Here is a 54,146-nt window from a genome sequence, read left to right on the forward strand (position 1 = left end):
CCTTGTCGGCGGCCAGATCGGTGTTGCGGACCAGCGCCCCGATCCTGAGGCCGCCTTCCGCTGTCGGCTCGATGCGGTCGAGGCCCAGATGATTGACGTCGATCAGATGGGTGGGCGTCTCGATCTGGAGCTTCATGAGGTCGAGCAGATTGGTGCCGCCCGCAATGAAGCGCGCGCCCTGGGTGCTGGCGGCTGTCCTGGCCGCATCTTCGACACTGGCGGCGCGGCTGTAGGTGAAGGGCCTCATGCCTTATCCTCCGCAGTTCCATGGCCGGCGACTTCGCGGATCGCCGCGACGATGTTGGGATAGGCGGCGCAGCGGCAGATATTGCCGCTCATCCGCTCGCGCACCTCGCCCTCGGAAAAGGCCACGCGGTCGAGGTCCTCCGTGGCGTGGCTGGGGATGCCCGCCTCGATCTCCTCCAGCACCGCCACCGCCGAACAGATCTGGCCGGGCGTGCAATAGCCGCATTGATAGCCGTCATGGGTGATGAAGGCGCGCTGCATCGGGTGAAGCTTTTCCGGCGTGCCGAGCCCCTCGATGGTGGTCACATGATCGCCCTCATGCATGACGGCGAGGGTGAGGCAGCTGTTGATCCGCCGCCCCTCCACGATCACCGTGCAGGCGCCGCACTGGCCATGGTCGCAGCCCTTCTTGGTGCCGGTCAGGTGGAGATGCTCGCGCAATGCGTCGAGCAGGGTGGTGCGGGGGTCGAGTTGCAGATGCACTTCCCGGCAGTTCACGGTCAATCCTACGGCGCTCATCTGGGCCTGCTCCTTCTGGCGTTGCGGGCGGGCGGGAGCAGCGGCCTGCGCGTCGCCCAGCACGGGAATGGCGGCGGCGGCGGCGGCGCTGCCCTGAAGCAGGCCCCGGCGCGTCAACGGTTCTGGCATGCGATGCTCCTCCTCCTGCCCCCGCCATAGGAAGCGAAGGGCGATCATATTCGGTCGTTGCTCACTGATTTGACAGGCAGAATAGTAGCATATGGCCACGCGAGGCCAAGCCGCAAGGTGGGAAAAGCCACTATCGGGCGGGGAAATCCGGCGGGATCGGAAAAAAATGATTTTATGCAGATTCTCCCTTGCCGAGGTGGGAAGCCGCTGCTAGTTGCCCCCCACCCGCCGAGAGGGACACTTCCTCCGGCCGCCAGAGCGGGCGTAGCTCAGGGGTAGAGCACAACCTTGCCAAGGTTGGGGTCGAGGGTTCGAATCCCTTCGCCCGCTCCAGATTTTCCGAGAAAATCAGCTGGTGACTCGATGCTGATTCGGTCTTGGAAACCTGATTTCCTTATCATCGTCCACACGTCGTCCACGTCTTTCGAGCTGAGTGGCGGTCAGTAGCGTGCGTTCGCGCAGCGCCTGATCCTGCAGGGGAACGGCTTCCCCTGCGTTTGAGCTTCGCTTCGCGAATCTCAAACGACCCCTTCAAACGGGCTGCGCCCCGTAGCGCCCCCTTCAAGAGTGAGAGTGCGGCCGGTTGGCCGTGACGGGTTGAGCGTCACGAGAGAGGCTCGGGACCGACCCGTCGCGGAGAATCGCGATGGCCTATGCACGCACCCACCGTTCCGCGGGTGAGCGGACCGACCTCTACGAACAGATCACCAACCGGATCATCGCCGAGCTGGAAGCCGGACGCGCGCCCTGGGTCCAGCCCTGGGGTTCGTCGAAGGTGAGTATCGGCATGCCCTACAACGCCGTCAGAGATCGGCGATACAGCGGCATCAATGTACTCACACTCTGGGATGCAATCGTCTCGCGCGGCTTTGCCTCCCATGCCTTCCTGACCTTCCGGCAGGCGCTGGCGCTCGGCGGCCATGTCCGACGCGGCGAGCAGGGCGTGGGCGTCGGCGTCAGCGGCGCCAGGCACCAACGAAATTCCCATATACTGGGTTGGAGCGGTACAGGAGACGGCCGACATCGCCAGAAGACCTAAAATGCTGGCCGGGAGCCGATTGCCAAAGCAAAGGCGTAGCATCCTAAGACTCAGTTTCGGTATGATCCACCCCTCCGATAAAGATTAGGGTTTGTGGGGATTCATCGTGAGTTGATGATGGCTGCGGCGAGATAGATCATTGCAGAGAAGCTCTGGTCGGTTTTGCAGGCACGCATAGCGATGCGTTTGAATTCCTTAAGTTTGGAGAAGAAGTTTTCGATCAGGTGACGCCATTTGTACATCTCGACGTCGATCTTGAGCTTTTGGGCGCGGCCGGGATGTTGTGAAATGACAACCTTCGCCCCACGCTGATCAAGATCCTGTACAATCCAGTTGGAATCGAAGGCCTTGTCGCCCAGCAGGGCACCGAACTCAATACCGTCGATCAACGGTGCGACGCCTATGGTGTCGTAGCGGTTGCCCGGCAGCAACTCGAAGCGCACCAGATTGCCCAAGGCATCGGTCAGCGCCAGAATCTTGGTCGTCATGCCGCCTTTTGAGCGACCAATGGCCTGGCCCTGAGTCCCCCTTTTGCGCCCTGGCCATGCCGGTGAACCTTGACGATGGTCGCATCGACCATGGCGTATTCCATGTCGGGTTCCTCCGACAGCACATCGAAAATACGCTTGAAAATATCGGCTTCCCGCCAATCGCGAAACCGCCTGAACGCCGTACTCCAGTTGCCGAACATGGCGGGCAGATCACGCCATGGACTGCCCGTGCGAACAATCCACAGCACCGCCTCCATGAATAGCCTATTGTCACCTGGCGGGCGGCAACCGCGCCTCCCCTCCAATGGAAGCAGCGGCCCGATCAAACCTCATTCCTTATCTGAAAGACCAATCCGTTCGCCCAAGCCTGCCTCCAAAAGGCAGCCTTGAGTCAACCCCACGTCATCCAGTCAAGCTTTGTCCACGAAACCCAGTTCTCCAAAACTCAGTCGCGATCTCGCCCACCAGCGCCCATATAGAGTTCGCTGCCGGTCTGCCGGAAGATTTCGCTCATTTCGGCCATGCCTTTTTCGGCGTCCTCCGCCGCGAGGAAGCTGTCTGCGGGCTGGTTCTGCCTGGCGGCGAAGTCGCGCACTTCCTGCGTGATCTTCATCGAGCAGAATTTGGGGCCGCACATGGAGCAGAAATGGGCGGTCTTCGCGCCTTCGGCGGGAAGCGTCTGGTCGTGATATTTCTCGGCCGTGTCGGGATCGAGCGACAGGTTGAACTGGTCGCGCCAGCGGAATTCGAAGCGGGCGCGGCTCAGCGCGTCGTCGCGGACCTTGGCGGCGGGGTGGCCCTTGGCCAGGTCGGCCGCGTGGGCGGCGAGCTTGTAGGTCACGACGCCCACCTTCACGTCGTCGCGGTCGGGCAGGCCCAGATGCTCCTTGGGCGTGACGTAGCAGAGCATGGCCGTACCGTACCAGCCGATCATCGCGGCGCCGATGCCGCTGGTGATATGGTCGTAACCCGGCGCGATGTCGGTGGTGAGCGGCCCAAGCGTGTAGAAGGGCGCCTCGCCGCAGGCTTCGAGCTGCTTGTCCATATTCTGCTTGATCTTGTGCATCGGGACGTGGCCGGGGCCTTCGATCATCACCTGCACATCCTGTTCCCAGGCGCGCTTGGTCAGTTCGCCCAGCGTGTAGAGTTCGGCGAACTGCGCTTCGTCATTGGCGTCGGCGATGGAGCCGGGGCGCAGGCCGTCGCCCAGCGAATAGGCGATGTCATAGGCCTTCATGATCTCGGTGATTTCGTCGAAATGTTCGTAGAGGAACGATTCCTTGTGATGGGCGAGACACCATTTCGCCATGATCGATCCGCCGCGCGAGACGATGCCGGTGACGCGCTTGGCCGTCATCGGGATATAGGGCAGGCGCACGCCCGCATGGATGGTGAAATAGTCGACGCCCTGTTCGGCCTGCTCGATCAGCGTGTCACGGAAGATGTCCCAGGTCAGTTCCTCGGCAATGCCGCCGACCTTCTCCAGCGCCTGATAGATGGGCACGGTGCCGATCGGGACCGGCGAGTTGCGCATGATCCATTCGCGGGTGTCGTGGATGTTGCGGCCGGTCGACAGGTCCATCACCGTGTCGGCGCCCCAGCGGATCGACCAGACCAGCTTGTCGACTTCGCTCGCCACATCGGAGGCGACGGCGCTGTTGCCGATATTGGCGTTGATCTTCACCAGGAAGTTGCGGCCGATGGCCATCGGCTCCGATTCCGGGTGGTTGATGTTCGACGGGATGATGGCGCGGCCGCGGGCGACCTCCTCCCGGACGAATTCTGGAGTCACATAGTCGGGGATCGACGCGCCCCAGTCCTGCCCGTCGCGGACATATTCGGCGAGGCGGGCGCGGCCCAGATTTTCGCGCTCGGCCACATATTCCATCTCCGGCGTGATGATGCCGCGCCGGGCATAGTGCATCTGGGAGACGTTCGCTCCAGCCTTGGCGCGCAGGGGACGCTTGACCGTGTTGGGAAAGGCCTGAACGCCGCCGCTGCGGTCGGGACCTTTCAGGCCGTTATCCTCCGGCTGGATGGCGCGGGCGTCATATTCCTCGACATCGCCACGACCGATGATCCAGTCGCGGCGCAGCGCGGGGAGGCCTGCCATGATGTCGATGCGGGCATTGGGGTCGGTATAGGGACCAGACGTGTCATAGACGCGGACCGGCGCTTCGCCGCTGCCGGGTTCCAGGTCGATCTCGCGCATGGCGACCTTGAGCGGGCCGACATGGATCTTGCGCGAGCCACGGATGGGTCCGGTGGTGACGCGCATCTCTGTTCGTGCTGGGACGTCTGCCATTTGGGTTCCTTTCAGGCGATGACGGTGGCGCGGCCGGTGAGGCCGGCGAGGAAGAGGAGAATGCCGAGGACGATGCTGAGGATCGCCCAGGCGCGGGTGAAGTTGAGGGACCAGCGACCGATCTTGAGCAGGGGCGCCGGGACCGCGAGCAGCAGCGCCCCCTCGACCAGCGCGACATAGCCGATGGCCGAGACGATGATGGACAGCGGATCGCGCCAGATGCTGTGGATGAGGACGAGCGCCGCGCCGACCGCGAAGACCGGAAAGGCCAGCGCCATCACCAGACCGGGCGAGCGTTCCAGATCGTCCATCATCTGCCGCCAGCGCTGCGGCGCCACGAGGCCCCCTGTGCCGATGACGATCATGTAGAGGCCGATGGCTTCAGCCAGGCGCAGGGTCAGGACGGAAATGCTGTCCATGGCTTGCCGTCCTCCTCTTCGCATCGGGGCGGAGGGCGGGCGCGGGTTGCTGCATGCGAACAAGCCGTTCCCTCCCTACGCCGGTCTTATCCGGATCAGGTTCAGCGGGTCGCGGCCACGTCAGCCGCCTCTCAACCGCCTGTGGACGGTCCCCCGGGGATGCCCCGCATGTAGCCCAAGCGGCGAGCGAACGAAAGCCCCGTTCTGACGCTGGACAGCAGGTCGCCTTTTCCGCTTTAGTGGCCTGCGATGAAGCATCCCGATCTGTCGACGAAGGAAGGGCGCAAGGCGCACCGGCACGAGATGCGCATGATCGCGGTCAGGCCGCGCCGTTGGGGATTATGGCTGCTGACGGCGGGTTTCCTGCTGGTGCTGGCGCCTTCCGCCTTGAACATGCACAGCCTGTTCGGACTTTGGCCGCCGATGCTGGGCGCGATCTGCATCATGCTGGGCGTGCCGCTGCTGGCGGCGAGCGTGGTGTTGAAGCGGCGCTATCTGCGGCAGCGGGTGGCCGGACAGGCGATAGTGGGGCGGATCAGAGGGTGAGATTCCGGCGGTTTTCCGCCGAAGTTCACACCATATGCGCGCGCGTGCCCGGGCGCGCGTAGGCATGGGCGCGATGGTTCGGACGTATTCAAAGAGGGGTGCTGGTTAGGCCGGGCAAGGCGGAATAGGACAGGCTGAAACTGTCCCGGCGCAGGAAATAGGATGGTTTTCGAGGCGGGTGTCGCTTTTGGGTTACGCATGCCGAGTTGAGATACGGACCGGTGATTGCTCGTCTGGTTTCGACCAATCCAGGACATTCCCCTCCCGTAAACGGGAGGGGTTAGGGGTGGGCGCGAGCGTAGCGAGCTTCTGACTTAGCCGTTGCAAAACAGCGCAGATGCCGCGCCAGCCCACCCCCTAACCCCCTCCCGCCTGCGGGAGGGGGAATGTCCGCAATCCACCCCATCCGTCAAAGCCGGACGGCATCGAACATCAGCTTCATCCCCGTCCTTGGCCGGATGGTCAGGCGGCTGATCGGTTCGGGCCTGAACCCGTCGGGCACCGACAGGCGGTAGCGGCGCAGGACGCTGGCGATCACCGTCATCACCTCCTGCTGTGCAAAGCCCGCGCCCACGCAGACCCGGGGCCCGCGGCCGAAGGGAAACCAGGCCTGGCGCACCATCTCCGCATTGGCGGGATCTTCGAAGCGTTCGGGCATGAAGCTGTGCGGACAGGCCCAGTTGTCCTTGTTGCGCTGCGTGAGCCAGGGGGCGACGACCAGCATTGCGCCTTCCTCAAGGCTCTTGTCGCGCATCGGCATCGGGCAGGTCACTTCGCGCGGGAAGAAGGCGACGGGCGGATAGAGGCGCAGCGTTTCGCGGAAGATGTTGCGGATCGCCCCCATGTCCTTGAGCATCGCGGCGGTGAGCGGCGCGTCCCCGGCGAGCTGCTGCACCTCCGTGCGGGCGGCGTTCTGGATATGGGCGCATTCCGCCAGCATGTAGAGCGCCCAGGTCATGGTGCTGGCGGACGTTTCATGGCCGGCGAGGAAGACGGTGGAAACCTGGTCCATCACCTGTTGCAGGGTGAAGGGGTCGCCGGTTTCGGGATGCTTCGCCTCGATCAGCGATTGGAGGATGTCCTTGTGCGGCGCCTCGCCGCGCTGGTGGAAGCCCTCATGGCGCGCTTCGACGATGGGACGGAAGACCTCATGGATCGCCTTTGCCGGGGCCAGCGAGCGTTTCTCGAACCAGCGCGCCGGAAAGCCGTAGAGGCGCAGCATCGAGGCGCTGTGGGCGAGCCGCTGGAAACGGCCGAAGGCGGTGTGGATGATGTTGGAGCGGCGCTCGTCCAGCGGCTCCGAGAAAAGCGTGCGGAAGATGATGTCGGCCGCCACATGGGTCATCATCGGGTCGATGTCGACCGGCTTGCCCTTGTCCGCCGCGTCGAGCCGGGCGAGCAGGTCGTCGGCCGCCGCTACCATCAGCGGCATGGAGCGGTTGAGCGCGGTGTGGGCGAAGGCGGGGTTCACCATGGCGCGCTGGCTTTCCCAATCCTCCCCATTGGCGGAGAAGACGCTGTTGCCGATCAGGGGGGACAGGTTGCGGACCAGTTCGCGATGTTTGGGATAGGCCGTGCCGCCGCGCAGGATCTGGTCCACCAGCGGCAGTTCGTTGGCGATGTACATGGTCTGGCCGGGCATGCGGATTTCGCCCAGCTTCATCGTGTAGCTCTTCTCGAACAGGACATGAATCCAGCTATGCCAGCCCCGGAAGAAGCGCTTGACGAGGCCACGGCGGGTCCGCGGCGGTTCGGGATAGGGCGGGGTGAAGGGCTGCGTCATGGGATCGTCCTGAACTGCGCTATGGCTTCGTCGATGGTGCGGCGGCCGGCGGTGAGGCTGACATAGTCCACCGGCGACAGGCGGTCGCCCACGCGCAGATAGTCGAAATGCGCCTCATATTTGTTCGACCAGCCGCCATGATAGTTTTCCGGATCGTAGAAGAGGTGGAAGCGGGGCGAGAGCAGGTCGACGCGCGCCGCGCACCGATCCGAAACGAGGCGGATCGGATGGACGCCATGATAGGCCGCGCCATCGGGGGGAGCGGAGAAATCGACGAGGCGGAAGGGCTTGTCGTCCAGCGCCTTGAGGTCGGCATGATACCAGCGCGCATCCTTGCGCAGGGCGATGACGGGAACGACCTGGCCCAGGGTGAGGACGGTGAAATTTTCGGGCAGCGGCCGGTCGCCGCGCAATTCCAGGATGCGGCGCAGCACGCTCATCGCATAGATGGTGCCGTTGCTGTGGGAGGCGAAGACGACCTCGTCCCAGGGGCCGTCCACCTCCGCCACGATGCGGGCGGCGAACTGGTCCAGGCGCTCGTCCATATCCGCACCCGGGCCTTTGGCGGCGACGCTGTGGTTGTAAACCATGAAACGGAGCAGCCAGGGCACGATCAGCTTGTTGAGCAGGCGGCCCGACAGAGCCACGCTGACGGCGATGCCGATCAGCGCGGCGGCCCAGAAGGGCATCAGCAGCGAAAGCGGCAGCGCGGGTATCAGCGCCAGCGCCAGTGGGATCAGCACCGCCAGCAGCGGCGGATAGAGGATGGTGATGACCGGCCCCGGACGCAGTTTCCGCATCCGCAGGAACTGCATGTGGCGGGCATGGGCGCCATATGTGGCGATGGAGCGCCACGCCAGCAGCAGCGGATTGCGTATCCACACCTTGCCGACCAGATCCTCCCAGCGGAGGAACTCATAATCGGTCTCGACCCCAGCGCCGTGGTTGGTGACGGTCCAACTGGCGGAAGAGGCCGGGCCGGAGCGGCGGGCGCTGACCTCTACCCATTCGCCCGACAGGCGCGTGTAGGCTTCCGCCTGCTCGCGGTACATCTGGTGGTAGAAACGCACCCCGCGCGGGTCGAAACCGCCAAGGTAGAAGACTTTACGCTTGAACTTTTCCATGGCCCCTGTCCACATCGGGCCATGACGACACCCGAACGCGATTACTGCTATTTCATAGACCACCGCAAATACAACCGAAACATCGGTTGCCGGCGTCACGACAATGCCTATGGCATCAACGGCGGCGGCAGCGAGCGGGACCGGTGGCGGGCGGACCTTGCCTTTTACCGGCACATGAAGGGGGAAGGCGATCCGATGGCGCTGCCCTCGCTGCTGGCCTGCCTCGTCTTCGGCTGGTTCTGCTGGAATTATCATCCCGGCAAGGGGCTTTGGCGCGGGCAGCTCTTGCGCCGCTTCGTCAAAGCGCCGAAGTGAGCGCGATGATGACAGCCAAGCATGTTTCCATCGGGTCGGTTACCGTCGGCAACGACCTGCCCTTCGTCCTGATCTCCGGCCCCTGCCAGATCGAGAGCCGCGACCATGCGATGATGATGGCGGAAAAGCTATCCGGCCTTGCGGGACGTGCCGGGGTGCCATTCATCTTCAAATCCTCCTTCGACAAGGCGAACCGGACCTCCGTATCGGGGCAACGGGGCGTCGGGATCGATACGGGGCTGGCGATCCTGGCGGAGGTGAAGGCGGCGTTCGGCTGTCCGGTGCTGACCGACGTGCATGAGGCCGGGCAGGTGGAAGCGGCGGCGGAGGCTGTGGATATTCTCCAGATTCCCGCCTTTCTGTGCCGCCAGACCGATTTGCTGCTGGCGGCGGGGCGGACCGGCGCGGTGGTCAATGTGAAGAAGGGGCAGTTCCTGGCGCCGTGGGACATGGCGGCGGTGGCGCAGAAGGTCGCGTCGACCGGGAATGAGCGGATTTTGCTGACTGAACGAGGGGCGAGTTTCGGCTATAACATGCTGGTCAGCGACATGCGCTCGCTGCCGGCGATGGCGCAGACGGGCTATCCGGTGGTGTTCGATGCCACCCATTCGGTGCAGCAGCCGGGCGGATTGGGATCGGCTTCCGGTGGGCAGCGGGAATTTGCGCCGGTGCTGGCGCGCAGTGCCGTCGCGGCGGGTGTCGCCGCGATCTTTGCCGAGGCGCATGACGATCCGGACCATGCGCCTTCGGACGGGCCGGTGATGCTGCCGGTAGAGTGGGTCGGGCCGATGCTGGAGAAGCTGAAGGCGATCGATGGGGTGGTGAAGGGGTAAGCGCCACCCTCTCCATTTTGAGCACCACCCTCTCCCCGTTCGGGTTGAGCCTGTCGAAGCCCTTCGACAAGCTCAGGGCGAACGGAGGAGGGGTTTGGGCATTACGGCCGGGTCTGCCCCGTTCCGCGCACCAGCCATTTATAGGTCGTCAGGCCTTCCAGCGCCACCGGGCCTCTGGCATGCAGGCGGCCGGTGGAGATGCCGATTTCCGCGCCCAGCCCGAACTCGCCGCCGTCCGCGAACTGGGTGGAGGCGTTCCACATCACGATGGCGCTGTCGACCGCGTTCAGGAAGCGCTCGGCTCTCTCCGCATCCTCGGTGATGATGGCGTCGGTATGGTGGCTGGCATGGGCGGCGATATGGGCGAGCGCCTCGTCCAGCCCGTCCACGATCCGCACAGAGACGATAGCTTCGAGATATTCGGTATCCCAATCCTCGTCCGACGCCGCCGTGACGCGGCTGTCCATCGCCTGCACGGCCTCGTCGCCGCGCACTTCGCATTGGGCGTCGAGCAGCGCCTTCACGATGGCGGGCGCCTCAGCATAGGCCTTGTCGATCAGCACCGTCTCGGTCGCGCCGCAAATGCCGGTGCGGCGCATCTTGGCGTTCACCACCAGCTTTTGCGCCATGTCCGGATCGGCCGCGCCGTCGACATAGCTGTGGTTGATGCCGTCGAGATGGGCGAGGACGGGCACGCGCGCCTCTTCCTGCACGCGGGCGACCAGGCTCTTGCCGCCGCGCGGGACGATCAGGTCGATGAATTCCGACGCCTTCAGCAGCGCGCCCACGGCGGCGCGGTCCGTGGTGGGGACCAGTTGCACGGCATCGGCGGGCAGGCCGGCGGCGACGATCCCCTCGACCATCGCGGCGTGGATGGCGCGGTTGCTTTCCTTCGCCTCGCTGCCGCCGCGCAGGATCACGGCATTGCCGGCGCGCAGGCAGAGCGCGGCGGCGTCGGCGGTCACATTGGGGCGGCTTTCATAGATGATGCCGATGACGCCCAGCGGCACGCGGACGCGGCTCAACTCCATGCCGTTGGGGCGGACCTGCCTGTCGATCACGCTGCCCAGCGGATTGATGAGGATCGCGACCTGATCCACGCCCGCCGCCGTCGCAAGGACGCGGTCCTCGTCCAGCTTCAGCCGGTCGAGCATGGCGGGCGACAGGCCGTTGGCGGCGGCGTTTTCCATGTCCCGGGCATTGGCGGCGATGATCCGCGGCGCCTGATCCCGCAGCGCCTGCGCGGCGCGGCGCAGCGCGTCGATCTTCTGCGCGTCGCTGGCGGTGGAAAGCTGGGCCGCCGCCGCGCGGGCACGCGCGCCCATGGTCGCGATCAGCATTTCGGGGGTCTGGGTCAGGTCGTTCATGAACTATCTCGCCGTGTTTCGCGCCGGGCCTTATCATGAAAGCCGGCCGAAGCGAAACGATCGTTGCGGCAACCTTAGCCGGCAACCGGGCCATGGGTCGCAATATGGCCCGGCCGCCGGAGGCAGAAGGTCTGCCTATGCGGGGCGCGTAGCGACCGGCGCTGCATGGCGCATACCCCAAATGGGGTATAGACCTGCCGGACAGGACAAAATCCCGGCGAAATGACGTAAATTCAACAGGAAGGCGGAAGGGTCAGGCCACCTGGGCCAGGATTTCCCGCTTCACCGCCGTGAACATCCGGCACGGTGGAATATTGCGCCACTCCACCCGGTCGCCGATTTCGTCGAACAACGGCGACAGCAGGCGGCGGACATGGCCGGAATATTGATAGACCAGAAATGCGCCGCCGGTCTTCAGCACCGAGCGGGTTTCGGCGCAGATCGCCTCCCCCACGCCGCCGGGCAGGGTCGAGAAGGGAATGCCCGACAGGACATAGTCCGCCTGGGCATAGCCGGCCTCCTTGATGAAGCGGCGGACATCGGCGGCCGAACCGTGGACGATGCGCAGCCGGGGATCGTCGATCTCCGCCTCCAGATAGGCGACGAAGTCGAGATTGAGGTCGATCGCCAGCAGGGTGGCGTCCGGATGCAGCCGGTCGAGAATGGGCCGCGTGAACGTCCCGACGCCCGGGCCATATTCCACGAACAGCCGGGTCCGTTGCCAGTCCACGCCCTCCAGCATGCTGTCGACCAGCATTTGCGAGGATGGGATGACCGATCCGATCATGCCGGGATGCTTGATGAACTGCCGGAGGAACATGCCCCATTGACCCAGGAAGGTGGAGGACGGTTTTCCGGAAACGGCCCGGTTCTTTTTCTTCAAAGGGATGGAGGCCATTCATTCTCGCCTGTCTGCCTTGCCTGTCCGACTCGCAAAAATCGCACGGGCATGCAAGCGCCTTCGCGGTGGAGGGACAAATAGGTCGGAGGGACCGGCATCATCAGGTCATGCGCATGCGTTCCCGCGAAGGCGTTCAACAGGGCAGCAGGCCTTTCGGGAACCCGGTTCAAACGGCGGAACCGGGTTCCCGCCTTCGCGGGAGCATGTCCCTTCATTCAGTCCTGGCGCGCGCCCGCAACATGCCGGGCGACACGAAGCCGATGGGATCGATCTGCATCACGCTCTGCTTCAGCGTTGCCTGGATCTGCTCATATTCCCGCTCCATTTCGGGCGTGACGGAGGCGCGGGTATCCTCCAGCGCGGCCTCGAAATGCGCCTGCGTGACCTTGTCGACCGACAGCGACTGGCGCAGCGCGACCAGGCCGGCGCGGCGGACCAGATCCTCCAGATCGGCCCCGGTGAACCGTTCCGTGCGCTCCGCCAGCGCATCCAGGTCGACGTCCTCGGCAAGCGGCATCTTGCCCGTGTGAATGGACAGGATGCGCCTGCGCCCCGCCTGATCGGGCACGGGGACATAGATCAGCTCGTCGAACCGGCCCGGCCGCAGCAGCGCCGGATCGATCAGCGTCGGGCGATTGGTCGCGCCGATGACGACGACGGACTGCAATTCCTCCAGCCCGTCCATCTCGGCCAGGATGGTGTTCACCACCCGCTCCGTCACCTGCGGTTCGCCAAGGCCGCCGCCGCGCGCCGGAACCAGGCTGTCCAGTTCATCGATGAAGATGACCGTCGGCGCCACCTGCCGCGCGCGGGCGAAGAGGCGGGCGATCTGCTGCTCGCTTTCCCCATACCATTTGCTGAGCAGGTCGGACGATTTGGTGGCGATGAAATTGGCCTGCGCTTCCCGCGCCACGGCCTTCGCCAGCAGCGTCTTGCCGGTGCCGGGCGGACCGTAGAGCAGGAACCCCTTGGCCGGGCGGATGCCGATGCGGCGAAAGGCGTCCGGGTCCTTGAGCGGCAGCTCCACCCCTTCCTTGAGGCGCATCTGCGCTTCGTCCAGGCCGCCGATGTCGGCCCAGCCGATATTGGGCGCCTGTACCATCACCTCCCGCATGGCGGAGGGCTGGACGCGCTTGATCGCGGCCATGAAGTCGTCGCGCGCGACGGACAGTTCCTCCAGCACGTCAGGGGGGATCGTTCCCTCCTCCAGATTGAGCCGGGGCATGAAGCGGCGCACGGTCTCGATCGCCGCCTCGCGGGTCAGCGCCGCCAGATCCGCACCGACAAAGCCATAGGTCATGCGCGCCAGTTCACCCAGGTCGACGCCGTCGGCCAGCGGCATGCCGCGGGTGTGGATGCCCAATATCTCCCGCCGTCCGCGCTCGTCAGGCACGCCGACGATGATTTCCCGGTCGAAGCGGCCGGGGCGGCGCAGCGCCTCGTCTATCGCTTCCGGCCGGTTGGTGGCGGCGATGACGACCAGATTGGTGCGCGGTTCCAGCCCGTCCATCAGCGTCAGCAACTGGGCGACGAGGCGCTTTTCCGTCTCCCCGGTCACATTGCCGCGCTTGGGCGCGATGGAATCGATCTCGTCGATGAAGAGGATCGACGGCGCCGACTTGGCGGCCGCCTCGAAAATCTCGCGGAGCTGCTTTTCCGACTCGCCATAGGCCGAACCCATGATCTCCGGCCCGTTGATCAGGAAGAATTCCGCTTCCGATTCATTGGCGACGGCGCGGGCCAGCCGGGTCTTGCCGGTGCCCGGCGGGCCGTGGAGCAGCACGCCCTTGGGCGGGTCCACACCCAGCCGCTCGAACAGTTCGGGATAGCGCAGCGGCAATTCCACCATTTCCCGCAGCTGGTCGATGGCTTCGGCCATGCCGCCGACATCGTCATAGGTGACATCGGCGCGGCGGGATTCGCGGGGCTCCTCATATTCGGCGCGCAGTTCCACTTCCGTGTCGGCGTCGATATGGACGATGCCCTTGGGCACGGTCGACACCACGACCAGGCGGATTTCCTGCAGGGCATAGGCCGGGGCGGCCAGCATCTGGCGCAACTGGGGCGGCATGTCGCCGGGCGGCACCTGTTGCTGTCCCGCAGTTGCGACGACATCGCCAGAGGCGAGCGGCCGCTGGAAGAAAACGCGCTTCAGCGCCTCCGGATTGCCCTGCAACCGCAGATTATTTTGTGCAGGCGCGAAGACGACACGCTGGGCAGGCCGGGGATCGACCTTCCGGATGATCACGAAGTCGCCCGATCCGACGCCGGCATTGGCCCGCTGAAGCCCGTCGAGGCGAAGGACATCTAGCCCCTCATCCTCCTTATAGGGCCGGACCACCCGCGCGGGGGTCGACCGCTTGCCCGCGATCTCCACCACATCGCCTTCCGCAAGGTGGAGTTCCGCCATGACCGCCAAAGGAAGGCGGGCAAGGCCGCGCCCCGCATCCTCTGGCCGCGCGTTGGCCACCTGTATCCTGCGTCCTGCGGTTTCTTCTTCGGCCACTTCGCCTTCCCCGTTCTGTTCGCTGCGTAACGAGATAGGGAACGTCGCGGCTGAGGGAAAGGGGCCATGGCGAGCCCCGAAACGAATAAAAAAAGGGCCGGCCCGAAGGCCAGCCCGGAAAGTTTATAGGAGAGGATGCCTGAAAGGCCTTTCCTATGTGCAGTGCGGGATGTATTTTCGCAAGTGCGAAAAGAATCGAGGAGTTGCAATTTTTGCATCTTGCCAACTGCCCTTTTTTCCTGCTCAGTGGAATAAGGATGCTTGAAGCCGGTTTGCGCGCCGTTCCAGAAGAAGCAATGATGCGTCGCAGCGGACCGGCCAGATGAACATGACGGTTTATGCGTAGATTGCCGCCCCTTACGGCCCTGGAGGCCTTTGTTCAGGTCGCCCGCCTTGGATCGGTCAAGGCGGCGGCGGAGGAACTCGCGCTCTCGACGCCCGCGCTCAGCCGGCGGGTGCAGGCGCTGGAACGGTTCATCGGCCGGCCCCTGTTCGACCGCAAGCATCAGGCGCTGGAAATCAATGCCGACGGGCAACGCCTGCTGGACGACATCGCGCCGGCGCTCGATTCGCTGAGCCAGGCGCTGGAGAATATCCAGAGCGGCGGAAACCAGTTGCGGCTGCGGCTGGCGGTCATGCCGCTGTTCGCGACGCAAAGGCTGTTCCCGCATCTGGGCGCCCTTCGGCAGCGGCATCCGCAGCTTCATATCGACATCGAGACCACCCCCTATGCCGTGGCGCGGCTGGGCGAAGGGCTGGACGCGGCGATCGTGCTGGCGAAGGACATCGATCCCGCGCTCTACGCCCATGAGCTGGACCATGACGAGGTCTATCTGATCGGGCGCAAGGCGTTGCTGGAGGCGCCCAATGCGCTGACCGCCCCGCAGGAGCTGGCCAATCATACGGTGCTGCTGCATCGCGACATGGCGCTCGCCTTCGAGGCGTGGAAGGAAGCGGTGCACCTGCCCGACCTGCAACCGCTGGCGATCGACAATTATGATTCCGGCCAGTTGATGCTGGAGGCGGCGGCGCAGGGGCTCGGCATCGCCGTGATGCACGCCAGCCACTATAATGAAGCGCAGGATTCCCGGCTGGTCCGGCTGTTTCCGGAAAATCGGGTCGAAAGCCCCTATCGCTATTTCTTCGTCTGCCGGCCGCGCGCGCTGCAGACCCGGGCGGTGCGTATTTTCCGCGACTGGCTGATCGGCGCGGACATATAATCGAGGACGATCAACGCCTTGCGCCTTTTCGCTTGGCATGTCCTTAACCTTGTTTATCGCCGGTCGTTCTAGCGGACATGACTGGGGCATCATCTTCCGCAAACGCGCAACATGGTCTGACCGACCGCCTGGCCCGCTGGGCCAGAGGCCTGTCAGGCAAGACCGACGACGAGGCCATGGACGAGCCGGAGCAGCCGCAACGCGCCCGGCACGGCAGCGCTTCCAGCCGGGAAATCGTCCAGCGGCGCAAGCTGTACGAGGACATAGGCGATTTCCTGTTCGCCCATGACCTGGACCTGACGCCGCTCAATTTCGGCGTCGCCCATGATTATCTGACCGGATCGCATATCGGCGTGGAAAAGGCCGTGAAAGCGGTGCTGGCCGAACGCGGCAAGATCACCAATGGCTGGGTCGAAAATGTCGCCGCCGAACAGCGCAACGACGAGGTCACGCCCGAAGCGCTTGCTTCGATGCTCGACAAGGTCGAGGAGAATCTGTCGCAATTCACCGGGCTGATGACCGAATCGCGCAATTCAGCCAAGGATTATGGCGCGGCGTTGCAGGAAGAGGTGAAGGGCCTGGCCGCCGGTTCCGACAACCAGCCGGTGCTGGCGCGCCTGGTGGCGCTGACCCGATCCATGGTGGAAAAGACCCGGCAGGTCGAAAGCCAGCTTCGCGACAATCAGAAGCAGACGCAGCTTCTGAAATCCAATCTGGAAAGCGCGCGCCGCGCCGCCGAGCACGACCATCTGACCGGCCTGCCCAATCGCCGCGCCTTCGAAGGCACGCTGCGCGAGGAACTGGCGCAGGCGCAGAAGGAAGGGCAGCAACTGGCCGTCGCCTTTTGCGACATCGATCATTTCAAGCTGATCAACGATACCCATGGCCATGATACCGGCGACCGGGTGCTGAAATTCGTGGCGGGATTGCTGTCCAAGGTCAGCAACGACCAATGCCATGTCGCGCGCCATGGCGGCGAGGAATTCGTCATGCTGTTCCGGGGCAAGACCGCCGCCGAGGCATGCGAAGCGGTGGACAGCGTGCGGCAGGACCTGTCCACCCGCAGCCTGGTCAACCGGGCCAATGGCGAGCGGATGGAGCGGGTCAGCTTTTCCGCCGGGGTCGCCAATGTGCTGGCCTATGAAGACCCGCGCGCTGCGCTGAAGGCGGCGGACCGCGCGCTCTACCTGGCCAAGGAGCATGGCCGGAACCGGGTATATCTGGCCGCGGAGCTGGATTGACCCCCACCTCCCCCTCCTGCAAGCGGGGGTCGGAGGGCGGGCTGGCGCGACATCGGCGGCGGTTCTCTACCTCTAGGCTGGAAGCTCGCTGCGCTCGCGCCCACCCCTGCCCCCTCCCGCTTGCGGGAGGGGAATGTCAGTATTAAAAATCCGGCTTTTCATAATGGGGCGGCGGGGTGATCACCTCCATCCGCTCCGACAGAAGGGGCCGGAAGGAAGGGCGCGACTTGAAGCCCGCATACCAGCGCTTCACCGTCTCATGCCCGGCCCAGTCGATGCCGCCCAGATAATCCGCCACCGAAAGATGCGCGGCGGCGGCGATGTCCGCCAGGCTCAGCGTTCCACCCGCCATCCAGGCGCGATGGTCGAGCAGATAGTCCATGTAATCCATATGGACATTGGCGCGCTTCATCGCTTCCCGCAGCACGCGGGCATCGGGCGGCGCGCGCTCTATCAGGCGCTTCTTCATCCGTTCATGCAGGAGCGGGCCGACGACGTCGCCGTAGAAATTCTGGTCGAAGAAGGCGGTCAGCCGCCGCACCTCCGCCCGACCCGCGGCGGTGCCGGAGATCAGCGGGAATTTCTCCACCGTCTCCTCGAAATATTCGCAGATCGCCTGGCTGTCGATCAGGGTCACGCCCTTTTCCTGATCCACCATCACCGGCGTCGTGCCGGCGGGATTGAGATCGAGGAACTCGTCGCGCGCTTCCCAGGGCGATTCGCGCACCAGGTCGTAGCCCACGCCCTTTTCACCGAGCAGCAGACGGACCTTGCGCGAGAATGGACAGAGCGGAAATTGGAAAAGTTGCCACATATTCCCTTCCTGTTAGGCCGAGCCGGCTCATGCGAAAAGCGGCAAATGGCATGATCCTGCTTAAATCCAGTGCGACATGAGCGGAAACTGTGGCCGGGGAAGAACGATCCTGTCTTCCTGTCGCCGCGGCTTGGTTCTAGGAGGACGCCAAGCGATGGTTTCGTGAAGGAAAGGATGCTGCATGTCTGACGATTTTTTCCCGGTTCCTGCCGAATGGGCGTCTTCCGCCCTGTTCGACCGGGACGGACGGGCGGCGGACTATCGACGGTCCATCGATGCCGCCGACGCTTATTGGCTGGAGCAGGCGAAGCGGCTGGATTGGGTGAACTTTCCCACGAAAACCAATGAGAGCAGCTTCCACGAAGCCGATTTCGGGGTGAAATGGTTTGCTGACGGCGTGCTGAACGTCAGCGTCAACTGCATCGACCGGCATCTGGCCGAACGCGGCGACCAGACCGCGATCATCTGGGAACCGGATTCGCCGGACGCGCAGCCGCGCCGCTACACCTATGCCGAGGTGCATGAGGAGGTCTGCCGTTTCGCCAATGTGCTGAAGGCCGCAGGGGCGAAGAAGGGCGAGCGGATCACCGTCTATATGCCGATGATCCCGGAAGCCGCCTTCGCCCTGCTCGCCTGCGCGCGGATCGGCGCGATCCACAGCGTCGTGTTCGGCGGTTTTTCGCCGGAGGCGCTGGCGGGACGGATCATCGACTGCGATTCCACGCTGGTGATCACCGCCGACGAGGGGTGCCGCGCGGGCAGGCAGGTGCCGCTCAAGACCAATGTCGACGCGGCGCTGAAATTATGCACCAGCGTCCGCAAGGTGATCGTCGTCCGGGCGACCGGTGGGGCTGTCGCCATGGCCGAGGACCGCGACCTGTGGCTGCATGAGGAGGCGGCCAAGGCGTCGGCGGATTGCGCGCCCGAGCCGATGCAGGCGGAGGATCCGCTGTTCATCCTCTATACATCGGGTTCGACGGGAAAGCCCAAGGGCGTGCTGCACAGCACCGGCGGCTATCTGCTCTGGGCCAGCCTGACGCATGAGCTGTGTTTCGACTACCGGCCCGGCGACATCTATTGGTGCGCGGCGGACATCGGCTGGGTCACGGGGCACAGCTATATCGTCTATGGCCCGCTGGCGAACGGGGCGACGACGCTGATCTATGAGGGCGTGCCCAATTATCCGACGCCCAGCCGCATCTGGGAGGTCGTGGACCGGCATCAGGTGCAGACCATCTTCACCGCGCCCACGGCGCTGCGCGCGCTGATGAAGGAGGGGGACGAGTTCGTGCATTCAACCAGCCGCCAGTCGCTGCGCCTGCTGGGCACGGTGGGCGAGCCGATCAATCCGGAGGCCTGGCGCTGGTACCATCATGTCGTGGGCGAGGATCGCTGCCCGATCATCGACACCTGGTGGCAGACCGAGACGGGCGGGGCGATGATCGCGCCGATGCCGGGCGCGACGGACCTGAAGCCCGGTTCCGCGACGCTGCCGATGCCGGGCGTGGTGCCGCAGATCGTCGATGCGGAGGGCCATGTGCTGGACGGCGCGGCCGAGGGCAATCTGGTCATCGCGCAAAGCTGGCCGGGCCAGATGCGCACCGTCTGGGGCGATCATGAGCGTTTTTTCCAGACCTATTTCACGACCTTTCCCGGCAAATATACGACCGGCGACGGGGCGCGGCGGGACGAGGACGGCTATTACTGGATTACGGGGCGCGTCGACGACGTGATCAACGTGTCGGGCCATCGCATGGGCACGGCGGAGGTGGAAAGCGCGCTGGTGCTGCACGAGGCGGTGGCGGAGGCGGCGGTGGTGGGCTTCCCGCACGACATAAAGGGACAGGGCATCTACGCCTATGTGACGCTGAACAGCGGCGAGGAAGCGACCGACGAACTGCGCCAGGCGCTGGTGAAATGGGTGCGCAGCGAGATCGGGCCGATCGCGACGCCCGACGTGATCCAGTTCGCCCCCAGCCTGCCCAAGACCCGGTCGGGCAAGATCATGCGCCGCATCCTGCGCAAGATCGCGGAGGGCGAGGTGTCCGCCCAGGCGCTGGGGGACATTAGTACACTTGCCGACCCGTCTGTGGTGGATAATCTGGTCGCCAATCGTCAGGGGTAAGAAGCCAGGCAGGAGTATGGGATGGATCGCTACAGTCACGTTGCGCGCGCGCTGCACTGGATCATGGCGATCCTCATCCTGTTCAACCTCTTCCTGGGCTTTGCGCATGACGCGCTGCCCAGGGAGTGGAAGGTGATGCCCGTCCACAAGTCGATCGGGCTGACCGTGCTGGCCCTGACGGTCGCGCGCATAATGTGGCGCTTCACGCGCAGCGCCCCGCCGCTGCCAGCCGAAATGCCCGCATGGGAAAAGGGGGCGGCGCATCTCACGCATTTCGCCTTTTACGCGTTCATGCTGGTCCTGCCGCTGACCGGATGGATCATGACGTCCGCCGGCGACCGGCCCCTGAACTGGTTCTTCCTGTTCGACGTGCCCAAATTCGCGGTGGCGAAGGGCGATGCGATCGTCGGGATTTCAGGGGAAGCGCATGAGGTTCTGGGTTTCGTCTGGGTGGCGTTGCTCATCCTGCACGGGCTGGCGGCGATGCGGCATCATTTCATATTGAAGGATGGCGTGCTGCGGCGGATGGTCTGATCGGTGTATGGAGGGGTGGAATCAGGACATTCCCCTCCCGCAGGCGGGAGGGGGTTAGGGGGTGGGCTGGCGCGACATCAGCGCTGTTTTGCAACGGCTAAGTCAGAAGCTCGCTATCCTCGCGCCCACCCCTAACCCCTCCCGTTTACGGGAGGGGAAAGTCTTGGATTGGCCAGAAACAGCCTCATAGCTACACCATCTCGCCCGTCAGCAGGCGCGGCAGCGCGCCGGATTGGCCCCGCGCCTCCGCCATGAAACGGTTCTTGAGCAGCGACGTGCGCTGCACCGTCGCCAGCCCGGCGCGGCGGACCAGCGAGGGAATGCGCCCCGGCACGTCGAACAACCGGACCAGCCCGTCCATCGCCACGCTGGTCATCATCGCGTCCAGACCGCGCCAGCGCTGATAGCGGGCGAGCAATTGCGCGTCGCCCGGATCGAGGCCGAGCCGCATGCCCTCCACCAGCACCTCCACCAGCGCGGCGACATCGCGGAAGCCGAGATTGAGCCCCTGCCCCGCAATCGGGTGGATCGCATGGGCGCTGTCGCCCACCAGCGCGAGCCGCGTGTCGGTGATCCGCGCCGCATGGTGGAAGCCGAGCGGATAGCTGGAGCGCGGCCCGGCCAGCGCGATCTCGCCCAGGAAGCCGCCCATGCGCTTCTGCGCCTCCGCCAGCCAGGCCCGTTCGGACAGCTTGAGCATGGCGGGAGCCTGCTCGGTCGGCACGGTCCAGACGATGGCCGAACGGGTGCCCGGCAGCATCGGCAGTAGCGCGAAGGGGCCGCCGGGATAGAATATCTCATAGGCCGTGTTGGCGTGCGGCACGGCATGGTCGATGGCCGTCACCATCGCGACATGCTTGTAGTTCCAGCGCGTGGTGCGGATGCCCGCCGCCTCCCGGGTCGGGCTGTTGCGGCCCTCCGCCGCGACCAGCAGCGCGCCGTGGAGGGTTTCGCCGCTGGCCAGGGTCAGCGTCACGCCGTCGGCGTTGCGGTCGACATGCAGCGCCCGCTCGGGCTGGAAGCGGGTGAGATTCTCCGCCTTTTCCGCCGTTTGCGCCAGGGCGACGCGCAGGTCGCGATTGGGGAACATGATCCCCATCACGCCGTCATCCGCGTCCGGCGCGAAGTCGAGCGCGCCCGGCTCCAGCCCGTCGCTGACCCAGATGCGGTCGATGGGGCAACCCCTGCCGTCCAGATGATCGGCCACGCCTATGGCCGACAGCATGGCGAAACTGGTGGAACTGATGGCCGAAACCCGCCCGTCGAAACCGGCGGCGGTGGTCTCAACCGGATTGGCGGGATCGATCACGGCGCAGCGCACGCCATGGCCGGAAAGCGCGATGCCGAGGGTCAGGCCGACCAGGCCACCGCCCAGAATGACGACGTCGAAGCGTTGCATGAGGGCGGTTCTAGGCGCTCATGAGGGGATTGGGAAGGGCGTCAGAGCGCCTCCCCTCTCCTCCGTTCGCCCTGAGCTTGTCGACCCGAAGGGCGGCGATAGCCAACGGCTCCACTTTCTTTGAAGAAAAGTGAAGGGCTTCGACAGGCTCAGCCCGAACGGAGGAGGGGTATGTTGATCCGTTACAGCTTCCGCACCCAGTTCGCCGGATCGGCCACCGTGCCGCGCTGGATGCCGGTGAGGTCGGCGCGCAGCGCTTCGGTCACGATGCCGCCGTCGCCATTGCCGATGGTGAAGTCGCCATCGACGCTCTTGACCGTGCCGATGGCCGTCACGACCGCCGCCGTGCCGCAGGCGAAGGCCTCCCGCAGCTTGCCGCTGGCGGCGTCGGCCCGCCACTGGGCGAAGCTGTAGGGTTCCTCGCGCACTTCATGCCCCTTGGCGCGGGCGAGCGAGAGGATGCTGTTGCGGGTGATGCCCGGCAGGATCGTGCCGGACAGCGGCGGGGTGACGATGGACCCGTCGTCCATCACGAAGAAGACGTTCATGCCGCCCAGTTCCTCGACCCACTTGTTCTCGGCGGCGTCGAGGAAGACGACCTGGTCGCAGCCATGCTGGATCGCTTCCTTCTGCGCCACCAGCGAGGCGGCGTAATTGCCGCCGCATTTCGCAGCGCCAGTGCCGCCGCGCGCCGCGCGGGTGAAATGTTCCGACACCCAGAGCGTGACCGCCTTCTTCCCGCCCTTGAAATAGGCGCCGGCGGGCGAGGCGATGACGCAGAAAATATATTCGTTCGCCGGGCGCACGCCCAGGAAGGTCTCGCTCGCGAACATGAAGGGGCGCAGGTACAGGCTGCCCTCCCCGCCCGGAATCCAGTCGGCGTCGATCTTCACCAGTTCCTCGACCGCCTCCAGGAAGAGGTCTTCCGGCAAAGCGGGCATGGCCATGCGCTCGGCCGACTCAGCGAAGCGGCGCGCATTTTCCTCCGGCCGGAACATGGCGATGCTGCCGTCCTCCAGACGATAGGCCTTCATCCCTTCGAAGATTTCCTGCGCATAATGCAGCACCGCGCAGGCCGGATCGAGCTGGAAGGGTTCGCGCGGGCCGATGGCGTGGCTGTGCCAGCCCTGCCCTTCCGTATAGCGAATCGTGACCATATGGTCGGTGAAGAGCTTCCCGAAGCCGGGGTCCGCCAGCAATACCGCGCGCTGGTCAGCCGACACAGCCTTGCTGCTGCGGGTGACGGTGAAGCGCGATGTCTGCTGGACGTCCATGACGAAAAACTCCTTTGGGTTGGACGCGCCGCCTATGTCACAGATGGCGGCGCGAAACAAACGGTCAATATTGCTGACCCATGTCGCCGCCCATAGCCGATCCGATGGGGGTGGCATCTTGGCGCTGGAGCGCGGCGGGGCTATCGCTGCGCCATGCACTTTTTTTCCGACAATGCGACGCCGGTCTGTCCGGAGGTGATGGCGGCCATCGCGGCCGCCGACCATGCCGACCATGGCTATGACGGGGATGGCTGGAGCGCCCGGCTGAACGGCGCCTTTTCCGACCTGTTCGGGACGCAGGCGGTGGCGCTGTGGATCGCGACGGGCACGGCGGCGAACAGCATCGCGCTGGCCTGCCTCTGCCCGCCCTATGGCGGGGTGCTGTGCCATGAGGAGGCGCATATCGTCGTCGACGAATGCGGCGCGCCCGGCTTCTACACCCATGGGGCGAGCCTGATGGCGCTGCCCGGCGCGGGCGCGAAACTGTCGCCCGATGCCGTGACCGCTCGGCTGAGGGCGATCCGCCCCGATGTGCATCAGGTGCCCGCGCGGGCGATCAGCATTACCCAGGCGACCGAATATGGGGTGGTCTACAGCCCCGATGAGGTGGCGGCGTTGGGTGCTCTGGCGCGGGAATATGGGCTGGGTTTCCACATGGACGGGGCGCGCTTCGCCAATGCGGTGGCGCATCTGGGCTGCCATCCGGGCGATGTGACCTGGCGGGCGGGCGTCGACATACTCTCTTTCGGCTGCGTCAAAAATGGCGGGATGATCGGGGAGGCTCTGGTCTTTTTCGGGGACCGGGCGGAGGCGCGGGCGGCCGAAGCGGCGCGTTGGCGCAAGCGGGCGGGGCATCTCTTCTCCAAGGGGCGCTATCTCGCGGCGCAGGCGCTGGCGATGGTCGAGGGCGACCTCTGGCTGCGCAATGCGCGGGCGGCCAATGCGGCGGCCCAGGCGCTGGCGGAGGGCGCGGCGGGTCGGCTGATGCATCCGGTCGAGGCCAATGAGCTGTTCGTGCGGCTCACCGAAGCGGAAAGGGCGCAGTTGCGGGCGCAGGGCTTCGATTTCTACGATTGGGGCGCGGATGCGGCGCGGCTCGTCACCAATTGGTCGCAGGATGCCGCCAGCGTGCAGCCTCTGGCCGATGCGCTGAGGGCGTTGAAGGGATGAGGCAAGGCAAGGGCGTCGTCCTGCCCTTCATCCTCGTCACGCTGATCTGGAGTTCGACCTGGATCGTCATCCGCGACCAGTTGGGCAGCGTGCCGCCAAGCTGGTCGGTCTGCTACCGCTTCCTGCTGGCCGGGGTGGCGATGGCGATCTTCGCCCGGCTGCGCGGCGTGCCGCTCAACATCGGCGGCAGGGGGCTGGTCTTTGCGGGCCTGCTGGGCGTGGCGCAGTTCGTGATGAACTTCAACTTCGTCTATCGCGCCGAGCATTTTCTGACGTCCGGCGTGGTGGCGGTGGTCTATGCGATGCTGCTGATCCCCAACAGCGTCCTTGCTTTCCTCTTCTTCCGCCAGCCGGTGAGCCGGGCTTTCATCGCCGGATCGGTGGTGGCGGTGGCGGGGATCGCGCTGATGCTGGCGCATGAATATCGCGCCGCGAGCGTGCGGCCGGACATGGTGATTCTGGGAGCCGCTTTCTCCGTTGCGGGGCTGCTGAGCGCGTCCGCCGCCAATGTCATGCAGGGGATGGAGATCGCCCGGCGGCTGCCGATGGTGGCGGTGCTGGCCTGGGCGATGCTGATCGGCGCAGGGGTGGATGCGCTGTTCGCCTGGGTTACGACCGGGCCGCCGGTGATCGAGGCGCGGTGGAGCTATCTGGCGGGAATCGCCTGGCTGGGGCTGGCAGGATCGGTCGTGACCTTTCCGCTTTATTTCCGGCTGATCCAGAGCATGGGCGCGGGGCGCGCGGCCTATACCAGCGTGCTGATCCCGGTGATCGCGATGCTGATCTCCACGCTGGTGGAGGGCTATCGCTGGACGGCGTTGGCGGGTGCGGGCGCGCTGCTGGCGATAATCGGGATGGTCGTGGCGCTGCGGACCAAGCAGGCTTAGCGGCGGACGCCCGGTTGGTATAGCCGCTTGGCCGCATTCACCCGGTTGATCAGGCTGGCGAGCGGGACAGGCGCGGATGCGGCGCGTTCGGGCAGGGACAGGCTGTTGATGCGCTGGCCAAGGGCGGTGAAGGCGTGATCGAAGCGGTCCATCTCTTTAGTCCCCGAAAGCTGACGGGACAGCCATCGGGCCGGGATGGTTAAGAAGGCGTTAGCGATGACCGGGCTTTGCGGCGGAGCGAGTCACAGGCAGGCGCGCAACCCTTGGCGATAGGTTGGATAGCGGGGCGACCAGCCCAGCAACCGCTTGGCCCGACCGTTCGCGACCCGGCGGTTTTCGGCGTAGAAGGACCGGGCCATGGGGGTGAGCTGGGCTTCCTCCAGCGTCAATAGCGGCGGCAGCGGTTGGCCAAGCAGGGCGCAGGCCGCTTCGATCAGGCGGTTCTGCGCGCAGGGCAAGTCGTCCGAAAGATTGTAGATGCCTGGCGGTCCCCGATGAATCGAAGCGACGATGCCCGCGCCGATATCGTCGACATGGGCCCGGCTGAACACCTGATCGGGCAGATCGATGCGATGCGCCCGCCCTTCCCGCACGCGATCCAGCACCGAGCGGCCGGGGCCGTAGATACCGGGCAGGCGGAAACGCCGCACATCGGGGCGAAGCGCACCCCAGTCGGCGTCGGCCTGCGCCCGTGCGGCACGGCGACCCTGACGGAGAGGGGTGGCTTCATCGACCCACGCGCCCGCCGCATCGCCATAGACTCCGGTGGAGGAGAGATAGCCTGTCCAGATCGCGGGCGCGGCGGCGATGGCCGCGCCATAGCGGCTGAGGACGGGGTCGGCATCTCCCTCCGGCGGAACGGACGAGAGGATATGGCTGGCCTGCGCGATGGCGGCGCGGACGGCGTCTTCATCATCGAAGGCGAGCGCTTCGGCATCGGCGGTGCGGCGGACGCCGGTGACGTGCCAGCCTTCTTCACGAAGGCGGACAGCCAGGCGGGAAGCGGTGTAGCCCTGCCCCAGAATGAGCATATGGGGCATGAAACACTATTCCCTCAGACCGTGAAGCTCTCGCCGCAGCCGCAACTGCCCTTGGCATTGGGGTTGTTGAAGACGAAACCGGCGGTGAAGTCGTCCTCCACCCAGTCCATCGTCGACCCGACCAGATAGAGCACCGACGCGCCGTCGATGTAGAAGGCGCCGCCGGGGGTCTCGATCTTCTCGTCGAACTTCGCTTCCTCGCTCACATAGTCGACCGAATAGGCAAGGCCCGAACAGCCACGGCGCGGGGTCGAGAGCTTGACGCCGATCGTGCCTTCGGGAGCCTGGCTCATCAGGTCGGCGATGCGCTGCTCCGCGCTCGGCGTCAGGATGACGGCGGCGGGGCGGGCTCGGGTCTTGGTCGTCGTTTCGGTCATTTCCGTTCCTTCTTCCCTCCTCCCGTCTGCGGGAGGGGAGAGTGTTACAACATCCCCAGTTCGAGCTTAGCCTCGTCCGACATTTTCTGCGGGTCCCATGGCGGGTCCCAGACCAGGTTGACCTGCGCGTCGCCGACGCCGGGCACCGCGCCGACGCGCAGTTCGACTTCGCCGGGCATGGATTCGGCCACCGGGCAGTGCGGCGTGGTCAGCGTCATGGTGACGACGGCATGGCCGTCCTCCGTCACGTCGACGCCGTAGACGAGGCCCAGATCATAGATATTGACCGGAATTTCCGGGTCGTAGATTTCCTTGAGCGCATCGATGATCGCGTCATAGAGGCTGCCGCCCGGCTCGCCCTTCGGCGTTTCCGCTGTCCTGGCGTTCAGGAAACCGTCCAGATAGTCACGCTGGCGCGGTTCTTCCACGCGCGCCTTGGGCGGGGTCTCCACCGCCGCGACCTCTTCTACCAAAATCTTGCGTTCCTCGGTCATCCGAAGATCTTCCTCACTCGTTCAATCCCTTTGACCAGCGCGTCCACGTCGCCCTCGTCGCTATAGATGCCGAAGCTGGCCCGCGCGGTCGCCTCGACGCCCAGATGGCACATCAACGGCTGCGCGCAATGATGCCCCGCCCGGATGGCCACGCCCGTTTCGTCCAATATGGTGCCGACATCGTGCGGATGAACCCCCTCGACCTCGAAAGAGAGGATTCCCGCGCTGTCCTGCGGTCCGAAGACGCGGACGCTGTTGAGGCTTTCCAGCGCGGCCCGCGCTTTGTCGACCAAAGCGCATTCATGGGCGTGGATCGCGTCGAGCCCGATGGCCTGCACATAGTCGATCGCCGCCGACAGGCCGACGACGCCCGTGATGTGCGGCGTGCCCGCTTCGAACCGCGTCGGCGCAGGGGCATAGGTGGTTTTTTCGAACGTCACCTTGTCGATCATCGACCCGCCCCCCTGATAGGGAGGCATGGCGTCCAGCAGTTCCTTCCGCCCCCAGAGCGCGCCGATGCCGGTCGGGCCGTAAAGCTTGTGCGCGGAAAAGACGTAGAAGTCGCAGTCCAGCGCCTGCACGTCGACGGCGAGGCGCGGCACGGCCTGACAGCCGTCGATCAGGATCTTGGCGCCGACGCCGTGCGCGATGTCGGCGGCGCGGCGGACGTCGAGTACGCTGCCCAGCACGTTCGACACATGGGCCAGCGCAACCATCCTGTGCGCCGGGACGATCATCGCGGCCATGGCGTCGAGGTCGATCCTGCCGTCGGCCGTCAACGGCACCACGTCGATCTGCGCGCCGACTTTCTCGGCCACGATCTGCCAGGGGACGATATTGCTGTGATGTTCCAGCATCGAGAGCAGGATGCGGTCGCCGGCTTTGAGCTGCGTCCCCGCCCAGCTTTGCGCGACGAGGTTGATGCCCTCGGTCGCGCCGCGGACATAGACGATCTCGCTGTCCGACTGCGCGCCGATGAAGCTGGCGACCTTCCGCCGCGCCGCTTCATAGGCGAGCGTCATATTGGCGGAACGCTCATAGACGCCGCGATGGACGGTGGCGTAATCCGGCCCATAGGCGCGGGCGATCGCGTCGATCACCGCATGGGGCTTCTGCGCGGTGGCGGCGCTGTCGAGATAATGCCAGTTGCCCCCCTCACTATTCAAAAGACCGGGGAAGTCGTCGCGCAATCGCAGCGCCTGGGCGAGGTCGTTCATACCAGTGCCTCCAGCTTGGCGAGCGCGGCGGCCTCAAGGCTGTCCTTGACCGCTTCATCCGCCACATCGTCGAACACGCCCGCGACGAAGGCCTTCAGCAGCAGCGTCTTGGCCGTCGCCGGGTCCATGCCGCGGCTGGCCATGTAGAACAGCGCCTGCCTGTCCAGTTCGCCCACGGTCGCGCCATGGGCGCATTTCACATCGTCGGCGTAGATTTCCAGCTCCGGCTTGGCATTGGCCGTGGCGGTGCGGTCGAGCAGCATCGCCTTGACCGACTGGAAGGCATCGGTGCGCTGCGCGTCGCGAGCGACGTTGATGCTGCCCAGATAGCTGCCGGTGGCGCGTTGGCCCAGGATGGAGCGGATCGTCTGGCCGCTGGTCGAGTCCGGCTCCGCATGGGTGACGGCGGTGACGATCTCCAGCACCTGATCGCCGCCGCCGATGATCGCGCCGTTCAGTTCGAAATGGCTGCCCTTGCCCAGGGTGACGGTGAAGGTCACGCGACCGAATTTCCCGCCGATATTGAGGACATGGAAGTCGCAGCGCGCCCCGTCCGCGATGCTGATCGCATAGTCATGCACCGCTGCCGCGCCGTCGGCCGCGTCCTGCAACAGATGATGGCGCGCCGTTTCCCCGGCGGCGACATCGATGCGCACCGGCGCAGGCGTGGGCCAGATGGCGGCCAGCGCGTCGAGGTCGCTGTAGCGCCATTCCTCGGCCTTGCGCGTGGGAAGGGTGAGCGCGTTCATTCGATATACCCGTTCGGGCTGTCCGAGCGAGCCACTTGTCTCGCTCGAATGTCGAAGCCCAGTCCTTTCTTCGAGGAAAAATAAGGCCGTTGGCTATTGCCGCCCTCCGGGTCGACAGGCTCAGGGCGAACGGAACCCGGAAGCATCATGCCGCAACCACCTCGGCATAGCCTTCGCGCTCCAGTTCCAGCGCCAGTTCGGGACCGCCCGATTTCACGATCCGTCCCGCCGCCAGCACATGCACGAAGTCCGGCTTCACATAGTCGAGCAGGCGCTGATAATGGGTGATGAGCAGCACCGCCTTGTCGGGCCTGCGCATGATGGCGTTGATGCCCGCGCCCACGATCTTGAGCGCGTCGATGTCGAGGCCAGAGTCGGTCTCGTCCAGTATCGCCAGCCTGGGGTCGAGAATGCCCATCTGCACCATTTCGGCCCGCTTCTTCTCGCCGCCCGAAAAGCCGACATTCACCGGGCGCTTCAGCATCTCCATATCGAGGCCCAGCAGAGCCGCCTTTTCCTTGGCGAGCTTGATGAACTCGCCGCCCGACAGCGGTTCCTCGCCCCGCGCCTTGCGCTGCGAATTGAGGCTCTCGCGCAGGAATTGCAGGTTGGAGACGCCCGGAATCTCGACCGGATATTGGAAACCGAGGAACAGGCCAGCGGCGGCGCGCTCATGCGGTTCCATCTCGAACAGGTCCGCGCCCTCGAAGGTCGCGGTGCCGCCGGTGACCTCATAATGGGGGCGACCGCCCAGCGTATAGGCCAGCGTCGACTTGCCCGCGCCGTTCGGTCCCATGATCGCGTGGATCTCGCCCGCCTTGATGGAGAGCGACAGGCCTTTCAGGATCGCCTTGCCGTCGATTTCGTTGGTGAGATTGTCGATCGTCAGCATCTTTTATCCCTTATGCGCGCGCTGGAGCGTCCGCGCTGTCCAGAAGGCCATGTCCCGCACATCGCCCGGCGCGGGGAACAGCGTGTCGATATGCCGCTTGATGGGCATATAGGGCCACCAGTCGGCGCCGGGTTCGGGCGCGCCCTTTTCCAGCACGCCGGTCACGAACTCCGTCACCGGACCCATGCGGGCGAGATTGGGGGCCTTGGCCTTGTGGAAGGCCTTGTCGGTCCTGAGGCGCTCGGTAAAGGCGGCGTCGCCCTTGTCCAGTGCGGCGCGGCATTCGGCCTGATAGGCGTCGAGGTCGCCGAAATCCTTGGCCGCGCGTGCCTGAAGCTCGCCCTCTTCCAGCTCATAATCTTCGGTCAGGATGCGGATCGCAGCGGTCCAAGCCTGGCCGTTTCCGACATCCTCCGCGAAATCCGCGAGGGCGTCCTGAATATCGTCTTCGTCGCTCAAGAGTCTTGGTCCTCTAAAAGCCCCTCCCCTTCAGGGGAGGGGTTGGAGTGGGGGCTGGCCCAACGATCCGGCGCCTGTTCAAGCGCGCCGAAGATCGCGGCACAAACCCCTTCGATATTCTGCATCACGTCATGGTTGGCGATACGGATGATGCGGTAGCCCAATGCGTTCAGCGTCGTATCGCGCGCCTTATCCGACCCCGCTCTATGCGTATCGCCATCGACTTCGACGATCAGCGCTTTTTGCGGGCAGAGGAAGTCGACGATGAAGGGACCGATCACGGGCTGGCGGCGGAATTTATAGCCGCCGAGCTGCGAGCGGGAGAGTTTTGCCCAGAGGCGCCTTTCCGGTTCGGTCGGTTCGCGGCGCATTTTGTGGGCGAAGCCTGCCAATTGAGCGAGGCGACCAGCGGAGAGCCCCCACCCCCGGCCCCTCCCCTGAAGGGGAGGGGAGTTTAGGCGCGTGGCCTGGTCGAGAGGGTTCAGGCTCCTCAACCGACCGACCCCTCCAGCGAAATGCCCAGCAGCTTCTGCGCCTCGACGGCGAACTCCATCGGGAGTTGTTGCAGCACTTCGCGCGCGAAGCCGTTGACGATCAGGCTGACGGCCGCTTCCTGATCCAGCCCGCGCTGCATCGCGTAGAACAACTGGTCGTCGCTGATCTTGCTGGTGGTCGCCTCATGCTCGATCTGCGCCGAGGGGTTGCGCACCTCGATATAGGGCACGGTATGCGCGCCGCACTGGTCGCCCAGCAGCAGGCTGTCGCACTGGGTGAAGTTGCGCACGCCCTCCGCGCCCGGCGCCACGCGCACCAGCCCGCGATAGGTGTTGTTGGACCGCCCGGCGCTGATCCCCTTGGACACGATGGTCGAACGCGACCCCTTGCCATTGTGGATCATCTTGGTGCCGGTATCGGCCTGCTGCAGATTGTTGGTCAGCGCCACCGAGTAGAATTCGCCTACGCTGTTCTCGCCATTCAGCACGCAGCTTGGATATTTCCAGGTGATGGCGGAGCCGGTTTCCACCTGGGTCCAGCTCACCTTCGAGTTGCGGCCCTGGCAGAGCGCCCGCTTGGTCACGAAATTATAGATGCCGCCCCTGCCATTCTCGTCGCCGGGGTACCAGTTCTGGACGGTTGAATATTTGATCTCCGCATCGTCCAGCGCGACCAGTTCCACGACCGCCGCATGAAGCTGATTCTCGTCGCGCATCGGCGCGGTGCAGCCTTCGAGATAGGAGACATAGCTCCCCTCATCCGCGACGATCAGCGTTCGCTCGAACTGGCCCGTATTCTCCGCATTGATGCGGAAATAGGTGGAAAGCTCCATCGGGCAGCGCACGCCCTTGGGGATGTAGACGAAGGTGCCGTCGGAGAAGACCGCGCAGTTGAGCGTCGCGAAATAATTGTCGTGCATCGGCACGACCTTGCCCAGCCACTTCTTCACAAGGTCCGGATATTCGCGCACCGCCTCGCTGATCGAGCGGAAGATGACGCCCGCTTCCTCCAACTCCTTGCGGAAGGTGGTGGCGACCGAGACGCTGTCGAACACCGCGTCGACGGCGACCTTGCGGCTGCCCTTCACCCCGGCGAGCACTTCCTGTTCGGCAATGGGGATGCCCAGCTTCTCATAGGTGGCGCGAATCTCCGGATCGAGTTCGTCCAGCGACTCCAGCTCCGCCTTCTTCCTGGGCTCGGCGTAATAATAGGCGTCCTGATAGTCGATCGGCGGAATGTTGAGCTTGGCCCAGTCCGGCGCTTCCATCTGCCGCCACATGGCGAACGCCTTCAGCCGCCATTCCAGCAGCCATTCGGGCTCCTGCTTCTTGGCGGAGATGAAGCGGACCGTGTCCTCGTTCAGCCCTTTGGGCGCGAAGTCCTGCTCGATGGCGGAGGACCAGCCATGTTCGTAGGTGGAGGCGCGATCGGCGGCCTCCTGCGCTTCGAGGTTGCGAACGGTGGTGGCTTCTTCGGTCATAGCGTCTGCTCTGCAACTCGTTTCTCGACTTCGCCCGAAACGAACGGAGGCGGGGTGACTTCTCTGGCGAGGCTGGCGATGGTGACGGCGGCGAGCGCCGACCGGATCGCATTGTTCGCCACATTCATGTGCGGACGGACGCGGCAGTCCTGCTCCAGCGAGCAGTCATGCGCGCCCATTTCGGTGCAGGCGGTCATGGCGATGGGGCCTTCCACCGCCTCCACCACATCGGCCAGGGTGATCGCGGCGGGCGGGCGGCTGAGGCGCACGCCGCCGCCGGTCCCCCGGCTCGATTCGAGCAGTCCGGCGGCCGAGAGGCGGCTCACCAGCTTCTGCGCGGTGGGCAGGGGAATGCCGGTTTCGGCGGAGAGCGTGGTCGCGTTCATCTTCACATATTTGTTGGTCGCAGGGTCAAGCCCAGCGCCCGCCCCGCAATGGCGGGCGGCGGCGGACATCAGCACCACGGCATAATCTGCGAAACTCGAAAGCCTCATGACCCTGCGTCTTGCGAACCATTCTCAAATCGGATCGAATCAATCCGATTGCGCATGTGGTCCCGCCCGCGCCCGGAATCAAGGCATTTTTGCTTGGGACGAAGGCTTAGCTGAAACGGTTGATCACGGCCACGTCTCCACCCAGCGAGCGGCGCAGCAGGGTGAGTTGCGCCACGGCGCTGGGTTCGGTCTGCAACTGATGCGGGGTCAAGCCGATGAAATGCTTGATCTCCCGAATGAAATGCGACTGGTCGTAGAAACGCCCGTCGTCGCACAGCGCCTGCCAGCTTTCATGGTCCAGCGCGATCCGCGCGCTGCATCGGAGCGCCCGATATTTGCGCGCCAGCAGCTTGGGCGGGCAGCCATAATATTTGTTGGTGAGCCGGGCGAGCTGGCGCGGCGAGAGGCCGGTGATGTCGGCCAGCGTCTCGATCCGCGGGGAGCCTTCGCCCATCAGCCAGCCATCCACCGCCTCCAGCAGCCGCCATGTCGATTCCGGCAACGGGACCAGCCTTTCCGACAGGAAGGACCAGCAAAGCGCCGACATCCCCTCCGCATCGTCGGTGGCGCGGAGCTGGTCCAGCAAATCGCGGTAGCCGCCAAGATGCGCCATTTCCTGCACGCGATCCGTGAGCGTGCTGGCATCGCCCCCATGCAGGGCGATCCATCCCGCCGGCAGCAGCGAAATGCCGACCACCCGGCCCGGCCCCGTCAGTTCGAAGCGGGTCGCGCCCATGGTCGGACCCAAAAGGCAGACTTCGGGCGTCGGCAATATCGTTCCGTCGTGGAAATGATAATTGCCGCTATTGTCCAGCATGAAGCGAAGTTGCGGTACGTCGGCGCGTGTCACATCCGAATAATGTTCGGCCGTTTCGGTAAAGATATAAAGCGAACCGAAATAGGCGTTGAGTTGTTCGGGCGGCGCGAAATAGCGCAACCGAACCGGTCCCTGTGCCGCGTCGACGGTATAGGACAGCGGCGCATGACCATCTCTTGCCGTGATATTCGACGCCCCCCCGGGCGCCCCGCCTTTATGCGACCGCATATTTCACCCCAGCACGCAATATGCGCCATCGGGGTGAAGGTGCAAGGGCTATGCTTGACGGGATGCCACTTTCCGTCTTGTCCAGAGACGATGAACGGGGGTTCCCGTAAAAACGACCCGGCGGTTTTCACCGCCGGGTCAGGAAAAGGTCTCGTCAGCCATATGGCCTAGAGCCTTCGGGTCGCAGGACTCTCTTACGTCCGAATCGGGGAAATTTTATTGGATGGATCGGACATCGGCCGGACCAAAACGGGACGAATCCACGGAATCTTGTTAAGAAATGCCGTTCCTTCCTTACTGTTGCCGCGTTGCAACAGCGACTCGACGCCGGGCGTCCGCGCTGGCATAGCGCGGCCATGTCGTACCGCCTGATCCGCCCCCTGTTTTTCGCTCTGGACGCCGAGCGCGCCCATCATCTGTCCATCAAGATGCTGCGCCTGATGCCGGTGCCGCCTGCGCTGGAACCCGATTCGATGCTGGCGCAGACCGTGGCGGGCATCGCCTTTCCCAATCCGGTGGGCCTGGCGGCGGGTTATGACAAGGAAGGACTGGTCGCGCACAAGATGCACGGGCTGGGCTTCGGCTTTGCCGAGTTGGGGACGCTGACCCCCCTGCCCCAGCAGGGCAATCCCCTGCCCCGGCTGTTCCGCCTGGCGGAGGATCGGGCGGTGATCAACCGCATGGGCTTCAACAATGGCGGCCAGGCGGCGGCGGCGGAACGGATCGCCAAGCGCAGGCGGCCGGGCGGCCCCGTCATCGGCATCAACATCGGCGCCAACAAGGATGCGGCCGACCGGATCGCGGACTATGCCACCGGCGTCACCTGCATGGCCCCGCTGGCCGATTATCTGACGGTCAATATCTCCTCCCCCAACACGCCGGGATTGCGCGCGCTTCAGGACCGGGCGGCGCTGGACCAGTTGCTGGGCGCGGTCATGGCGGCGCGGGGGGCGAATCGGACGCCGGTCTTCCTGAAGGTGGCCCCGGACCTGGAGCCCGCCGATGTGGAGGATATTGCCGCCGCCTGCATCGACCACAGGATCGACGCGCTGATCGTGTCCAACACCACCATTTCCCGGCCGTCGCTGCAGTCTCCGCTGGCGGGGGAGGCTGGCGGCCTGTCCGGCGCGCCGCTGCACGATCTGGCGCTGCAAAGGCTGCGCGACTTCCGCCGGGCGCTGGGCACGCGGCTGCCGCTGATCGGCGTGGGCGGGATCGCCACGGCGGACCAGGCCTATGCCCGCATCCGGGCGGGGGCCAGCCTGATCCAGCTCTACAGCGCCCTGGTCTATGAGGGGCCTTATCTCGCCCGGCGGATCAATGCCGGGATCAAGGCGCTGATGGCGCGCGACGGCGTGGGGAATATCAGCGAGATAGTGGGTATCGACGCCTGATCCGTCCTATGGGTTGCGAACCGCAACGCAGCGACTAGGGTGCCGGACATGACTTTTCGCCTTTCCGGCCTGCTGGCTGCCTTCACCCTTCATGCCCTTTCCCCCTCTCCGCTCGCCGCGCGGGAGCCGGTCGCGGTCAACGCCACCGTGTCCGCCGCCGATCCCCGGGCGGCGGAGGCGGGGCAGGACATATTGCGCAAGGGCGGCAGCGCCACCGACGCCGCCATCGCCATGATGCTGACGCTGAACGTCGTGGAGCCGCATAATAGCGGCATCGGCGGCGGCGGATTCCTGATGCATCATGACGGGCGGACCGGCGTGCTGGAATCGATCGACGGGCGGGAGACGGCTCCCGCGGCGGCGCGGCCCGACCGTTTCATGGGGGCGGACGGCCAGCCCCTCTCCTTCCGCGAAGCCTGGCCGGGCGGCTATTCCGTCGGCGTGCCCGGCAATGTCCGCCTTGCCTGGGACGCGCATCGCAAATGGGGCAAGCTGCCCTGGGCCGAGCTGTTCCAGCCCGCCATCCGCTTTGCCGAACAGGGATTCGAGGTGCGCCAGCGGCTCGACACGGCGATGAAAGCGGTTGCCCCGGTCTGGGCCGATTTTCCGGAAATCCAGAAATATTTCTGGATCGACGGCAAGCCGGCGCCGATGGGCACGATCCTCAAGAATCCGCCGCTTGCCGCGCTGTTCAGGCGGATCGCGGCGGAGGGACCGGATGCCTTCTATCGGGGCGACAATGCCCGGATGATGGCCGAAACCGTCACCAACGCGCCGAAAAACCCGGTGCCGATGACGGAGGCCGACCTCGCCGCCTATCGGGCGAAGCCGCGCAAGCCCGTCTGCGGCCCCTATCGCGCCTATACGGTCTGCGGCATGGGGCCCGCCTCGGCGGGCGGCATCACCGTCCTTCAGGTGCTGGGCATGGTGGAGCGATTCCCGCTGGCGCAATGGGGCAAGGACGATCCCCGGTCCTGGCATGTCATCGGGGAGGCGATGCGGCTCGCCTATGCCGACCGGGACACCTGGCTGGGCGACCCGGAATTCGTGTCCGTGCCCATCGCGGGGCTGATCGATCCCGGCTATCTGAAGCAGCGTTCGGCGCTGATCGGCATGGGCAAGGCGCTGAACGACTATCGCCCCGGCACGCCCCCGGGCGCGGAGAAGCGCACCGCCGCCCGGCCCCAGCCGGAATCGGGCACCAGCCATTTCGTCGCGGTGGACCGCAATGGCGATATTGCCGCCTGGACCTCCACGATCGAAAGCTTCTTCGGCAGCCAGCTTGTCGCCAATGGCGTGATCCTGAACAATGAACTGACCGATTTCAGCTTCACCCCCGAAAAGGACGGCGCGCCGGTCGCCAACCGGGTCGAGCCGGGCAAGCGGCCGCTGTCGTCCATGTCGCCCACCATCGTCTATGATGCGGCGGGAACCCCGGTCTTCACCATCGGGGCGGCGGGCGGCAGGACCATCATCATGCAGGTCGCCAAGGCGCTGATCGCGCATTTCGACTGGGGGATGTCGGCGCAGGATTCGATCGCCCTGGGATTCCTGTTCTTCGACCGGGACGGTCTGGTCGTGGAACAGGGCACGTCGCTGGAGGGCATGAAGGCGCCGTTGGAGAAGCTGGGGCACAAGGTATCAGTCAGCCGCTTCGGCCTGAAGACCAATGCGGCGGAGCGGACGGCGGACGGCCATTGGGTCGGCGGCGCCGATCCGCGCAGCCCGGGCGTGTCGTTGCAGGAGTGACGCCCCTTCGGCGCACCCTGTTCGCGCGCGGGAGCATGGTGCTCCGGGCAGGCTACCCCTTCAAATCCAGGCCGGCGACGTTGAACTGGAAGGGGAAGACCTTGTCCTTCGGCCCGACCACCAGGTTCACCTTGATCGTCCGGCTGTCCTTGATCGCGTCATAGGCCCCGGCGGCGGGCAGGACTTCGATACCGTCCTTGTTCTCGGTCATGCGGCCCTTCCATTCATGGGTCTTGCCGTCTTCCGTGACCGCCGTGACCTTGCAGTCCGACAGGTCGCAGGTGAAGGGCGCGCCGACCAGCTTGACCGTCACATCCGCCCCGCCCTCCTGCATGGGCTGGACCAGCAGCACGCCGAAGGTGTCGGCCGCGGTCATGGTCTGGACCGCATTGGCGCTGCCGATATAGGCGACCTTGGGCTTTCCGCCCTCGCCGCCCTCATATTTCCAGACCTGCCCGATCTGGTCGCGCTGCGTCGGTCCCTTGTCCTCGGAGGATGAGCAGGCCGCGATCAGCCCCAGGGCGGCAAGCACCGCTATCGATCGCATCGCGTTTCTCCTTCTGTCCGTTTCGATGTCGGAAGGAGAACGCATGGCCCCTGCGGGGTTTCCCTCCGCTCAGCTATAGCGGGCTGCGGTTTCCCGGATCAGCGCGATCATGTTGGGAATGCCCTGCGTCCGATTGGAGCTCAACTGGTTGCGCAGGTCGAACGGCGCCAGCGCGCCTTCGATGTCCGTGGCGGCGATGGCCGCAGGCGGCTGGTCCTGCACGGTGAGGAGGACGAGCGCGATGATCCCCTTGGTGATCGCCGCATTGCTGTCCGCCAGGAAGTGGAGCCGTCCCCCGCCGGCAGAACCGGCGTCGATCACGGTCGGATAGACCCAGACCGCCGCCGAGCAGCCCCGGACCAGCGTGGCGTCGGTCTTGAGCGCGTCGGGCATCGGCTCCAGCGCCTTGCCCAGATCGATCAGCAGGCGATAGCGGTCGTCGGCATCGAGAAATTCATATTCTTCGACCAGATCGGCAAGGACGGGCAATTGGGTCATGGCCGCCCATATAGGGGTAAAATCGGGCGGGGGAAGGCGGTTTCCGCTGCTGCTCCGTCCCCCTTGAGGCAGGTTGGAGGGACAGACGGAGCAAGCCGGTTGGCCTGTCCGGCAAGGATGGAAGCGGCTGCGCCGCCATCACGCCCGCCCCCTGCCCCCGCCCCCTGCCCACCCCCCTTCGCGGGAGGGGGAGCATCGGATTTTCAGAGGTCCACGCCCGCGGCGATCGCTTCCAGCTTGCGGATGCGTTCCTTGAGGTCGGCCACTTCGATCCGCGTCGCGGTGGAGGGTGGTGCTGCCTCGTCCGTTCCGCGGGCGAGTTCCGCGCGCTTGAGGTCCAGCCAGCCATTCCATCCCCGCAGGGCGGTGGCAGCGACGATGGCGAGTCCGGTCAGACCCGCGACCGCCAATGTCAAAGTGATGAGGGGGTCCTGCATATCGTCCTCCCTGTGATGGTGGGCCGCGTCAGTCGCGATCCCGGAGCTTGTCGAATTCGCGGTCCAACGCGGTGCTGCTGTCCGTGGCCAGCCGTTCCAGCACGGCGACCCGGTCCTTCAGCGCCTTCACCTCCGCACGGAGCCGTTCGGCTTCAGGATCGGGTCCGCGCTGGACCAGTTCCTCACCCTTGTGGCGGCGGACGATGCCATATTTGGCGCGAACGACGCTGGCGATTGCCGCTATGGCGACGATGGCGACGACCATTTCGAACGGATTCATGACTTTTTTCCCTTGCTGAGCGTGGGGCCCTTCAGTTGGCGGGGCCGCGCAGGCGCTCGATTTCCCTGTTCAATGCGTGACTTTCATCGGTGACGATGCGCTCGACCACGGCCAGCCTGTCCTTCATCGATCCGAGTTCGGCACGAAGCTGGGCGTTTTCCTGGGTCAGCAGGCTGATCCGTTCCATCGCCTCATTGCCCGCCCGGGGATAGACGGCCTGGCCCCAGGCCCCATCCAACGGATAACCATGCTTGATCCGCAGCCAGGTGGTGAAGATCCATCCGCCCACACCGATCCCGGTACAGATCGCGATCAGCGGCGCGAGTTGCGCGAACATCGCGAATTGTTCCGACATGGCAAACCTCCCTCATTCCGCTCCCCATGGGCGCGGCCCATCAGATGTTGGATTTCTCAGACAAATTGGCCGGCTTTTCGACAGGCTCCCAAGCCCGTTCGATAAACGGCGTAGGCGATGCGATTCCGTCAGCGCAGGCTGTCGATCTCATCCGCCAGCCGGGTGTTGCGGCTGGTATAGTAGGTTTCGATGTCGGCCAGGCGCCGGTCGATGTCGCGAAATTTGGACCGCACGTCGCGGGTGGAGCGCGCCGGATTGGTGCGCACGCCCTGCCAGAATTTCTGGTCGTCGCGGTCGGCATAGAGGCCCAGCGGCTTGTTCTCGGCAAAATAGGCGACGACGAAATAGGCGATCAGCGTCCAGGGAAAGGCCCCCATCAGCGTCACCAGCACGGCGCCGACCCGGACCCACAGCACGTCGATCCCCGTATAGTCAGCAATGCCGGCGCAGACGCCCATCCATTTGCCGTTCTGCTTGTCGAGATAGAATTTGGTGCGACGGGCAGCCATCTCAATTCCTCCTGTCGGGATTTTGGCGTTCGGGATATGGGCGGTCGAACTCATAGCCATCGTCCTGCGACGGACGGGCGGGGCGGAAATCGGGGTTGTCGGCGGCGACGATCCGTTCGACCGTCTGCAGCCGCTCCTCCAGCCGCCGGGCGAGCAGGTGAAGCTCGTCCAGCAGCTTCTCGTCCTCATCGGTGATCTTGGGCGCCTGCTTCCACTTGGTGACATAGTGGAAGATCAGCCAGGGCATGCCGATGAACAGCATGCCGCAGATCATGATGGGCAGGAACACGTCCTCCATGCGTCACTCTCCCTTGTTCATGGACGCCTTGAGCGCGGCCAGTTCGGCATCGACCTTGTCGCTGGCCTTCAGCTCGGCAATCTCTTCCTCCAGCGTCTTGGGCTGGGCGCCAAGACCCATGGCGTCCGCGCGGCCTTCGGCCATGTCGACCCGCCGTTCCAGCATGTCGAAGCGGGCGAAGGCGTCGTTCACCTTCTCGCCGGCATAGGCTTCGCGGACGCGCAGGCGATTCTGGGCGCTTTCCATGCGGGTCACAAGGCTGTTCTGGCGGGCGCGCGCCTCGCGCAGCTTGGCCTGGAGCTTTGCGATGTCCTCTTCGGAGGCGCGCAGCGCTTCGTCCAGCACCCCGATCTCATGGGAAAGCTGCTCCGCCATGTCGGCTGCCTTCTGCTTTTCCACCAGCGCGGCCTTGGCAAGGTCTTCGCGGTCCTTGCTGAGCGCGAGCTGGGCCTTTTCCGTCCAGCTGTCCTGCAGGCCCTGAAGCTTGGCGATGTGGCGCCGCATTTCCTTCTGGTCGGCGATGGTGCGGGCAGCAGAGGCGCGCACCTCGACCAGCGTCTCCTCCATTTCGAGGATGATCATGCGGATCATCTTCGCCGGGTCTTCCGCCCGGTCGAGCAGGTCGGTGACATTGGCGGCGATGATGTCGCGGGTGCGGGAGAAAATACCCATTTGAACTTCACTCCTGGTACGAACTTGTTAGGCAGGCCTTACGCCAGATAGTGCAAGGCTGCGGGGCATTCCTTGTTCGCGAGCATCGGGATTTCGCTGGCGCGGGCCGGGCCGACCGCCGAAAGGATCAGGGTCGATCCGAACAGGACGGAGGCGATGGCGACGGACAGGAACTGGCCGATTTCGCGAACGCTGTTGCTTTGCTTTTCCATGATAAACTCCTGAACCTTGGCCTTCGTCGATGTGCCGCTTGATGCGTCAGCGGCTTCGCTTTCCAACTTTGCAGAAGCCGTGCCAATTTGCGGAAATGACGGAATTTCGCGGTTTTTTACGATTGTCCGAATATTGGGCTTGCCGAAAGATGGGAAATTTCACCATAAGTTGGGGATGGAGAAAAATACCCAGTTCGTCGGCCAGTCGCTGGCCTTTCTGGATGCGGTCGAGCAGGCCGGGCGGGCGGCAGAACTCAACCGGCCGGTCCTGGTCATCGGCGAACGCGGGACCGGCAAGGAACTGATCGCCGAGCGCCTTCACCACCTCTCGCCGCGCTGGGACGAACCGCTGATCGTCATGAACTGCGCGGCCCTGCCCGAAACGCTGATCGAGGCGGAACTGTTCGGCCATGAACAGGGCGCGTTTACGGGCGCGGCGCGGGCGCGGGCGGGGCGGTTCGAGGAAGCCGATGGCGGCACGCTGTTTCTGGACGAGCTGGGCACGCTGTCCATGGCGGCGCAGGAGCGGCTGCTGCGGGTCATCGAATATGGCGAGGTGACGCGGATCGGGGCGTCGAAGCCCATGACCGTCGACGTGCGGATCGTCGCGGCGACCAATGAGGATTTGCCCGCCGCCGCCGATGCCGGGCGGTTCCGGCCCGACCTGCTGGACCGGCTGAGCTTCGAGGTGATCACCTTGCCGCCGCTGCGGGCGCGGGAGGGGGATGTCGCGGTGCTGGCCGATCATTTCGGGCGGCGCATGGCGGCGGAGATCGGCTGGCCGCAATGGCCGGGCTTTTCCGCCGCCTGCATGGCCGAGCTGGAGGCGCATGACTGGCCCGGCAATGTGCGCGAGCTGCGCAATGTGGTGGAACGGGCCGTCTATCGCTGGAATGAGCCCGGGCGGCCGGTCGCGGCGATCGTGTTCGATCCCTTCGCCTCGCCGTGGAAGCCCAAGGCGTTGATGCCGGCAAGGGTGGAGGCGGAGGCGGGTCCGTCAGCCGTCCAGATAGCGAACGGCCATGACGCGATCACCGACCTCAAATCCGCCGTCGATGCGCATGAGGCCGCCATCGTGCGGGCGGCGCTGGAGCGCTACCGCTACAACCAGCGCGCGACGGCGAAGGGATTGGGGCTGACCTATGACCAGCTTCGCCATTGCATGAAGAAACATGGGTTGAGCGCGGGGTAGCCACCTCCCGCAAGCGGGACGGGCTGGAGGTGGGGGTGGGCATGCCGCGCCAGCGGCAATTTGCAACTGAGGACAGAAGCTCGCTCCGCTCGCGCCCACCCCTAACCCCTCCCGTCTACGGGAGGGGGACTATTGTCCTCTTAACGCGTCGGCACGGGCTCCGCGCCCGAATAATCGTAAAAGCCCTTGCCGGTCTTCCGCCCGAGCCAGCCCGCCTCGACATATTTCACCAGCAGCGGCGCGGGGCGATATTTGGGATCGCCGGTCGTGTTCTGCAGCACCTTGCAGATTTCCAGGCAGGTATCGAGGCCGATGAAATCCGCCAGCGTCAGCGGACCCATGGGATGGTTGAGGCCCAGCATCGCGCCCTTGTCGATGTCGACCACGCTGCCCACGCCCTCGCCCAGCGCGAACACCGCCTCGTTGAGCATCGGCAGCAGGATGCGGTTCACCACGAAGCCCGGCGCGTCGAAGGCATGGACGACCTGCTTGCCCAGGCTGGCGGCGAATGCTTCCACCGCGCTCACCGTCTCCGCGCTGGTGGCGAGGCCGCGAATGACCTCGACCAGCGCCATGACCGGCACCGGGTTGAAGAAATGCACGCCCACGAAGCGCCCCGCATCGGGCGCCGCCTGCGCCAGCCGGGTGATCGGGATGGAGGAGGTGTTGGAGGCGAGGATCGCATCGCCGGCCAGCAGGGCGCCGACATTGGCGAAGATCGAACGCTTGATCTCTTCCCGCTCGGTCGCGGCTTCGATCACCAACTGGCAGGCGGCCAGCGGCGCGACTTCGCCCACCGGCGTGATCCGGGCGATGGCTGCGTCGGCGTCGGCCTGCGCCAGCTTGCCCTTTTCCACAGCCTTTGCGAGTTGACGGATGATGCCGTCGCGGCCCTTCTGCGCGCGGGGCAGATCGATGTCGGACAGGATCACCTCATAGCCCGCCTGCGCCGCCACCTGCGCGATGCCCGCGCCCATCTGGCCCGCGCCGATCACGCCCACGGTCCGAATATCCGTCATTGCCGAAACCCTCCTGCACTGAATCCTGTTCGCCGTCCCCGTAGCGCCATGGCAGGCGGGCCGCCAGAGCTTCCGCACGGGCGAAAGCGGACGGAAAGCCCCGGACGGTCGGCGGAGCGCTGATCTTTCTGTGATTTCCCGCTTTGCGCCGCGCCTGCTTGATGGTTAAAAGCCCCGGCATGTCCGTTTCAGACCTGCTGCCCGCGCCGGCGACCGGAAGGTTCATTGCCGCCGTGCATCACTTCCCGCTGCGCGTCTATTTCGAGGACACCGATCTGTCCGGCCTCGTCTATCACGCCAATTATCTACGCTATATGGAGCGGGCGCGGTCGGACATGCTGCGCATCGCGGGGATCGACCAGCGCGGCAATCTGGAGGGGGGAGAGGGCGTCTATGCCGTCACCGACCTTCAATTGCATTATCGCCGCCCCGCCAGGCTGGACGATGACCTGATGGTCGTGAGCCGCGTCACCAAAGTCGGCGCCGCTTCATGTTCCATTCATCAGACGGTCATGCGCGATGGGGAAATACTGACGCAAGGCGATGTTTCCGTCGCCTTCCTGACGCCCCAGGGCCGCCCGCGCCGGCAACCCAAGCCCTGGACCGACATTTTCAGCCGTTTGATGAGAGGGGAAGACATCAACCCATGAGCCTTTCGATGCCCGACGTTGGCCTTGCGGTCGGCAATGCCGCGCAAGCCGCCACCATTTCGCCGCTGGCCCTGTTCCTTCAGGCCGACATCGTCGTGAAGGTGGTGATGCTGGGCCTGCTGCTGGCCAGCATCTGGACCTGGGCGATGATCATCGGCTTCAGCTTCACCCTGCGCAAGGCGAGCCGGCAGAGCCGGGCGTTCGAGCAGGATTTCTGGAAGGCGGAGGATATAGACCGCTTCTACGAAGCCCGCGGCAAGGCGGAATTCCCCGCCGCCAGGGTGATGGCCGCGGGCGTCACCGAATGGCGCCGCTCCACCGCGCAGAAGGTGATCGACCGGGAGGGCACCCGCGACCGGCTGTCGACCGCCATGTCCAGCACCATCGCGGCGGAGGTCGACCGGCTGTCGGACCGGCTGAACATCCTGGCCACCATCGGGTCGGTCGCGCCCTTCGTCGGGCTGTTCGGCACGGTATGGGGCATCATGCGGGCCTTCACCAGCATCGCGGCGGAGCAGAACAGCAGCCTGGCGGTCGTGGCGCCGGGCATTGCGGAGGCGCTGTTCGCCACCGCCATCGGCCTGTTCGCGGCGATCCCGGCGGTGATCGCCTACAACCGCTTCAGCCATGGCATCAACCGGATGGAATCGGGGCTGACGCGCTTTGCCGACGGCTTCTATTCGACGCTGAGCCGCGAGCTGGAGGCGCAGCGGTGACGGGTGAAAGAGGAGCGCGCTGATGGCCATGTCCGGACCTCCCTCCGGCCGGCGCGGCCGTCACCGCGCGCCGATGGCGGACATCAACGTCACGCCGCTGGTCGACGTCATGCTGGTGCTGCTGATCATCTTCATGGTGACGGCGCCGCTGCTGGTCACGGGCGTGCCGGTGAACCTGCCCGAAACCCGCGCCAAGGGGCTGGACCAGGACCAGAAGCCGACCGTGGTGTCGATCGATCGCGACGGCGGCGTCTTCATCGACGACGCGCAGATCAGCGACGCCGAACTGCCCGGCCGCCTGGCCGAGATCATGTCCGCCAATGCCGGCAAGGCCGAACCGCCGCAGATATTCCTGCGCGCCGACAAGGGGCTGGACTATGGCCGGGTAATGCTGGTCATGGGCGAGCTGAACCGGGCGGGACTCAACAAGGTCGCGCTGGTCAGCACCGGTTCCGAAGGCGGTTCCGCTGTCAGCAGCGGTTCAGAATAGGGGCCATAGGTCGTGGCGATGGATCGCGCGGAGAAAATCGGCCTTGGCGTGGCGACGGCGGGACATGTCCTGCTGTTCGGCCTGCTGTCGTCCGGCTTTCTGGCCACTCCCAACCCCCTGAAGCTCAATTCGCCGCCGATGGACGTCAGCCTGGTGGATGAGGTGGCGCTGAAGTCGACGGCGCCGCAGGTTTCGACGCAGCCGCCCCCGCCCAGCGTCGCGCCGGAGCAAGGGCCGACCGAGGATGCCGCGCCTGCGCCGGAACCCGAACCGGCACCGCAGCCCGAACCGACCCCGGCGCCGCCGGCTCCCCGGCCCGCGCCGCCCAAGCCGGTGGCAAAGCCAGCGCCGCCCAAGCCCGCGCCCGCTCCGCCGAAGAAGGATATGCCCGCCGCCAAGCCCAAGCCGGCGGCGGAAAAACCCGCCCCCGCCAAGTCCAAGCCTGCGCCGGAAAAACCCAAGCCAGCCGCCGCCGCGCCCGCCAAGGCGTCGCAGAAGCCCGCGGCCAAACCCAGGTCCGACGCGCCTGCCCGCGCTTCGGGACAGGGCAAGGCGGACAAGCCCAAGGGGTCGCTGCTGGGCAAGGATTTCCTGAAGGGCATCGACACCGAGGATGACGCGCCGCGCAAGCCCGCGCCGCCGCCCGCCGCCGCCATGGGCCCCGCGCAGAAGGCCGCGCTGGACGCGGAAATCCGCCGCCAGCTCAAGCCCTATTGGAAATCCCCGAGCGGCGCGGACATCGAGCAGCTTCGCACCTTCGTCGATGTGCAGCTTGCCCGCGACGGTTCGCTCGCGGGGCAGCCGCAGGTCGTCAACACCACCGGCATCACCGCCAGCAACCGCACGCAGGTGACGCTGCATCAGGAACTGGCGGTGAAGGCGATCCGCCTGGCCGCGCCGTTCAAGCTGCCGCCCGCTCTTTATGATGGCTGGAAATCCCTCCGCATCTCCTTCGACAAGAGGCTATCGCAATGACCCGACCCTTCAGGACAGGAAAGGCCCGAGCCATGTTCGGCGCCGCGCTGGGGGCGCTGCTGCTGGCGTTCGCGCCCGCCGCTTCCGCGCAGCTCAGCGTCGATGTGACGGACGAATCCTCCTCCAACCTCAAGATCGTCGTCCCCGCGCTGCCGGCGCAGGCGGAAGTCTCCACGCCCGCAGGCGGTTCCACCGAACTGGGCCGCAAGATCGCCGAGGTGATCGCCGCCGACCTCAAGGGGTCGGGCCTGTTCGATCCCTCCGGCCCCGGCGGCATCCCGACCATCGCCTTTCCCGAAGTCACCAATCCCGCCTACGATAAATGGGGCGCCTATCAGGCGCTGGTGCAGGGCTTCGTGCGCACCACCGGGGGCGAGGCGGACATCACCGTCGGCTGCTATCTCTACGACGTGGCGCTGAAGCAGGAACTGACGCGGCAGGGCTATGTCGTCGCGCCCCGCGACTGGCGGCGGGCCGCGCATAAATGCGCCGACGCCATCTATGCGCGTCTGTCGGGGGAAAGCCCCTTCTTCGACAGCCGCATCGCCTATATCGCGGAAAGCGGTCCCAAGGGGAACCGCACCAAGCGCCTCGCCATCATGGATTCGGACGGCGCGAACCACCGTTTCATCACCAATGGCCAGTCGATCGCGCTGACGCCGCGCTTTTCGCCCGACTACAAGTCGATCGTCTATGTGAGCTACCTGAACAACCGGGTCCGCATCTATGTCTATGACATCGGCACGGGACGGCAGCGGCTGGTGACGGAAAGCAACAATCCGACCTTCGCGCCGCGCTGGTCGCCCGACGGCCGCAACATCCTCTTTTCCATGGCGATCGCCGGCAATACGGACATCTATCGCGTTTCGGCCAGCGGCGGCGCGCCCGTGCGCCTGACCACGGCGCCGGGCATCGATGTCGGCGGCAGCTATTCGCCCGACGGCCGCCAGATCGTCTTCGAAAGCGACCGCTCCGGCAGCCAGCAGATCTATGTCATGAACGCCGACGGTTTGGGCCAGCGCCGGATCAGCCATGGCGGCGGCCGCTATGCGACGCCCGAATGGAGCCCGCGCGGCGACCTGATCGCCTTCACCAAGATTTCAGGCGACTTCAAGATCGCGGTCATGACGCCGACCGGCGACAATGAGCGCATCCTGACCAATGGCTGGCAGGATGAGCAGCCGAGCTGGTCGCCTAATGGCCGCGTGCTGCAATATTTCCGCACCACGCCGGGCCGGGAGGGCAGCAGCCAGGTGTGGCAGGTCGACCTGACCGGCGTGAACGAACGGCGCATACCGACGCCGCTCAGCGGTTCGGACCCGGCCTGGGGGCCCTTGCTGCCCTGATATGCGCGGCCATCCCACTCAGGGCGGACTGCCCACGCTCCTGATCTGCATTATATCGGAACCGAATCGTCCCGACTGCGTAACGACTTTCAGACCATGTTGAGGAGCAACCCGATGAAACTATCCCGTCCCCTGCTGATGGCGACCGCCGTCATAGCCCTTGCCGCCTGCTCCAAGAAGCCGCCACAGGAACTGCCGCCTGCGCCCGGCGGCGACGGTTCGGCGCAGACCGGCGGACCGGCGACGCCTTCGGGCCCGGTCAAGGGCAGCCAGGAGGATTTCGTGGCTTCCGTCTCGTCGGACCGCATCCTGTTCGACACCGACCAATATGATGTCGACGCGCAGGATCAGCAGATACTGCAGAGCCAGGCCGCCTGGCTGCAACAGAACCCCAATGTCCGCGTGACCATAGAGGGTCATGCCGACGAGCGCGGCACCCGCGACTATAATATCGCCTTGGGCGAGCGCCGCGCCAATGCGGCGAAGAACTATCTCGCGTCGCTGGGCATCGACGCTGGCCGCATCACCACCGTCAGCTATGGCAAGGAACGCCCCGCCGCCCTGGGTTCGGACGAAGCGGCCTGGGCGCAGAACCGCCGCGCGGTGACGGTCACCGTCCAATATTGATCCCGTGAAGCATTGGAGTCCCAACAGCTCCATGACCCGCCGGTCCCCAGGATCGGCGGGTGTTCTTTTCCCCTTTAAATGGCAGCCAGTTCCCGCGCAGGAGCATGTTGCGCCCTGATCTGGTCAAACCAGCTTACGACCAGCCACCGCCGAGAGCGAGGAAGATGGCGATCTGGTCCTGCACCAACTGCACCCGCGCCGCCGCCGCCGAAGCCTCCGCATTGGCGAGCGAGCGTTGCGCGTCCAGCAGGGACAGGAAATCGCCGCGCCCGAAGCGGAACAGCTTGCCCGCCTGCGCCGCCGAAACGCCTGCGCTATCCCGCGCCCGGTCGAGCGCGGCCGTCTGCTCGGCATGGCGGCGGTAGCTTTCCAGCGCCGTTTCCGTCTGCCGCAAAGCCTCCAGCACAGTTCCGTCGAAACGGGCGAGATCGGCCTGTACCTGCGCATCGGCCTGCGCGATCCGCGCCCTGACGACAGGCCGGTTGGGGAAGCTCCAGCTCAGCAGCGGGCCCAGGCTCATGCCGAAGCTGGTGCCCGAACCGAAGCTTTTGAGCGGTCCGGCGAGCCCCAGCGATCCGCCGATGCTGACCTGCGGATAGAGGTCCGCGGTCGCCACCCCGACGCGGGCGGTGTCGGCGGCGATGCTGCGTTCCGCCTGTCGGATGTCGGGCCGCCGCCGGATCAGCGCCGCGCCGTCGCCCACGGGCATGGGTGCGTTCAGCGCCGGCAGCGTTGCGCAGCCCTCCACTTCCCTGGGATAATCCGCAGGCGATCGCCCCAGCAGCGTCGCCAGCAGATAGAGTCCGCTCTGCCGCTGCGCATCGAAGGCGGGAAGGCTCGCCTCACTGGCGTCGACCGCCGCCTGCGCCCGGCTGACGTCGAAGGCGGTGCCGCGGCCGCCCCTGAACAGCCGCTGGGTGGCGTTGAGCGTCTCCCGCTGAAGCGCGACGACGCGCCGGTTGACGGTCAGCGAATAATTGGCGGCGCAGACCTGCGCATAGGCCCTGGCCGTGGCGGCCGCCACGCTGACCCGCACATAGTCGCGCGCCGCCACGACCGTTTCCAGGTCGGCGGTGCTCGCCTCTATCGCGCGCCTGATCCGGCCGTTGAGGTCGAGCGGATAGGAGGCGGCAAGGCCCAGATCATAGCCGACCACGCCCGGCAGGCTCTCCGCCGTGCCGGAAGGCCGGGCAAGCGTCCCGCCGCCGCTGACCGTGGTACCGACGGTGCGCCCGGCCTCCGCCTCGCGCAGCACCGCCTCCGCCGCGGTCAGGTTCGCATCCGCCACGCGCAGGTCGGTGTTGGCGGCGAGCGCCTGTTCGACAAGCGCATCGAGCCGGGGATCGTCATAGAGCCGCCACCAATGATCGGGCAGTTCGACATTGCTGAAGCTGGGGTCCTGCGCCGACAGGAATGCGCCCTGCGCGGCGGGGGCAGTGGCGGCGGACTTTTCCGGCGGGCGATAGTCAGGGCCCGCGGTGGCGCAGGCGGCTAGCGCCAAGGCGAGAAAGGGCGTCCATATCTTCGCCCCACATCCGCTCCCTTCGGGTGAAGGCTGTCGGCTTCCCAAGAAAGAAAAGGGCTTCGACAAGCTCAGCCCGAACGGCGAGAAGGTGTCGGGAGCCGCGACATTATGCATGGCGGCACGCTCCCGGTTTCGCGTCCTTCCGCGCCGGTTCGATCGTCACCGTGGCCGTGCGCCCGGCGATCAGCTTCACCTCCGGCGGCACCCGTGTCAGCTTCACCCGTACCGGGATGCGCTGGGCCAGGCGGACCCAGGAGAAGGTCGGCTCGACGGTCGGCAGCAGATTGCCCGAATCCGAACGGCTGCTGTCGTTGATGCCATAGGCGATGCTGTCGACCCGCCCGTAGAGGTCCTGCGCCTCGCCCATCAGCCGCACCGTCACCGGCGCGCCGATGCAGACCAGCGGCAGCTTGGTTTCCTCGAAATAGCCTTCGATGCGCAGGCTGTCGCGGTCGACCAGCGCCATGGCCTGCTGCCCCGCCGCGACGAAATCGCCCGGATGCAGGTCGAGGTTCGTGACCACGCCGTTGACCGAGGCGACCACCCGCGTTCGCTTGAGATTGAGGGCGGCGGCATCGCGCGCGCTCATCGCTTCGGCCAGCGCAGCCTCCGCCGTCGCGACGCGCGCGACATTCTGCTCATGCGCCTCCTTCGCCACCAGCTCGCCCAGCGCGACGTCGCGGGTCGCCTCCCGCCGCGCCTGACCGAGTGTGGCCCGGGCGCTGGCGATCTGCGCCTCCGCCTGCTCCAGCGCCAGCGCATAGCGCGGCCGGTCGATCACGAACAGCAGGTCGCCCGCCCTGACTGCCTGGTTGTCATGCACGGCGACGGAGGTGACGAGCCCGCCAATGTCCGGCGTCACCCGGACCACATCGGCGCGCACCCGCCCGTCGCGGGTCCAGGGGCTACGCTCATAATGGTTCCACATCCATATCGCCACCAGCACGGCGACGATGACGATGACGATGGTGGCGGCGCTCCTGATCAGGGCAGGGGGGATCAGCGTGGCGGCAAAACGGTTCATAGGCGGATTCCAAGGGTGGGAACGAGGAGGGCGAGCGCGCCCAGCACCAGCACGAAGATGCTGAGGTCGACCGCCGCGCGATAGGCGAGGAAACGATAGAGGCCGAAAGCGCCGATCAGCCGGGTGACGCCCCAGCTCAGGATCAGCGCCACCAGCGCGAGCAACAACAGGGTCGGCACATAGACGCCGCCCAGGGCGATTTCTCCGGTCATGCGGCCACTCTCCGATAGCCTTCGCTTTCAGGGAACAGGTTGCGGCGCAGGCTGACCAGCGCGAGTATGGCCTCCCGCCGGATCACCGCGCTGGGATTGCGCGACAGGTCGCCGATCGCATGGTCGATGTCGGTGAGCAGGGCAGGCTTCGCGGGCGCGGGCGCATCCGGGTCCAGCCCGCGATAATGCGCGCTGACGCCCGTCAGCACATCGGCCAGCGGCGCCGCTTCATCGGCGGGCAGGTCGAGCCGCAATTGCCGCAATTCGCCAATGGCGACGCCGGTCCGCAGGTCGCGCAGCGCGTCGTAGAGCGGCCGCCCGCTGTCGGACCGCACCGCCGCCAGACGCGGCGCCAACAGGGCGATGCGGTCCAGCATCCGGTTGATCCAGCCGCGCAGATCGGGCGGCGTCATCAGTGTGGCGCGGTTGGCGATGTCGTTCCAGCCCGCGCGCACGGTGCGCCGGATCGCCCGCTCCACCCCCGCCGACTGCAACAGCCCGGCCATGATGATCGCGAACCAGATGCCCACCAGCTGCGCCACGGTGCCGTTGGCGTAGCTGGCAAAGGCGCTGACATAGCGATCCGACAGCAGCACCGGGCTGCCCAGCCCCAGCAGCGTCGGCAGGGCGATGCCCATCCAGCGCGGCGACGCCATCATCGTGCCGAGCAGCAACAGCATCGGCGCATAGGCGGCCGCCAGCATGGCGAAGCCGTCGAGGCGCGGCATGATCGCATAGCCATAGACCGCGCCGAGCAGCGAAGCGGCGATGGTGCCGATCATGAAGCCCTTGAGCGGCGCCAGCGGATTGTCCGACGCGGCGAACAGGGAAAGGAACACGCCCGCCAGCATCACCGCGCTGCCGCCGTCCTTCCAGCCGCTGCCGATCCACAATGCGCAGCCCACGGCCACGGTGACGAAGGCGCCGAGGGCCCCGCGCGCCGCCCCGGCATAATCCCTGTGCAGTTCGCGGTTGCGCCGCCCCTCCAGCAACTCACCGACGCGGGGGCTAACCGCCTCCCGCCTGTGCGTCACCATCTGGTCGTAAAGGTCGCGGCAGTCGCGATGCGCCGCGATCAGGGCGGCCAGCCGGGCGAACAGGCTGAGGCGCATCATGTCCGCCCACCCCATCTCCGCCCGCGCCGCAGGCTCCAGAGCGGCGCAGCGGGCGATCAGGGCATCCGCCGCCGCGGTGCGAAGGATGATGTCGTCGCCGGGGTTGACGATCCAGGCGCGGACATCCGCGATCAGTTCTTCGACCTCCCGCGGCACCTTTCCGCCGCTCGCCGCCTTCAGCATGGCCAGCCGGTCCTCCACGGCCGCGCCCAGGGGCAGCAGCAGCGAAAGCTGGTCCTGCATCGCGCGCACCGTGCGCACGCGGGGCGCGAGGCGGCTGATGTCGAAGGGCAGGTGCACCGACATCTGGTGCAGTTCGGTGATGTCCTGCGCCAGACGGCGGCGTTCCTGCGCCAGTCCCTCCACCGGCTCCAACGCAATGGCGTCATGCGACCAACGCTCCGCATCGCGCAGCATCGCCTCCACCCGCACCAGCAGCAGGTTGGTGATGGAGCCGGGGAAGACGACGCCGTGGACCAGGCTGCCGCACATGATGCCGATGGTGATTTCCTGCACGCGCAGCGTCGCCACGGTGAAGATGGTCTGCGGCGTGTCGACGTCGGGGAAGACGATGAGGCAGGCGCTATAGCCCGCCAGCACGAACATATAGGATCGCGGCGTGCGGTCGAGCAGGGAGACGAAGACGCACAGGGCCAGCCAAAGCGCCATGGCGAGCGACAGCAGTTCCGGCGCATTGACCAGCGGCGGCACGATGGCGACGGAGAAGATCGCGCCGGTCAGCGTGCCGATGACGCGGAACACCGCCTTGGAAATCACCGCCCCGGCCAGCGGCTGGGCGACGATATAGCTGGTCAGGAAGGCCCAATAGGGCCGCTCCAGCCCGATGCTGAGCGCGACATAGAGCGCCAGCATCGCCGCCGCGAAGCATTTCAGGGAAAAGAGCGCGGCAGGCCAGCCGATGCGCTCTCCAAGGGCGTTCATATCAGCGCTCGCATGTCGGGCCATTCATGGCGGGCCGTCCCGTTACGACTGACCCCGCCGCTCGGCCATGCGCCGCTCCAGCAGGTTCAGCAGGTTGACGATGATCTCGATCGCGGCATCGGGCACGCCGTCGAGCAATTCGCGCCGGAGATTCTCCAGCCTGGCCTCTATCCGGCCCACCAGCTCCTGCCCCTCCGGCGTGAAGGCGACTCGATTCGACCGCCGATCATCGGGATTGGGCACGCGCTCCACAAGCCCCGCCGCCTGCAGCTGGTCCAGCGTCCGGACCAGCGAAGGCTGGGCGATGCCCAGTTCCTCCGCCAGATCCGCCTGCCGGACGTCGGGGCCCAGTCGGTCGAGATAGATGAGGCACCAGCCCGCGCTGTTCGAGACGCCGAATTCCGCCAGCGCCAGATCGGCCAGTTGCCGCCACTGGCGCGCCACCTGTGGCATTTTATGCGCGAGGGCGCGCTTTAACTCCGATCGGGACATTTTTCTTAGATAGCTAACTAATGTCCTACGTCAAGGGATTTTCGTTTCTCTCCATCGCGGGATGGAGCAGAAGCGGCCTTGGGCGGGTGGAGTTAAAAGGGGCCCCGATCTGCCGCGCCCGCGAGCGGTCCCCCAGGTTGCGCGCAGGGGAAATTTTTGGCGCGGCACGAAAAAGGGCCGGAAACTCGCGTTTCCGGCCCTTTTTCCGCCCTGCTGGAACCCTCAGGCCCGGCGCGTCCCCGAAAAGCCCGCCGTGCCGAACGCGCCAAGCTGCATCGTCCCGGTGATGGCATCGCCATTCACCTCCGCCTCGCATTCCAGCGTCATCGGCATCGGCAGCGTCATGTTCATCTTCCAGCGCAGCTTGTTGCCGTCCACCTTGCCCTCGGCCACGTCGAGCGAACCCATCATGCCCGCGAAGGTGCCATGAAAGCCGTCGCCCGAGCTGATGACCGTCAGCACGCCATTCTGGTCGCCCATCGGCGTTTTCGCGACGCAGTCATAGGCGCCATCCACTGCTGCCATAGCACTTCTCCTTTACGTAACCGTCAATCGGCCAATGTGCCCATTTCCACCGGAAGGCCGACGACGTCAAGCTGCGGTTTCACCAGTTTCGCGTCGCCCACGACCACCCAGATCAGCCGGTCGGGATTGATCGCATCCCGCGCCGCCTTGTCGAGATCGGCAGCCGTCATCGCGCGGTACACGCCCGGTAGCGTCTCATAATAATCATCCGGCCGCCCGAGCATCCGGTTGCGCATCATCGCGCCGAGCAGGTCGGACGAGGTTTCGAAACTGCCGGGCAGCGACAGGATCTGGCTGTTGATCGTCTGGTTGCGTTCCGCCTCCGTCGTGCCCTTGGCGGTCAGGAAGTCGCTGATGTCCTTCCGCGCGGCGACGATGGACTCCCCGGTCTTGTCGGTCTGGACCGGGGCATAGAC

Annotated in this window: 61 protein-coding genes, 1 tRNA gene and 1 riboswitch (2 of these 63 running past the window's edge); of the genes, 20 read left to right on the top strand and 42 right to left on the bottom strand. The window is 65.7% G+C overall.

The genetic code is table 11. The features are described 5' to 3' along the window. Positions 1–247, bottom strand: partial view of an FAD binding domain-containing protein gene (locus tag EGM87_RS13085; RefSeq protein ID WP_044660387.1) — the 5' end (the start) only. 704 nt of this gene lie to the left of the window's left edge; 247 of the gene's 951 nt are visible here — the first part of the coding sequence; the start codon lies at positions 245–247; the stop codon falls past the left edge of the window. Continuing rightward, entirely contained in the window at positions 244–894 is a 651-nt protein-coding gene (paoA, locus tag EGM87_RS13090; protein ID WP_137710190.1) for an aldehyde dehydrogenase iron-sulfur subunit PaoA, read from the bottom strand. The genes EGM87_RS13085 and paoA overlap by 4 nt, the downstream gene beginning before the upstream one ends. A gap of 258 nt (positions 895–1,152) precedes the next feature. Here paoA and EGM87_RS13095 point away from each other — a divergent pair. Next, positions 1,153–1,227 (top strand) — tRNA-Gly (locus EGM87_RS13095). A gap of 313 nt (positions 1,228–1,540) precedes the next feature. Beyond that, a complete protein-coding gene (locus tag EGM87_RS13100; RefSeq protein ID WP_065846158.1) occupies positions 1,541–1,933 on the top strand; it encodes an ArdC-like ssDNA-binding domain-containing protein in 393 nt (130 codons plus the stop codon). A 101-nt stretch (positions 1,934–2,034) separates the two neighbouring features. On the opposite strand, the gene EGM87_RS13105 is transcribed toward EGM87_RS13100, so the two are convergent. The 3 genes from EGM87_RS13105 to EGM87_RS13115 all read right to left on the bottom strand — a co-directional run bounded on the left by EGM87_RS13105 (position 2,035) and on the right by EGM87_RS13115 (position 5,148). After that, positions 2,035–2,750, bottom strand: a protein-coding gene (locus EGM87_RS13105; RefSeq protein ID WP_229742333.1) for an IS5 family transposase whose coding sequence is annotated in 2 segments (ribosomal slippage) — positions 2,035–2,456 and positions 2,456–2,750 — 717 coding nt in all. Because the reading frame shifts where the segments join, the coding sequence is not laid out codon by codon here. Between the two features lie 119 nt (positions 2,751–2,869). Next, a complete protein-coding gene (thiC, locus tag EGM87_RS13110) occupies positions 2,870–4,729 on the bottom strand; it encodes a phosphomethylpyrimidine synthase ThiC (RefSeq protein ID WP_137710189.1) in 1,860 nt (619 codons plus the stop codon). Positions 4,730–4,740: 11 nt separating this feature from the next. Next, a complete protein-coding gene (locus tag EGM87_RS13115) occupies positions 4,741–5,148 on the bottom strand; it encodes a DUF2065 family protein (protein ID WP_044660391.1) in 408 nt (135 codons plus the stop codon). 55 nt (positions 5,149–5,203) lie between these two features. Beyond that, positions 5,204–5,314: riboswitch (TPP riboswitch) on the bottom strand. An 83-nt stretch (positions 5,315–5,397) separates the two neighbouring features. Between EGM87_RS13115 and EGM87_RS13120 the strand changes: the two genes are divergently transcribed. Further along, positions 5,398–5,694: a hypothetical protein gene (locus EGM87_RS13120; protein WP_044660392.1), complete on the top strand. Its 297-nt coding sequence runs from the start codon at positions 5,398–5,400 to the stop codon at positions 5,692–5,694. Between the two features lie 409 nt (positions 5,695–6,103). On the opposite strand, the gene EGM87_RS13125 is transcribed toward EGM87_RS13120, so the two are convergent. Together EGM87_RS13125 and EGM87_RS13130 are read right to left on the bottom strand one after the other, a co-directional pair. Further along, the gene (locus EGM87_RS13125; protein ID WP_044660393.1) at positions 6,104–7,477 is read right to left on the bottom strand and encodes a cytochrome P450; all 1,374 of its coding nucleotides are present in this window, start codon (positions 7,475–7,477) and stop codon (positions 6,104–6,106) included. Continuing rightward, a complete protein-coding gene (locus EGM87_RS13130; RefSeq protein WP_137710188.1) occupies positions 7,474–8,601 on the bottom strand; it encodes a hypothetical protein in 1,128 nt (375 codons plus the stop codon). The genes EGM87_RS13125 and EGM87_RS13130 overlap by 4 nt, the downstream gene beginning before the upstream one ends. A 21-nt stretch (positions 8,602–8,622) precedes the next feature. On the opposite strand from EGM87_RS13130, the gene EGM87_RS13135 reads away from it, so the two are divergent. Both EGM87_RS13135 and kdsA read left to right on the top strand, forming a co-directional pair. After that, positions 8,623–8,916, top strand: coding sequence for a hypothetical protein (locus EGM87_RS13135; RefSeq protein ID WP_025551496.1), 294 nt, complete (start codon positions 8,623–8,625; stop codon positions 8,914–8,916). Positions 8,917–8,921: 5 nt separating this feature from the next. Continuing rightward, positions 8,922–9,749 carry a 3-deoxy-8-phosphooctulonate synthase gene (gene kdsA, locus EGM87_RS13140; RefSeq protein WP_044662825.1) on the top strand — a complete coding sequence of 276 codons (828 nt, stop codon included), beginning with the start codon at positions 8,922–8,924 and terminating at the stop codon, positions 9,747–9,749. 101 nt (positions 9,750–9,850) lie between these two features. On the opposite strand, the gene EGM87_RS13145 is transcribed toward kdsA, so the two are convergent. From EGM87_RS13145 to EGM87_RS13155, 3 genes are all read right to left on the bottom strand, one after another. Continuing rightward, positions 9,851–11,116 carry a glutamate-5-semialdehyde dehydrogenase gene (locus tag EGM87_RS13145; protein ID WP_044660395.1) on the bottom strand — a complete coding sequence of 422 codons (1,266 nt, stop codon included), beginning with the start codon at positions 11,114–11,116 and terminating at the stop codon, positions 9,851–9,853. 253 nt (positions 11,117–11,369) lie between these two features. Then, the gene (locus tag EGM87_RS13150) at positions 11,370–12,014 is read right to left on the bottom strand and encodes a class I SAM-dependent methyltransferase (protein WP_137710186.1); all 645 of its coding nucleotides are present in this window, start codon (positions 12,012–12,014) and stop codon (positions 11,370–11,372) included. Between the two features lie 214 nt (positions 12,015–12,228). Continuing rightward, entirely contained in the window at positions 12,229–14,523 is a 2,295-nt protein-coding gene (locus tag EGM87_RS13155; protein WP_025551488.1) for a CDC48 family AAA ATPase, read from the bottom strand. Positions 14,524–14,861: 338 nt separating this feature from the next. On the opposite strand from EGM87_RS13155, the gene EGM87_RS13160 reads away from it, so the two are divergent. Further along, a complete protein-coding gene (locus EGM87_RS13160) occupies positions 14,862–15,743 on the top strand; it encodes a LysR substrate-binding domain-containing protein (RefSeq protein WP_025551486.1) in 882 nt (293 codons plus the stop codon). Positions 15,744–15,820: 77 nt separating this feature from the next. Beyond that, entirely contained in the window at positions 15,821–16,984 is a 1,164-nt protein-coding gene (locus EGM87_RS13165) for a GGDEF domain-containing protein (RefSeq protein WP_025551484.1), read from the top strand. Positions 16,985–17,126: 142 nt separating this feature from the next. Here the strand turns inward: EGM87_RS13165 and EGM87_RS13170 are convergent, their stop codons facing one another. Beyond that, a complete protein-coding gene (locus EGM87_RS13170) occupies positions 17,127–17,798 on the bottom strand; it encodes a glutathione S-transferase family protein (RefSeq protein ID WP_025551482.1) in 672 nt (223 codons plus the stop codon). A 181-nt stretch (positions 17,799–17,979) separates the two neighbouring features. On the opposite strand from EGM87_RS13170, the gene acs reads away from it, so the two are divergent. Together acs and EGM87_RS13180 are read left to right on the top strand one after the other, a co-directional pair. Beyond that, positions 17,980–19,923, top strand: coding sequence for an acetate--CoA ligase (gene acs / locus EGM87_RS13175; protein WP_137710185.1), 1,944 nt, complete (start codon positions 17,980–17,982; stop codon positions 19,921–19,923). 21 nt (positions 19,924–19,944) lie between these two features. After that, positions 19,945–20,457 (top strand): cytochrome b, encoded by a 513-nt coding sequence (locus tag EGM87_RS13180; RefSeq protein ID WP_048578408.1) that lies wholly within the window; start codon positions 19,945–19,947, stop codon positions 20,455–20,457. A gap of 190 nt (positions 20,458–20,647) precedes the next feature. Here the strand turns inward: EGM87_RS13180 and EGM87_RS13185 are convergent, their stop codons facing one another. Then, complete coding sequence (locus EGM87_RS13185) at positions 20,648–21,856, bottom strand: UbiH/UbiF/VisC/COQ6 family ubiquinone biosynthesis hydroxylase (protein WP_137710184.1); 1,209 nt, start codon at positions 21,854–21,856, stop codon at positions 20,648–20,650. A gap of 182 nt (positions 21,857–22,038) precedes the next feature. Continuing rightward, positions 22,039–23,130 carry a branched-chain amino acid aminotransferase gene (locus EGM87_RS13190; RefSeq protein ID WP_025549772.1) on the bottom strand — a complete coding sequence of 364 codons (1,092 nt, stop codon included), beginning with the start codon at positions 23,128–23,130 and terminating at the stop codon, positions 22,039–22,041. A 153-nt stretch (positions 23,131–23,283) separates the two neighbouring features. On the opposite strand from EGM87_RS13190, the gene EGM87_RS13195 reads away from it, so the two are divergent. Both EGM87_RS13195 and EGM87_RS13200 read left to right on the top strand, forming a co-directional pair. Next, a complete protein-coding gene (locus tag EGM87_RS13195; RefSeq protein ID WP_137710183.1) occupies positions 23,284–24,300 on the top strand; it encodes a threonine aldolase family protein in 1,017 nt (338 codons plus the stop codon). After that, positions 24,297–25,187 carry a DMT family transporter gene (locus EGM87_RS13200; RefSeq protein ID WP_137710182.1) on the top strand — a complete coding sequence of 297 codons (891 nt, stop codon included), beginning with the start codon at positions 24,297–24,299 and terminating at the stop codon, positions 25,185–25,187. The genes EGM87_RS13195 and EGM87_RS13200 overlap by 4 nt, the downstream gene beginning before the upstream one ends. Here the strand turns inward: EGM87_RS13200 and EGM87_RS13205 are convergent. The 12 genes from EGM87_RS13205 to EGM87_RS13260 all read right to left on the bottom strand — a co-directional run bounded on the left by EGM87_RS13205 (position 25,184) and on the right by EGM87_RS13260 (position 33,821). Further along, entirely contained in the window at positions 25,184–25,339 is a 156-nt protein-coding gene (locus EGM87_RS13205; protein ID WP_171010063.1) for a hypothetical protein, read from the bottom strand. The genes EGM87_RS13200 and EGM87_RS13205 overlap by 4 nt on opposite strands. Before the next feature lie 90 nt (positions 25,340–25,429). After that, positions 25,430–26,227, bottom strand: a complete 798-nt coding sequence (locus tag EGM87_RS13210) for a Rossmann-fold NAD(P)-binding domain-containing protein (protein ID WP_137710181.1) — start codon at positions 26,225–26,227, stop codon at positions 25,430–25,432. Between the two features lie 14 nt (positions 26,228–26,241). Next, a complete protein-coding gene (locus tag EGM87_RS13215; RefSeq protein WP_044660406.1) occupies positions 26,242–26,604 on the bottom strand; it encodes a HesB/IscA family protein in 363 nt (120 codons plus the stop codon). A gap of 44 nt (positions 26,605–26,648) precedes the next feature. Next, positions 26,649–27,098, bottom strand: a complete 450-nt coding sequence (locus EGM87_RS13220; protein WP_137710180.1) for an SUF system Fe-S cluster assembly protein — start codon at positions 27,096–27,098, stop codon at positions 26,649–26,651. After that, entirely contained in the window at positions 27,095–28,315 is a 1,221-nt protein-coding gene (locus EGM87_RS13225) for an aminotransferase class V-fold PLP-dependent enzyme (RefSeq protein ID WP_137710179.1), read from the bottom strand. Before EGM87_RS13225 ends, EGM87_RS13220 begins: the two co-directional genes overlap by 4 nt. Continuing rightward, on the bottom strand, positions 28,312–29,064 hold the full coding sequence (locus EGM87_RS13230; protein WP_137710178.1) for a SufD family Fe-S cluster assembly protein: 753 nt from the start codon (positions 29,062–29,064) through the stop codon (positions 28,312–28,314). The genes EGM87_RS13225 and EGM87_RS13230 overlap by 4 nt, the downstream gene beginning before the upstream one ends. Positions 29,065–29,209: 145 nt before the next feature. Beyond that, positions 29,210–29,956, bottom strand: a complete 747-nt coding sequence (gene sufC, locus EGM87_RS13235) for a Fe-S cluster assembly ATPase SufC (RefSeq protein WP_044660410.1) — start codon at positions 29,954–29,956, stop codon at positions 29,210–29,212. A gap of 3 nt (positions 29,957–29,959) precedes the next feature. Beyond that, positions 29,960–30,415 (bottom strand): hypothetical protein, encoded by a 456-nt coding sequence (locus EGM87_RS13240; RefSeq protein WP_025549781.1) that lies wholly within the window; start codon positions 30,413–30,415, stop codon positions 29,960–29,962. Next, a complete protein-coding gene (locus tag EGM87_RS13245) occupies positions 30,412–30,807 on the bottom strand; it encodes an endonuclease domain-containing protein (protein ID WP_262856967.1) in 396 nt (131 codons plus the stop codon). Before EGM87_RS13245 ends, EGM87_RS13240 begins: the two co-directional genes overlap by 4 nt. Before the next feature lie 98 nt (positions 30,808–30,905). Further along, positions 30,906–32,390, bottom strand: a complete 1,485-nt coding sequence (sufB, locus tag EGM87_RS13250) for a Fe-S cluster assembly protein SufB (protein WP_044660412.1) — start codon at positions 32,388–32,390, stop codon at positions 30,906–30,908. Beyond that, entirely contained in the window at positions 32,387–32,884 is a 498-nt protein-coding gene (locus EGM87_RS13255; protein WP_025549783.1) for an RrF2 family transcriptional regulator, read from the bottom strand. Before EGM87_RS13255 ends, sufB begins: the two co-directional genes overlap by 4 nt. A 106-nt stretch (positions 32,885–32,990) precedes the next feature. Beyond that, on the bottom strand, positions 32,991–33,821 hold the full coding sequence (locus EGM87_RS13260) for a helix-turn-helix domain-containing protein (RefSeq protein ID WP_137710460.1): 831 nt from the start codon (positions 33,819–33,821) through the stop codon (positions 32,991–32,993). A 464-nt stretch (positions 33,822–34,285) separates the two neighbouring features. On the opposite strand from EGM87_RS13260, the gene EGM87_RS13265 reads away from it, so the two are divergent. Both EGM87_RS13265 and ggt read left to right on the top strand, forming a co-directional pair. Continuing rightward, entirely contained in the window at positions 34,286–35,323 is a 1,038-nt protein-coding gene (locus EGM87_RS13265; protein ID WP_048576952.1) for a quinone-dependent dihydroorotate dehydrogenase, read from the top strand. Between the two features lie 48 nt (positions 35,324–35,371). Further along, positions 35,372–37,072 (top strand): gamma-glutamyltransferase, encoded by a 1,701-nt coding sequence (gene ggt / locus EGM87_RS13270; RefSeq protein ID WP_137710176.1) that lies wholly within the window; start codon positions 35,372–35,374, stop codon positions 37,070–37,072. Positions 37,073–37,124: 52 nt separating this feature from the next. Here ggt and EGM87_RS13275 read toward each other — a convergent pair whose 3' ends face one another. From EGM87_RS13275 to EGM87_RS13315, 9 genes are all read right to left on the bottom strand, one after another. Then, positions 37,125–37,619 (bottom strand): hypothetical protein, encoded by a 495-nt coding sequence (locus tag EGM87_RS13275; RefSeq protein WP_025549787.1) that lies wholly within the window; start codon positions 37,617–37,619, stop codon positions 37,125–37,127. Positions 37,620–37,688: 69 nt separating this feature from the next. Next, the gene (locus EGM87_RS13280; protein WP_025549788.1) at positions 37,689–38,117 is read right to left on the bottom strand and encodes a SufE family protein; all 429 of its coding nucleotides are present in this window, start codon (positions 38,115–38,117) and stop codon (positions 37,689–37,691) included. A gap of 203 nt (positions 38,118–38,320) precedes the next feature. Then, positions 38,321–38,554: a hypothetical protein gene (locus EGM87_RS13285; protein ID WP_025549789.1), complete on the bottom strand. Its 234-nt coding sequence runs from the start codon at positions 38,552–38,554 to the stop codon at positions 38,321–38,323. 28 nt (positions 38,555–38,582) lie between these two features. Beyond that, a complete protein-coding gene (locus EGM87_RS13290; RefSeq protein ID WP_025549790.1) occupies positions 38,583–38,834 on the bottom strand; it encodes a hypothetical protein in 252 nt (83 codons plus the stop codon). A gap of 31 nt (positions 38,835–38,865) precedes the next feature. Further along, positions 38,866–39,189, bottom strand: a complete 324-nt coding sequence (locus EGM87_RS13295) for a hypothetical protein (RefSeq protein WP_044660416.1) — start codon at positions 39,187–39,189, stop codon at positions 38,866–38,868. Between the two features lie 128 nt (positions 39,190–39,317). After that, entirely contained in the window at positions 39,318–39,698 is a 381-nt protein-coding gene (pspC, locus tag EGM87_RS13300; protein WP_025549791.1) for an envelope stress response membrane protein PspC, read from the bottom strand. Between the two features lies 1 nt (position 39,699). Further along, positions 39,700–39,996 carry an envelope stress response membrane protein PspB gene (gene pspB / locus EGM87_RS13305; RefSeq protein WP_025549792.1) on the bottom strand — a complete coding sequence of 99 codons (297 nt, stop codon included), beginning with the start codon at positions 39,994–39,996 and terminating at the stop codon, positions 39,700–39,702. A gap of 3 nt (positions 39,997–39,999) precedes the next feature. Continuing rightward, the gene (gene pspA / locus EGM87_RS13310) at positions 40,000–40,668 is read right to left on the bottom strand and encodes a phage shock protein PspA (RefSeq protein ID WP_025549793.1); all 669 of its coding nucleotides are present in this window, start codon (positions 40,666–40,668) and stop codon (positions 40,000–40,002) included. 38 nt (positions 40,669–40,706) lie between these two features. Beyond that, positions 40,707–40,880 (bottom strand): hypothetical protein, encoded by a 174-nt coding sequence (locus tag EGM87_RS13315; protein WP_165363315.1) that lies wholly within the window; start codon positions 40,878–40,880, stop codon positions 40,707–40,709. A gap of 175 nt (positions 40,881–41,055) precedes the next feature. Between EGM87_RS13315 and pspF the strand changes: the two genes are divergently transcribed. Further along, positions 41,056–42,072, top strand: coding sequence for a phage shock protein operon transcriptional activator (gene pspF, locus EGM87_RS13320; RefSeq protein ID WP_025549794.1), 1,017 nt, complete (start codon positions 41,056–41,058; stop codon positions 42,070–42,072). A gap of 140 nt (positions 42,073–42,212) precedes the next feature. Here pspF and EGM87_RS13325 read toward each other — a convergent pair whose 3' ends face one another. Further along, positions 42,213–43,091: a 3-hydroxybutyryl-CoA dehydrogenase gene (locus EGM87_RS13325; protein WP_044660418.1), complete on the bottom strand. Its 879-nt coding sequence runs from the start codon at positions 43,089–43,091 to the stop codon at positions 42,213–42,215. A 179-nt stretch (positions 43,092–43,270) separates the two neighbouring features. Between EGM87_RS13325 and EGM87_RS13330 the strand changes: the two genes are divergently transcribed. From EGM87_RS13330 to pal, 6 genes are all read left to right on the top strand, one after another. Beyond that, a complete protein-coding gene (locus EGM87_RS13330; RefSeq protein WP_044660419.1) occupies positions 43,271–43,741 on the top strand; it encodes a YbgC/FadM family acyl-CoA thioesterase in 471 nt (156 codons plus the stop codon). Next, complete coding sequence (gene tolQ, locus EGM87_RS13335) at positions 43,738–44,457, top strand: protein TolQ (protein ID WP_044660420.1); 720 nt, start codon at positions 43,738–43,740, stop codon at positions 44,455–44,457. Before EGM87_RS13330 ends, tolQ begins: the two co-directional genes overlap by 4 nt. 22 nt (positions 44,458–44,479) lie before the next feature. Further along, a complete protein-coding gene (gene tolR, locus EGM87_RS13340; protein ID WP_025549797.1) occupies positions 44,480–44,947 on the top strand; it encodes a protein TolR in 468 nt (155 codons plus the stop codon). Positions 44,948–44,965: 18 nt separating this feature from the next. Further along, on the top strand, positions 44,966–45,922 hold the full coding sequence (tolA, locus tag EGM87_RS13345) for a cell envelope integrity protein TolA (RefSeq protein WP_137710459.1): 957 nt from the start codon (positions 44,966–44,968) through the stop codon (positions 45,920–45,922). 32 nt (positions 45,923–45,954) lie between these two features. Further along, positions 45,955–47,268: a Tol-Pal system beta propeller repeat protein TolB gene (gene tolB / locus EGM87_RS13350; protein ID WP_171010062.1), complete on the top strand. Its 1,314-nt coding sequence runs from the start codon at positions 45,955–45,957 to the stop codon at positions 47,266–47,268. A 114-nt stretch (positions 47,269–47,382) separates the two neighbouring features. After that, positions 47,383–47,895, top strand: a complete 513-nt coding sequence (gene pal / locus EGM87_RS13355; protein ID WP_044660423.1) for a peptidoglycan-associated lipoprotein Pal — start codon at positions 47,383–47,385, stop codon at positions 47,893–47,895. A gap of 133 nt (positions 47,896–48,028) precedes the next feature. Here pal and EGM87_RS13360 read toward each other — a convergent pair whose 3' ends face one another. The 7 genes from EGM87_RS13360 to EGM87_RS13390 all read right to left on the bottom strand — a co-directional run. Further along, entirely contained in the window at positions 48,029–49,417 is a 1,389-nt protein-coding gene (locus EGM87_RS13360; protein ID WP_137710458.1) for an efflux transporter outer membrane subunit, read from the bottom strand. Positions 49,418–49,526: 109 nt separating this feature from the next. Next, on the bottom strand, positions 49,527–50,444 hold the full coding sequence (locus EGM87_RS13365; RefSeq protein WP_137710174.1) for an efflux RND transporter periplasmic adaptor subunit: 918 nt from the start codon (positions 50,442–50,444) through the stop codon (positions 49,527–49,529). Then, positions 50,441–50,656: a DUF1656 domain-containing protein gene (locus EGM87_RS13370; RefSeq protein ID WP_025549801.1), complete on the bottom strand. Its 216-nt coding sequence runs from the start codon at positions 50,654–50,656 to the stop codon at positions 50,441–50,443. The genes EGM87_RS13365 and EGM87_RS13370 overlap by 4 nt, the downstream gene beginning before the upstream one ends. Further along, the gene (locus EGM87_RS13375; RefSeq protein WP_137710173.1) at positions 50,653–52,713 is read right to left on the bottom strand and encodes an FUSC family protein; all 2,061 of its coding nucleotides are present in this window, start codon (positions 52,711–52,713) and stop codon (positions 50,653–50,655) included. Before EGM87_RS13375 ends, EGM87_RS13370 begins: the two co-directional genes overlap by 4 nt. A gap of 42 nt (positions 52,714–52,755) precedes the next feature. Beyond that, on the bottom strand, positions 52,756–53,205 hold the full coding sequence (locus tag EGM87_RS13380) for a MarR family winged helix-turn-helix transcriptional regulator (protein WP_025549803.1): 450 nt from the start codon (positions 53,203–53,205) through the stop codon (positions 52,756–52,758). A gap of 222 nt (positions 53,206–53,427) precedes the next feature. Beyond that, positions 53,428–53,730 carry a hypothetical protein gene (locus EGM87_RS13385; RefSeq protein ID WP_048576931.1) on the bottom strand — a complete coding sequence of 101 codons (303 nt, stop codon included), beginning with the start codon at positions 53,728–53,730 and terminating at the stop codon, positions 53,428–53,430. A 23-nt stretch (positions 53,731–53,753) separates the two neighbouring features. Beyond that, on the bottom strand, positions 53,754–54,146 hold the end of the coding sequence (locus EGM87_RS13390) for a M16 family metallopeptidase (protein ID WP_137710172.1). It continues 2,478 nt past the right edge of the window; only the last 393 of its 2,871 coding nucleotides appear in the window; its start codon lies off the right edge, out of view; its stop codon occupies positions 53,754–53,756.

It is taken from the genome of Sphingobium sp. RSMS, assembly GCF_005406185.4.
GTDB classification, from domain to species: domain Bacteria; phylum Pseudomonadota; class Alphaproteobacteria; order Sphingomonadales; family Sphingomonadaceae; genus Sphingobium; species Sphingobium fuliginis.

Bases quoted from the DNA above. Each gene is read 5' to 3' on its own strand.
- paoA (WP_137710190.1), bottom strand. From the start codon at position 894: ATGCCAGAACCGTTGACGCGCCGGGGCCTGCTTCAGGGCAGCGCCGCC.
- EGM87_RS13100 (WP_065846158.1), top strand. From the start codon at position 1,541: ATGGCCTATGCACGCACCCACCGTTCCGCGGGTGAGCGGACCGACCTC.
- thiC (WP_137710189.1), bottom strand. From the start codon at position 4,729: ATGGCAGACGTCCCAGCACGAACAGAGATGCGCGTCACCACCGGACCC.
- EGM87_RS13115 (WP_044660391.1), bottom strand. From the start codon at position 5,148: ATGGACAGCATTTCCGTCCTGACCCTGCGCCTGGCTGAAGCCATCGGC.
- EGM87_RS13120 (WP_044660392.1), top strand. From the start codon at position 5,398: ATGAAGCATCCCGATCTGTCGACGAAGGAAGGGCGCAAGGCGCACCGG.
- EGM87_RS13125 (WP_044660393.1), bottom strand. From the start codon at position 7,477: ATGACGCAGCCCTTCACCCCGCCCTATCCCGAACCGCCGCGGACCCGC.
- EGM87_RS13130 (WP_137710188.1), bottom strand. From the start codon at position 8,601: ATGGAAAAGTTCAAGCGTAAAGTCTTCTACCTTGGCGGTTTCGACCCG.
- EGM87_RS13135 (WP_025551496.1), top strand. From the start codon at position 8,623: ATGACGACACCCGAACGCGATTACTGCTATTTCATAGACCACCGCAAA.
- kdsA (WP_044662825.1), top strand. From the start codon at position 8,922: ATGATGACAGCCAAGCATGTTTCCATCGGGTCGGTTACCGTCGGCAAC.
- EGM87_RS13145 (WP_044660395.1), bottom strand. From the start codon at position 11,116: ATGAACGACCTGACCCAGACCCCCGAAATGCTGATCGCGACCATGGGC.
- EGM87_RS13150 (WP_137710186.1), bottom strand. From the start codon at position 12,014: ATGGCCTCCATCCCTTTGAAGAAAAAGAACCGGGCCGTTTCCGGAAAA.
- EGM87_RS13160 (WP_025551486.1), top strand. From the start codon at position 14,862: ATGCGTAGATTGCCGCCCCTTACGGCCCTGGAGGCCTTTGTTCAGGTC.
- EGM87_RS13165 (WP_025551484.1), top strand. From the start codon at position 15,821: ATGACTGGGGCATCATCTTCCGCAAACGCGCAACATGGTCTGACCGAC.
- EGM87_RS13170 (WP_025551482.1), bottom strand. From the start codon at position 17,798: ATGTGGCAACTTTTCCAATTTCCGCTCTGTCCATTCTCGCGCAAGGTC.
- acs (WP_137710185.1), top strand. From the start codon at position 17,980: ATGTCTGACGATTTTTTCCCGGTTCCTGCCGAATGGGCGTCTTCCGCC.
- EGM87_RS13180 (WP_048578408.1), top strand. From the start codon at position 19,945: ATGGATCGCTACAGTCACGTTGCGCGCGCGCTGCACTGGATCATGGCG.
- EGM87_RS13185 (WP_137710184.1), bottom strand. From the start codon at position 21,856: ATGCAACGCTTCGACGTCGTCATTCTGGGCGGTGGCCTGGTCGGCCTG.
- EGM87_RS13190 (WP_025549772.1), bottom strand. From the start codon at position 23,130: ATGGACGTCCAGCAGACATCGCGCTTCACCGTCACCCGCAGCAGCAAG.
- EGM87_RS13195 (WP_137710183.1), top strand. From the start codon at position 23,284: ATGCACTTTTTTTCCGACAATGCGACGCCGGTCTGTCCGGAGGTGATG.
- EGM87_RS13200 (WP_137710182.1), top strand. From the start codon at position 24,297: ATGAGGCAAGGCAAGGGCGTCGTCCTGCCCTTCATCCTCGTCACGCTG.
- EGM87_RS13205 (WP_171010063.1), bottom strand. From the start codon at position 25,339: ATGGACCGCTTCGATCACGCCTTCACCGCCCTTGGCCAGCGCATCAAC.
- EGM87_RS13210 (WP_137710181.1), bottom strand. From the start codon at position 26,227: ATGCCCCATATGCTCATTCTGGGGCAGGGCTACACCGCTTCCCGCCTG.
- EGM87_RS13215 (WP_044660406.1), bottom strand. From the start codon at position 26,604: ATGACCGAAACGACGACCAAGACCCGAGCCCGCCCCGCCGCCGTCATC.
- EGM87_RS13220 (WP_137710180.1), bottom strand. From the start codon at position 27,098: ATGACCGAGGAACGCAAGATTTTGGTAGAAGAGGTCGCGGCGGTGGAG.
- EGM87_RS13225 (WP_137710179.1), bottom strand. From the start codon at position 28,315: ATGAACGACCTCGCCCAGGCGCTGCGATTGCGCGACGACTTCCCCGGT.
- EGM87_RS13230 (WP_137710178.1), bottom strand. From the start codon at position 29,064: ATGAACGCGCTCACCCTTCCCACGCGCAAGGCCGAGGAATGGCGCTAC.
- sufC (WP_044660410.1), bottom strand. From the start codon at position 29,956: ATGCTGACGATCGACAATCTCACCAACGAAATCGACGGCAAGGCGATC.
- sufB (WP_044660412.1), bottom strand. From the start codon at position 32,390: ATGACCGAAGAAGCCACCACCGTTCGCAACCTCGAAGCGCAGGAGGCC.
- EGM87_RS13255 (WP_025549783.1), bottom strand. From the start codon at position 32,884: ATGAGGCTTTCGAGTTTCGCAGATTATGCCGTGGTGCTGATGTCCGCC.
- EGM87_RS13265 (WP_048576952.1), top strand. From the start codon at position 34,286: ATGTCGTACCGCCTGATCCGCCCCCTGTTTTTCGCTCTGGACGCCGAG.
- ggt (WP_137710176.1), top strand. From the start codon at position 35,372: ATGACTTTTCGCCTTTCCGGCCTGCTGGCTGCCTTCACCCTTCATGCC.
- EGM87_RS13275 (WP_025549787.1), bottom strand. From the start codon at position 37,619: ATGCGATCGATAGCGGTGCTTGCCGCCCTGGGGCTGATCGCGGCCTGC.
- EGM87_RS13280 (WP_025549788.1), bottom strand. From the start codon at position 38,117: ATGACCCAATTGCCCGTCCTTGCCGATCTGGTCGAAGAATATGAATTT.
- EGM87_RS13285 (WP_025549789.1), bottom strand. From the start codon at position 38,554: ATGCAGGACCCCCTCATCACTTTGACATTGGCGGTCGCGGGTCTGACC.
- EGM87_RS13290 (WP_025549790.1), bottom strand. From the start codon at position 38,834: ATGAATCCGTTCGAAATGGTCGTCGCCATCGTCGCCATAGCGGCAATC.
- EGM87_RS13295 (WP_044660416.1), bottom strand. From the start codon at position 39,189: ATGTCGGAACAATTCGCGATGTTCGCGCAACTCGCGCCGCTGATCGCG.
- pspC (WP_025549791.1), bottom strand. From the start codon at position 39,698: ATGGCTGCCCGTCGCACCAAATTCTATCTCGACAAGCAGAACGGCAAA.
- pspB (WP_025549792.1), bottom strand. From the start codon at position 39,996: ATGGAGGACGTGTTCCTGCCCATCATGATCTGCGGCATGCTGTTCATC.
- pspA (WP_025549793.1), bottom strand. From the start codon at position 40,668: ATGGGTATTTTCTCCCGCACCCGCGACATCATCGCCGCCAATGTCACC.
- EGM87_RS13315 (WP_165363315.1), bottom strand. From the start codon at position 40,880: ATGGAAAAGCAAAGCAACAGCGTTCGCGAAATCGGCCAGTTCCTGTCC.
- pspF (WP_025549794.1), top strand. From the start codon at position 41,056: ATGGAGAAAAATACCCAGTTCGTCGGCCAGTCGCTGGCCTTTCTGGAT.
- EGM87_RS13325 (WP_044660418.1), bottom strand. From the start codon at position 43,091: ATGACGGATATTCGGACCGTGGGCGTGATCGGCGCGGGCCAGATGGGC.
- EGM87_RS13330 (WP_044660419.1), top strand. From the start codon at position 43,271: ATGTCCGTTTCAGACCTGCTGCCCGCGCCGGCGACCGGAAGGTTCATT.
- tolQ (WP_044660420.1), top strand. From the start codon at position 43,738: ATGAGCCTTTCGATGCCCGACGTTGGCCTTGCGGTCGGCAATGCCGCG.
- tolR (WP_025549797.1), top strand. From the start codon at position 44,480: ATGGCCATGTCCGGACCTCCCTCCGGCCGGCGCGGCCGTCACCGCGCG.
- tolA (WP_137710459.1), top strand. From the start codon at position 44,966: ATGGATCGCGCGGAGAAAATCGGCCTTGGCGTGGCGACGGCGGGACAT.
- tolB (WP_171010062.1), top strand. From the start codon at position 45,955: ATGTTCGGCGCCGCGCTGGGGGCGCTGCTGCTGGCGTTCGCGCCCGCC.
- pal (WP_044660423.1), top strand. From the start codon at position 47,383: ATGAAACTATCCCGTCCCCTGCTGATGGCGACCGCCGTCATAGCCCTT.
- EGM87_RS13365 (WP_137710174.1), bottom strand. From the start codon at position 50,444: ATGAACCGTTTTGCCGCCACGCTGATCCCCCCTGCCCTGATCAGGAGC.
- EGM87_RS13370 (WP_025549801.1), bottom strand. From the start codon at position 50,656: ATGACCGGAGAAATCGCCCTGGGCGGCGTCTATGTGCCGACCCTGTTG.
- EGM87_RS13375 (WP_137710173.1), bottom strand. From the start codon at position 52,713: ATGAACGCCCTTGGAGAGCGCATCGGCTGGCCTGCCGCGCTCTTTTCC.
- EGM87_RS13380 (WP_025549803.1), bottom strand. From the start codon at position 53,205: ATGTCCCGATCGGAGTTAAAGCGCGCCCTCGCGCATAAAATGCCACAG.
- EGM87_RS13385 (WP_048576931.1), bottom strand. From the start codon at position 53,730: ATGGCAGCAGTGGATGGCGCCTATGACTGCGTCGCGAAAACGCCGATG.